The sequence below is a fragment of the Burkholderia sp. 22PA0099 genome (assembly GCF_047497165.1).
GTDB lineage: Bacteria > Pseudomonadota > Gammaproteobacteria > Burkholderiales > Burkholderiaceae > Burkholderia.
In genome coordinates this window covers 1431264-1488358 of the sequence record NZ_CP163164.1, presented here as the reverse complement: position 1 = coordinate 1488358, position 57095 = coordinate 1431264, and the positions used below count along the sequence as shown (strand labels likewise).

Here is a 57095-nt window from a genome sequence, read left to right as displayed (position 1 = left end):
TACACGATTTGATAGCAAAATCAAAGAATCCGTGAAGGAAAGGACTGTCTTAACAATCAAGTGCAACGTTTTTTTCACCGCGAGCGGCTACGTGAATCTGGCTTCAATCTGGCCACAATCTGACGGTACAAGGGAGTACCGTCGTCGGCACGAACGACGTGAATCTCGCGGCGGCGAACAACGTCACGAACAACGCAAGCACAGTCGGGGCGCTCGACGGCAACCTGACGATCAAGGCGGGCGACACCCTGCACGTGACGGGTAGCGATTTGATTGCCGGAAAGAACTTGACCGGCAGCGCCGCCAACGTCGTGATCGATTCCGCGACGGATACCTACAGCACGACGCATCGCGAAACCACCAGCAGCAGCGGCGTCACGCTCGGCCTGTCGGGCAGCATCGGCGATGCGATCAATGGCGCGTATCAGCAGACGCAGGCGGCCAAGAGCGGTGCTGGCGATAGCCGTGCTGACCTGAGACGAATTGTGTAGCCAAACGGCAAGTGAGTTCGCACCTGCAGCCGAATTTAGCAGCCACTCAAGCCACGAGTCGGTAGCCACGAGTCATCAAATTCCAACAAAAAACAGAGAAGCACGAGCAAAACCCGAGACCCGGAAAAAATCGAGCAAGCCGCCGCAACACCCAAGCGGCGGCCCCCGATCAAATCCATCTCAAACCCGCTATGTCGTCGTTCCGCTCCGCGCTTCCCTATCACTCAAGCCAACGTCCGCACCTTCGGCTCGCGATCATAAAACCGCTTCCCCGCCGCACCCACGAACCCCTTCCCGAGATCCGCCAACACACCCGCATCGGGCTGAATCCCCGCGCGATCGAGCAACGGCTGCGCGCCGGCCGTATGCCCGATCGCCTTCAAATGCGCGAACGCATCCAGCACGAACGACAGCGCCGCCGAATCCTGCGCGAGCTTGTGCGCCGCCTCCTCCGTCAACACCAGCGCCACCGCATCGAACAGCACCGACGGCGAACCCGCCAGTTGCCCCTCCGCCGCCAACGTCCCGCCCTTCACCGGCAGCCCGCCCACCTTCGGCGCGATCAGCATCGCCTTTCCGCCGTCCTGCTCGATGGCCTTCACCAGCGCCTCGATCTCGGCCTTGTCCGAACCTTCATCGAACAGCACGCCAACCTTGCGGCCCTTCAACGTATGCTTCGCATTCCCGACGATCGACAAAGCCGGCGACGCCTTCATGTCCACCGGCTCGCGCGCAGGCGGCGCGGCAGGCGGCAACGCCATCGCCAACCCATCGGCCACGCGCTGCGCGAGTGACTCATCGACATTGCGCAGCCGCGACAGCATGCGCGTGCGCACATGTTCGAGCGACACCTTCGACAGCTCGAACACGAACGCCGACGCCGTATGCGCCTGCTCGATCGGCTCCAGCGACCGGAACAGCATGCGCGCCTGGCTGTAGTGATCGGCGAACAGCTCCGAGCGCACACGCAGCTTTTCCGACGGATCATTGCGCTCGTCGTTGGCCTTGAACGTGCTGAAGCCTTCGGCCGGCGCCTCGCGCGGCCCGCCATCCTCGCCGGCATCGGCCAGCGAATTCGGCTCGTAATTGGCGCGCCCTTCCGGCACCTTGGTCTGCATCAGGCCGTCGCGCTGGAAGTTGTGGAACGGGCAGCGCGGCGCGTTAATCGGGATCTGATGAAAATTGGTGGTGCCGAGCCGCGACTTCTGCGTGTCGAGATAGCTGAACAAGCGGCCCTGCAGCAGCGGATCGTTGGTGAAATCGATGCCGGGCACCACGTTCGACGGCAAGAACGCCACCTGTTCCGTCTCCGCGAAGAAGTTCTTCGCGTTGGCGTTCAGCGTGAGCCGGCCGATGGTCTGCAGCGGGATCTCTTCCTCGGGAATCAGCTTGGTGGCGTCGAGCACGTCGTACGGCTGCTTCGCGGCCCAGGCTTCGTCGAACACCTGCACGCCGAGTTCCCATTCGGGGAAGTCGCCGGCGTCGATCGCCTCGAACAAATCGCGGCGATGGTAATCCGGGTCCGCGCCGGCAATCTTCACGGCCTCGTCCCAGCAGGTCGATTGCACGCCGAGCAAGGGCTTCCAGTGGAACTTCACGTACTTGCCCTCGCCCTTCGCGTTGACGAAGCGGAACGTGTGCACGCCGAAGCCCTGCATCATGCGCAGCGAGCGTGGAATCGCGCGGTCCGACATCGCCCACATCAGCATGTGCGTGCTTTCGGGCATCAGGCTCGCGAAATCCCAGAACGTGTCGTGCGCGGACGCGGCCTGCGGATAGCCGCGATCGGCCTCCATCTTCACGCTGTGAATCAGGTCCGGAAACTTGATCGCGTCCTGGATGAAGAACACCGGGATGTTGTTGCCAACCAGATCCCAATTGCCTTCCTGCGTGTAGAACTTCACGGCAAAACCACGCACGTCGCGCGGCGTATCCACCGAGCCCGCGCCGCCGGCCACCGTGGAAAAGCGCACGAACACCGGCACCTCGTCGCCGGCCTTCTGGAACAGGCTCGCGCGCGTCAGTTCGGGGATCGCCTTGGTGCAGGTGAACACGCCGTGCGCGCCACTGCCGCGCGCGTGCACGATGCGCTCGGGAATCCGCTCGTGATCGAAGTGGAAGATCTTCTCGCGCAGCACGAAATCTTCCAGCAGCGCCGGGCCGCGTTCGCCGGCCTTCAGGCTGTTCTGGTTGTCGGAAATGGGCACCGCGAAATTGGTGGTCAGCACCTCGGGATGCGCCTGCTTGCCCTTGGCGCTGCCGCTGCCGGTGTACTGCTGATGCGTTTCGCCGCCGTTGCCGGTTGCGTCGGCAGCCTGGGGCGTTTTCGATTTGGCCATGCGTTTTCTCCACTGCGGGTTGTAGGGCGGGGACGGTTCGGTGCGCAATCGCACACACCGCATTCGCGCGGCGTGGTGGACGAGGTCTGCAAAAACTACAAACCGCGACCGATTGGCAACGAGGTCGCGACACGGCGCAACGCCGGGCAGGCGGCCTGGCCGCGTGCGGCGCGCGCGGAACGTGTCGTCGTGGGAAGGTTGCGCAATATGCGGACCCGCCCGCAGGGAGGGAGAAATAAAGGGGAAACGGGGCGGCGCGCAGTGGGGTCCGTCACTCGCCCGGTCAAGCGTCAGCGGGCCAGATGCGCGTCGACGAGCGGCGCGAGCGCGGCCGCATGCACCTTGGCGAGATCGTGCCCGCCACCGGCCACCACGTGCAGTCGTGCGTCGGGCAGCGCGTCGCGCAGGCGCTCGCCCACCGCGACGGGGCTGATCGGGTCGGCATCGCCCCAGATCAGCAACGCCGGCTGGCGGATCTCGTGCAGACGTGCGCTGTAGTCCTCACGATTCGACAGGAACCAACCGGGCAAGTGCGGATGGCTCGCGGCGAAGCCGGTGCGCCAATCCTGCGCGCCCGCGTCGGCCATGTTCACGCCGCCCGAGGTCACGCTCAACACCAGGTGCGTGATCAGTTCGGGCCGTTCGAGCGCGGCGCGCACCGCGAGCAGGCCACCCATCGATTGCGCGATCAGGGCCGTGGGGCGATCGATGCGGGCCAGCAGGCGCGCAAGCAGATCGTCGATGCCGCCGATCGACGGGTCGGCCGGCTCGCCGCCGAAGCCCGGATACGCGACGATCTCGCGCTCGGCCGGATGCGCGAGGCGCTCGGCCAGCGGACGCCAGAAGCCGATGTCGCCCGACGCGCCGGGCAGGAACATCAAGGTGGAAGGGATGGCCATGGGTGTGCTCTCTACTCTCTATTGGAATCGTGATGGCGGACGCGATGCGCGACGCTCGGCCGACGACGCGATGGCCGCGGCTGCGCGGGTATCATCTGGCTTTACCCGCCGCCGCCATGCTCACGCTCAAGCTGACGCTCGTCCCGCTGTTCCTGCTGGTCGTCTCGATGTCGGGCGCATGGTGGGGGCCATCGATCGCGGGCTGGCTGGCGGGGCTGCCCGTGGTGGCCGGCCCGATCCTGTTCCTGCTGGTCCTCGAACACGGCCCCGCGTTCGGCGCGCACGCCGCGCTGCTCGCGCTGGCCGCCATTCTCGCATCCGAAGCCTTCAATTTCGCCTACGCGTGGACCTGCCGCGCGCGCGGCTGGCCCCTCCCGCTCGCCGCCGGGCTGGCCGCCTGGGCACTGGCCGCCACCGCGCTCGCGCACCTGCCCGCGCCGCTGGCCGCGTCGCCGTGGACCGCCGTGATCGCGGCGCTCGGCGCGGTGGCCTTCGGGCGCGCGTTCCTGCCGCGCAGCTCGGCCGGCGCGGCGAGCCTGCCGCTCGCGCGCCGCGACCTCGCCGCGCGGATGGCGGCGGGCGCGTTGCTCACGCTGGCCGTCACCGCCGTGTCGGGCCGCGCCGGCCCTGCCTGGAGCGGCGTGCTGGCCGTGTTTCCGCTGCTCGGCAGCGTGCTGGCGGTGTCGTCGCATCGCGCGCACGGCGCCGCGTTCGCGATCGCGCTGCTGCGCGGCATGGTGCTCGGGCGCTTCTCGTTCGTTGCGTTCTGCCTGGTGCTGGCGTTCGCGCTGCGCCATGCGACGGCGGAGACGGCGTGGCTCGGCTTCGTGGCGGCGTCGGCGGTGGCGATGGGCGTGCAGTGGGCGACGCGGCGGATGGCGCGGGCGCAAGGCGTGGCCGGCAAGGTTTCAGCCACTCGGGCCGCTGAAGCGGTTGAAGCCGCCGCCGCGCAAGACGCCGGCTGACCGCCGCTTTTCACCGCGCGGCACAAGCATCGCGCGGCTCCGCGCATAAGCAAACCGCAAATCGATGGTTTCAAGCGGGCAGCGAAGCCGATTAGATTGCAGCGAACCCGGCCGGCGCGACGCCGGCTTGTCAGACACCCGCGCAACCCGCCCAATCGGCTTCCGATCCATGTCCCAAGACCGCACCACCGCGCTGCCGCCCGATCTCGTCACGGGCGCGGCATGGGGCGAACCGCCCCGCGACACCTATCCCGGCCTGGTCGCGCCGTTCCGTCCGCTGTTCGCGCGCATCCGCGCCCAGGCCGTCGAGCGCGAGATCGCGCGCGCGTTGCCGTTCGACGCGATCGACTGGCTGCGCGACGCCGGCTTCACGGCCGTGCGCGTGCCGCGCGACTACGGCGGCCTCGGCCTCGATCTGCCCGCCTTCTTCGAACTCCTGATCGAATTGTCCGAGGCCGATTCGAACCTGACGCAGGCGCTGCGCGCGCATTTCGGCTTCGTCGAGCACGCGCTCGGCAGCCCCGCCGCGCGCCGCGACACCTGGCTCGCGCGACTCGCGAAAGGCGACATCGTGGGCGGCGCGTGGTCCGAAACCGGCGATGCGAAGCAGGCGCAATTCGCCACGCGCCTGACGCGCGGTGCGCAAGGCTGGCGGCTGAACGGCACCAAGTTCTACACCACCGGCTCGCTGTACGCGGACTGGATTCACGTCGGTGCGACCGACGCCGAGGATGCCTACGTCAGCGTCACGATCGACCGGCGCGCGAGCGGCGTGGAGGTGATCGACGATTGGGACGGCATGGGCCAGCGGCTCACCGCGAGCGGCACGAGCCACTTCCACGACGTGCCGGTGGACGAGCGCGAGATCGTCACCAGCGCGCCGTTCGACTATTCCGAAGCGTTCTACCAGCTCGTGCATCTGGCGACGCTGGCCGGCGTCGCGCGCGCGGCCGTCAACGACGCCGCCGCGCAGGTGGCCGCGCGCCGCCGCAGCTACAGCCACGCGCCGGCCGCGCGCCCTGCGGACGATGCTCAAGTGCTGCAAGTCCTCGGCCGCGCGCGTTCGAAGGCTTGGGCGGCGGGCGCGGCGGTGGCGCTGTCGGCGCGCGCGCTCGAACGCGCCACGCAGGCGGTTGGTCGCGACGACGCGCAGACAGCGATCGCCGAGGCCGAACTCGAAATCTGGCAGGCGCAGACGGTGGTGATCGAGCTGGCGCTCGACGCAACCGGCAGCGTGTTCGACGCGCTCGGCGCCTCGGCCACGCTGCGCAGCAACGGCCTCGACCGCTACTGGCGCAACGCGCGCACGCTGGCCTCGCATAACCCGCGCATCTATCGCGAGCGGATCGTTGGGGATTTTGCTGTCAACGGCAGGCTGCCGCAGGGGCAATGGCGGATCGGGATTGCTTGATGGTGGTGAACGGATGACAGAGTTGACGGGGCTGGCATCCCCAACAATTCCTGCTATTATGCGAAACAGCTACATTTCGTATATATAGGGCACCATGGGAATCATCAAGATATCGGAGTCGATGCACGACTCGCTGCGCCGCACGAGCGGCGCCCTCAGCCGCTCGATCAACGCGCAGGCCGAGCACTGGCTGCGCGTGGGCATGCTGGCCGAGCTCAATCCGACGCTGGCCTACGGCGAAATCTGCCAGATGTTGCTGCGCGCCGAAGCGCAGCAGGCGGAGGACGACGCCCCGCTGCCGCAGGTGGCATGATGGCGCGCGCTCCTCAAATCCCGCTCCGCTCGCAGGCGGAAATCGAGCAATCGCGCGTGGCCGGCCAACTGGCCGCCGACCTGTTGCGCATGATCGGCGAGTACGTGAAGCCCGGCGTCACCACCGACGAACTCGACACGATCTGCCGCGAATACATCGTCGACGTGCAAAAGGCCATCCCGGCCAACATCGGCTATCACGGCTTTCCGAAGACGATCTGCGCGTCGGTCAATCACGTGGTGTGCCACGGCATTCCGTCGGCGCACAAGCTCGAAGACGGCGACATCATCAACATCGACGTGGCCGTGATCAAGGACGGCTGGTTCGGCGACACGAGCCGCATGTACTTCGTCGGCGAGCCGGACCCGGTAGCCAAGCGCCTCGTGGATACCACCTACGACGCGATGCGCGCCGGCATCCTGGCCGTGAAGCCGGGCGCGACGCTCGGCGACGTGGGCTACGCGATCCAGAGCGTCGCGCATGCGGCCGGCTTCAGCGTCGTGCGCGAATACTGCGGGCATGGCATCGGCACCGTCTACCACGACGAGCCGCAGGTGCTGCACTACGGCCGGCCCGGCGTCGGCACGCGGCTGGTGCCCGGCATGATCTTCACGATCGAGCCGATGCTCAACGCGGGCAAGGCGGAAACCAAGCAACTGGCCGACGGCTGGACCGTGGTGACGCGCGACCGTTCGCTGTCGGCGCAGTGGGAGCACATGGTGGCCGTGACCGCCGATGGCTTCGATGTCCTGACGACCTGGCCCGAAGGCACGGGGCGTTATGCGCCGCTCGGTGCGCCGTCGGCTTCGGCTTCGGCGGCCTGATGCGCGTTCGCTGAAGGCATCGCTTCGGTCTGCGAAGCGGTTATCCCTGCGGGTTGTCACGCGCCGCGCGTCCTTCGGGATGCGCGGCGCGTTTCGTTTGCGCGCCTTGCCGGCTGCGGTTTCAGGCTGCCTCGGTGTCGCCGAGCCAGCGATACATCACGTGGCAATCGACCAGGCCGAGCGTGCGGTGGCGATAAGCGCGCGGCAACGTGCCGACGATCTCGAAGCCCATCTTCTGCCACAGCGCCACGGCCACCGTGTTGGTGGCCACCACCGAATTGAACTGCATCGCCAGGAAGCCCGCGTCGCGCGCCACCTGCAGCGAGTGCTCGCACATGCGCTGCGCCACGCCCTTGCCACGCGCGGCCGGCGCGACCATGTAGCCGCAGTTGCAGACGTGCCGGCCCGGGCCCACCGCGTTCGGCTTCAGGTAATACGAGCCGAGCAACTCCCCGTCCTCCTCCGCGACGAACGTGTGCAGCGGCAGGTCGATCCACAGCGCGCGCGCCGCTTCCTGCGTGATAGCCGGATCGAAGGCGTAGGTTTCCTGCGCCTCGACGATCGCCTGGAACGTCGGCCAGAAGCGGTCGAAATCGTCGGGGGTGAGGGGGCGGATCGTGATCATCGTCGGTGGGCCGGGGCTTGAGAAGAGGTCACGATTTTATCTGGATGCGCGGCGCCTATTCCTCGGCACGCTTCGCCGTATCGCGCAGCATCGACACCGCGACCAGCGACAGCACCACGCACACGGCCACATACGCCGCGGGCGCGAGCTTGTTGCCGGTCACGCGCACCAGCCACGTGGCGACCAGTTGCGCGGTGCCGCCGAAGATCGTGACGGCCAGCGCATAGGCGATCGAGATGCCGGTAGCGCGAATCCGGCGCGGGAATGATTCGCACATCAACGCGAACTCCGAAGCCGAGCCCATCGAGAAGCACAGCAACAGCAGCGCCGTGATCGGCATCACCACCGGCAAGGTCGGGAAGCGGTTCATCAGCATGAAGGCGGGGAACAACAACAGCACCAGCGCGCCGCGCCCGATGAAGATCGGCAGCTTGCGGCTGCCGATCCTGTCGGACAACCAACCAAATACCGGGCACATCACGAGGATCACGCAACTCGACGCCACGCCGACGAACATCGACAGCTTCATCGGCAGCCCAAGCGTATGGATCGCGTAGGTCGGCATGTAGAACGTCAGGATGTAGGTGGAAACCGTGCCACCCATCACCGTCAGCGTGATCAGCAGCACCGTGCGCGCGTGCTGCGTGAACAGCTCGCGCAGCACGCCGCGGTCGATCGCATGCGAGGAGCCGGCCGGTTCCTCGGCGAGGCGGCGGCGCAGCAGCATGCCGACCGGCGCGATCGCCAGGCCCACCACGAACGGCACGCGCCAACCCCAGCTTTCCAGCGCGCCCTTGCTCAATGCATTCGACAGCAGCGCCGCGAGGCCCGAGCCCATCAGCGCCGCGCCGCCCTGGGTGGCCAGTTGCCAACTGGCGCGAAAACCGCGCCGCGAGGCGTCGCCCTGCTCCAGCAGCGTGGTGGTGGCCGCGCCGAATTCGCCGCCCTGCGAGAAGCCTTGCAGCAGCCGCGCGAACACGATCAGCAACGGCGCGCCTACGCCGATCTGCGCGTAGGTGGGCGCGATCGCGATCAGGCCGGTGCCGGCCGCCATCAGCATGATCGTCAGGTTCAGCGCGGCCTTGCGCCCGCGCCGGTCGGCATAAACGCCCAGCACCACGCTGCCGAGCGGGCGCGTGAAGAAGCCCGCCGCGAAGGTCGCCACCGACAGCAGCAGCGAGGTGGTCGCGTCGCCGGCCGGAAAATACAGCTTGCCGATCAGGACAGCGAAGAATCCGTACACCGTGAAATCGAAGAATTCGAGCCAGTTGCCGATCACGGCCGCCACCACCGCACCGCGCGGCGACAGGCGGCCCGGCGCGGCGGCCGGGGGTTCTTCGAGGGGCAAAGCGAGCCGTTCGTCGTGCATGGGAATGTTCCTGATTGGGGCCGGCAAACCAGCGCTCACGCTGCCAGATAACGCTCGACCAGCCGCGTCCAGTAGGCCGCGCCGATCGGCAGGTTGTGATCGTTGAAGTCGTAGTGCGGGTTGTGGACCATGCAGCCGTCCTCGCCCACGCCGTTGCCGAGCCGCACGAACGAACCGGGGCGCTGTTGCAGCATGTAGGCGAAATCCTCGCTGCCCATCAATTGGCCGGTCTGCTCCACCACGTGGTCGTCGCCCACCAGCTCCTTCGCCACCTGCGCGGCGAAATCCGTTTCGGCATCCGAATTGACCACGACCGGATAGCCCTCGATGTAATCGACACGTGCCGTCGCGCCATAGCTGGCGGCCTGCCCTTGCGCGATCTCGGTGATGCGTTGCTTCAGTTGCGCCCGCACCGTTTCGCTGAACGAACGCACGCTCAGTTCGAGCCGCGCGTGCTGCGGAATCACGTTGCTGGCGGTGCCCGCGTGCATCGCGCCGATCGTGACCACGGCCGACTGCGACGGGTCCACGTTGCGCGCGACGATGGTCTGCAGCGCCATCACGATGCTGGCCGTGACCACCACCGTATCCACCGTCAGATGCGGGCGCGCCGCATGGCCGCCCACGCCCTCGATCTCGATCACGACGCGGTCGCCCGCCGCCATGAACGCGCCGCGCCGCATCAGGAACTGGCCCGGCTCCGCGCCCGGATGGTTGTGCATGCCGAACACGGCGTCGCACGGAAAGCGCTCGAACAGGCCGTCGGCGATCATGCGCTGCGCGCCGCTGTCCACGCCCTTTTCCTCGGCCGGCTGGAAATACAGGTGCACCGTGCCCGAGAAGTTGCGGGTGCGCGCAAGCTGGCGCGCCGCGCCGAGCAGCATGGTGGTGTGGCCGTCGTGGCCGCACGCGTGCATCTTGCCGTGCGTCTCGCTCGCATAAGGCAGGCCGGTGGCCTCGAGGATCGGCAGCGCATCCATGTCGGCGCGGATGCCGATGCGGCGCGTGCCCTCGCCCACCGTCAGCGTGCCGACCACGCCGGTTTCGCCCACGCCGCGCGTGACCTGCCAGCCCCAGCTTTCGAGCTTGTCGGCCACCAGCGCGGCCGTCGCCACTTCCTCGAAGGCCAGTTCGGGATGGCGGTGGATGTGATGGCGAATCGCGAGCAGGTCGGGGACGTCGTCGGCGAGGTCGGAGATTTCGGTGTAACGGTTCGCGGTGGGGGTGCTCATCGAGGCGGCTCCAGGGCGCCGCGCCGCCGAAGCGGCCTGCGCGGCAGGTGGGGGGATCTGGCGCGCACTATAGCCAGCCAAATCGCGCCGGATAAGATGCGGGAATTTTCACCGTGATAAACGGGGTTTATCACCGGGTTCGGATTCGCGGTGGGCCGCGACGCCGCCGGAAAAAAATTCCTCCCGCCGACATAATCGAGGCCAATTCAAAGGAAAATATTCCGAATCGGGTTATCGGAGATATAAGCCGATATTAAACGGCCGCGCGATTTGATAATGAAACGTGCGTACCGAATTTCATATCCGCAACATGAAATCGATTACTTGAATTTCACCGGCCTCGAATAAGACAAACACGGTCAAATCACCGCGACAGCCTTGCAAGGAGTTGGTAGGATTGCGCCCAAGCAACGCGTCGGGCTTGGTCTTTCTGATCGCTTAGGGGGCAAGCTGGTGAGGTCGTGGGGCCCAGGGAGGGAATGGCGAAGGCCATAGTCGTTCCCTCTCGCTTCGAATTTCATTTCATCTTCAGCGTGGCATGCCGCTTGGCGCTGCGATATTCCCCGCCCTTTCCGCCGTATGAATTTCATGCGGCCGCTTCAAGCGAAATAATCTCGAAGGCCCGCCGGCCCCAAAAAGGCAGGCCGCCGCGCATTAGGCGTAAACGTCTCTAAAATTGTCGTTTATGACCGTACCCTTCGGCATCGCCGCTCCCTACACTGGACTCCATCGCAAGTCGCGATCACCGCTCAACCAACGAACCGGAGTCCTCAATGAAAGTCCTCGCCATCGCCACCATCATCAAGCCGGTCACGCCCGAGCAACGCGCCGAGATCATGCCGCGCGAAGTGCCCGCCACGCTGAAGCTCTATCTGGACAGCAAGATCGAACAGTTCTGGGCTCGCCAGGACAAGCCGGGCGTGGTGTTCCTGCTGGACGCAGAATCGGTGGACGCCGCGCGCGCCACCATTGATTCGCTGCCGCTCGTCGCAGACGGCTACGCGCAGTACGACTTCATTCCGCTCGGCCCGCTCGCGCCGCTCGGCATGCTGATCCAGGGTCAGTAAGTTCTCCTGGTCAATCGCGCGGCCCGGCAAGCATGCCGGGCCGCTCGGCGTTTCAGGCCTTGCGCAGCACCGCTTGAATCAAGCCGGCACGGCCTTCGCGCAGGTTGCGCGCAAGGTTGCCCGTCATGTCGCGAAAGCCCGGCCCCATCACGAGATGCAGGCCCAGCGGCGGCGGGCTGGTCATCTGCGCCTGGCGCTTCGCGCGCTCCTCGAACCACGTCAGCGCCACCGCGCTCGAATCCACCCACGATTGCACGGCGAAGCCCTGCGCTTCGAGCACGCTGCGCATGCGCTCGGGCGTGACGAGGAAGCTCGACCCGGCATCGGTAGCCCACGGCACCGGGTAATGCAGCGGCGCGTCGGACGTGGCCACCACGTCGAAGATCGCCAACCGGCCGCCCGCGCGCAATACGCGATGCGCCTCGCGATAAAGCGTGTCGCGATCGGCGATGTTCATGGCGACGTGCTGGGTCCAGGCGATATCGAACGCGCCGTCCTCGAACGGCAGCGCCAGCGCATTGCCTTGCCGGTAATGCGTGCGATCGCCCAGCCCCGTTTGCGCCGCGAGATATTGCGCCGCATCGACATAGGACGGCGACAGATCGATACCTTCGACCTGGCAGCCGAACGTCGAGGCCAGATAGCGGGACGGCCCGCCCAGCCCCGAGCCGATGTCGAGCACGCGCTGGCTGCTGGCGATGTCGAGCAGGTCGGCCAGCTCGCGCGTGGCGTCGAGCCCGCGCGAATGGAATTGGTCGAGCGGCGCGAGATCGCCAGGCTGCGGTGGATGAGTAGCGTCGAAGCCGGCCGCCGCAAGCGCGGCGCGAAGGCGTTCGACGAGGCTGGGCGCAGCCTGTTCGTAATGCTGCGTGATGCGGGACGTTTCGGTCATGAGCGGCTCCAGTGCGCGGCAGGCCGCCTGACGCAGCCCGCCCGATGGCCTAGTCTAGCCGCGCCCGCGCGCCGGGCATACGGTCACCCCCGCCAACTTTGCAGCCGATCACGCCAATCTCGCCACCGCGCGTGAACGCCGAGGCGGATCGCATCCGGCCGGTTCAACATCGAATCGTCATGCTCATCTTGCCGATACGCTTGCACGCGCAACCATCTCAGGCATTGCGTTGCTTCGAGGCCGGCTCCACGCGTGCGCCGCCCGGCAGCGCGCCGAACATATGCTGGCTGCACTTCGCCTCGCGCCACGCGGCAGACAGGCGATGCCCGGACACCAGGCGCTTCACCAGCGGCAGGATCTGCTCCCCGGCCAGCATGCCGAGCAGGCCCAGCAACGCGATGATCGGCGGCGCGGGCGACTGCACGCCGATCGCGCCATACACGACGCCGGCCAACACACCGGCCAGCAAGGACAACACATAAGCCTTCATGGTTCGGCTCCCGTCGAGAGTGAGCCGGCGAGCGAATGCATCCGGCGAATTGCCCGCCAGCCTAACGGGTTTGCAAGAAGAACAAAAGCGCGCACCCGGTATTTAAGACGCTGTTTTTGGAATGGGTGCGATTCCATTTCTTGGATTTCTCGGCAACGCAATTGCGTGTCAAATAAATAGCGTTGGATCGCACGGCGGTCCGACGCAACCCGATGAAACCTTTTCGGTCGCGCCACATGGTGCGCCGCCCTGATCTACCCATCCAAGGACGACACGTCATGAGCGATTCGAAGCTCGAAGTTCTCACTCCGCACAACAGCCAGCTGATCATCATCGATCAGCAGCCGCAAATGGCGTTCGGCGTGCAATCGATCGACCGTCAGGCGCTGAAGAACAACGTGGTGGCGCTCGCGAAGGCCGCCAAGGTGTTCGACGTTCCCACCACCATCACCACGGTCGAATCGCAAAGCTTCTCCGGTTATACGTACCCCGAACTGCTCGACGTATTCCCCGATCACCCGGTGCTCGAACGCACCTCGATGAATTCGTGGGACGACCAGAAAGTGCGCGACGCGCTGGCCGCGAACGGCCGCAAGAAGGTGATCGTGTCGGGCCTGTGGACGGAAGTCTGCAACACCACGTTCGCGCTGTGCGCGATGCTCGAAGGCGGTTACGAGATCTACATGGTGGCCGACGCGTCGGGCGGCACCTCGCAGGATGCGCACGACTACGCGATGCAGCGAATGATCCAGGCCGGCGTGGTGCCGGTGACCTGGCAGCAGGTGATGCTCGAATGGCAACGCGATTGGGCCCATCGCGAAACCTACGATGCCGTGATGGCGATCGCCAAGGAACACTCGGGCGCTTACGGCCTCGGCGTCGATTACGCCTACACGATGGTCCACAAGGCCCGGCAACGCACGGCCGTGCAACACGAGATCCTCGCGCCGGTGCCGGCGAAGTAAACACGCAGGCCGCGCCGGGCAATCGGCGCGGCCTTCGTTAAACGGGTGAGGCTTCCGCCACCGCCCACGGCGCGTGCGCCAGGTGTTCCATCAGGAAATCGAGCAGCACCTTCACGCGCGCGGCGCGCAGCATGCCGGGCGGCGTGACCAGGTTGACGTTGATGTCGGCGATGCGCCAGTCGCACATGATGCGTTCGAGCGCGCCGCTCTTGAGCGCGTCCCACACCAGAAACTCGGGCTGCAACGCGATGCCTTGCCCGTCGAGCAGCGCCGGCAGGATCACGTCGGCGTTGTTGGTGCGCATGCGGCCATGCACCGGCACCGCGCACTCCTCGCCCGATTCGGCGTGACGAAAGCGCCAGAAGTCGGGCGAAGGCAGGTTCGTGTAGATCATGCTCAGGTGATGTTCGAGCTCGCGCGGATGCTCGGGGCGGCCGTGGCGTTCGAGGTAGGCCGGCGATGCGACGAGCGGCCGGCGCACCGCGCACAGGCGGCGCGCGCGCAGCGACGAATCGCTCAGGTCGGCGATGCGGATCGCGACGTCGCAGCCGCTCGACACGATATCGACGAGGTGGTCGGTCAGCACGAGATCGACGTCGACCTTCGGGTAGCGCTCCAGAAACACCGGCAGCACCGGCGCGAGATGGCGCAGCCCGAACGACATCGGTGCGTTCAGGCGCACCACGCCGTGCGGTTCGAGCGCATGCGAGGACGCTTCGTTCTCGATGCTCTCCGCGTCGGCCAGCAGTTGCAGCGCGCGGTCGCTGAGCAGTTCGCCGGTGGGCGTCAGCGAAAGCTTGCGCGAGGTGCGGTACAGCAGCATCGTGCCGAGCCGCTGTTCGAGGCGCGCGATGGCCTTCGACACGGTGGGCTGCGAAATGCCCAGCAGGTTCGCCGTCTTGGCGAACGAGCCGGTTTCGACGACGCGGGCGAAGATCGCCCAGGCTTCGAGATCGGGTAAGGCTGGCATGGTGAAGTCGGAGAAGGTGGAGATTCAGGCGCCGGATCTGACGCTAAGGAATAGTAATCAATTTTCAATCGCGGCAGCGGTAAGCCGCGATGCGGACCCGGGAGCAACGCCCGGATTCTAATTCGATCGGGAGGTCGAGCGCATGGAAACCTATCTCGTCTCGCTCGGTGCGGGCGCATTGATCGGCGTGATCTACAGCGCGATTCGCGTGCGCTCGCCGGCGCCGCCGCTGATCGCGCTGGTCGGCCTGCTCGGCATGGTGCTCGGCACGCAGGCGCTGCCCGCCGTGCGGCTCTGGCTCGGTGCATGAGCCCTCGCTCTCCTCGCTTCGCCCTCCCCGCTCCGTCGCTTCTTCGACAAGGAAACGCCCGTGAACACCATCACGAAGCAACCCGACCTGATCCTGCATAACGGCCGGATCACCACGCTGGACCGCGCGAACCCGATCGCGCGCGCCGTCGCCATCGCCGATGGCCGCTTCATCGCCGTGGGCGACGATGCCGAGATCGTGCCGCTGGCCGGCAGCGCCACGCGCGTGGTGGATCTGCAAGGCCGCCCCGTGCTGCCCGGCCTGATCGACAATCACCTGCACCTGATTCGCGGCGGCCTGAACTACAACATGGAGCTGCGCTGGGACGGCGTGCCGTCGCTCGCGCTGGCCATGGAGATGCTGCGCCGTCAGGTGGCCGTCACGCCGGCGCCGCAATGGGTGCGCGTGGTGGGCGGCTTCACCGAGCACCAGTTCGCCGAGAAGCGCCTGCCGACCCTCGACGAGCTGAACGCCGCCGCGCCCGACACGCCCGTGTTCATCCTCCACCTGTACGACCGCGCGCTGCTCAACGCCGCCGCGCTGCGCGTGGTGGGCTACACGAAGGAAACGCCCGAGCCGCCCGGCGGCACGATCCTGCGCGATGCGTCCGGCACCCCCACCGGCCTGCTGCTCGCCAACCCGAACGCCACCATCCTCTACGCGACGCTCGCCAAAGGCCCGAAACTGCCGATCGAGTATCAGTACAACTCGACGCGCCACTTCATGCGCGAGCTGAACCGGCTCGGCGTGACGGGCGCCATCGACGCGGGCGGCGGCTCGCAGAATTACCCTGATGATTACGAAGTGATGCGCAAGCTGCACGATGCGAACGAGATGACGGTGCGCATCGCCTACAACCTGTTCACGCAAAAGCCGAAGGCCGAGAAGGAGGACTTCGTGAACTGGACGCAGTCCGTCACCTATCACGACGGCAGCGATTATTTCCGCCACAACGGCGCGGGCGAAATGCTGGTGTTCTCGGCGGCCGACTTCGAGGATTTCCGCGTCGCGCGCCCCGAATTGCCGCCCGAAATGGAAGGCGAACTCGAAGGCGTGGTGCGCGTGCTCGCGCAGAACCGCTGGCCGTGGCGCCTGCACGCCACCTACGACGAAACCATCAGCCGCGCGCTCGACGTGTTCGAGAAGGTGAACGAGGAAATTCCGCTCGACGGCATCAACTGGTTCTTCGACCACGCCGAAACGATTTCCGAGCGCTCGATGGATCGCATCGCCGCGCTCGGCGGCGGCGTGGCCGTGCAGCACCGCATGGCCTACCAGGGCGAATACTTCGTCGAGCGCTACGGCGCGCAGGCAGCCGAAGCCACGCCCCCCGTCAAGCAGATGCTGGAGAAAGGCCTGAAGGTGTCGGCCGGCACCGACGCCACGCGCGTGGCCTCCTACAACCCGTGGGTATCGCTGTCGTGGCTCGTGACCGGCAAGACGATCGGCGGCCTGCGCCTCTATCCGCAACGCAGCCTGCTCGATCGCGAAACGGCGCTGCGCATGTGGACCGAATACGTGACCTGGTTCTCGAACGAGGAAGGCAAGAAAGGCCGCATCGTGGTGGGCCAGCTCGCCGACCTGATGGTGCCCGACCGCGATTTCTTCGCCTGCGCCGAGGACGACATCGCCGGCACCAGCGCGCTGCTGACCGTGGTGGGCGGGCGCATCGTATGGGGCGCGGGGCCGTTCTCGCAACACGACCTGCCGATCCCGCCGGCCATGCCCGACTGGTCGCCGGTGCGCGAATACGGCGGCTACGGCGGCTGGGGCGCCACGCAACGCACGGGCGCGCCGCTGCAGCGCGCGGCAGCCGCCGCCGCGCAATGCGGCTGCGCCACCGCCTGCACGCTGCACGGCCACGCCCACGCGAACGCATGGAGCCGCGACTTGCCGACCTCGGACGCCAAGTCGTTCTGGGGCGCGTTCGGCTGCGCCTGCTGGGCGATCTGAGATGCGCACGCCGCATCTCGCCGGCAACCCGCGCCGGGTGCGCGCGCTGCTGGCGTGGCCGTGGGCCGCGCCGCTGCTGCGCCTGGCGCTGGTATCCGCCTATCTGGTCGGCGGCATCGACAAGCTGCTGCATTTCCACGACGCCGTGGCCGAGCAGGCGCACTTCGGCCTGGAACCGGCCGCGCTGTGGGCCGCGCTCGCGATCGCGGTGGAGATCGGCGGCTCGCTGTGCATCGTCGTGCGCCGCTTCACCTGGCTCGGCGCGGGCGGCCTGGCGATGCTCACGCTGGTGGCAATGGCCGTGGCCAACGACTTCTGGAACCTGACGGGCGCCGCCCGCTTCATGGCCTTCAACAGTTTCTTCGAACATCTCGGGCTGATCGCGGCGCTGGCGCTCGCCACCCGGCTCGACGATCTCGACGGCGGGCCTGGCGCGTGACGCTTCGCCCCGCTCGTCTCGATACGGACTTCAAACCAACAGGATTACCGAACATGATCACGATTCGCTCCACCTTGCTGGCCCTGGCGATCGCCGCCGCCGCCACGGCCACCGCACCGGCCGCCTACGCCAAGGCGTCGTTGGGCGCCACGCCGGCCGCCGCCACGCTCGCCGTCGGCCCGCAATACGACACCACCCACGTCTACGTCGCGCCCGAGGATTTCGATCGCTTCACCGACAGCTTCGTGGCCACCTTCGGCGGCAGCAAGTCGAAACAGGGCGTGTTCCAGGTCACGCCCACGCCGAGCCAGACGATGTCGCAGCTCGTGTTCACGCCGGCCGGTTCGATCTCGGTGTTCGGCTTCAAGACGCCCGTGCCGCATCCGTTCGGCGCGGAGCGCACCGGCTACCTCGTGACCGACATGGACGCCGCCGTGAAATCGGCGCGCGCGCACGGCGCCGACGTGATCGTCGACACGTTCCCCGACCCGATCGGCCGCGATGCGGTGATCGCCTGGCCCGGCGGCGTGAACATGCAACTCTATTGGCACACCGAAGCACCGAACTACGCGCCGCTGCAAACCGTGCCGGAGAACCGCGTGTATGTATCGGCGCAAAGCGCAGGCAGGCTGGTACGCGATTTCGTGGCGTTCTCGCACGGCAAGGTGGTGTCCGACGTGCGCCACGCGCCCGGCGTCGAGATCGGCCGCCCCGGCGACACCTATCGCCGCATCCGCCTCGAATCGGGCTTCGGCAAGATGACCGTGCTCGTCACCGATGGCCACCTGCCCTACCCGTTCGGACATGACATGACCGGCTACGAAGTGGCCGACCTCGACGCGACGCTGCAAAAAGCCGAGGCCGCCGGCGTGAAGACGCTCGTGCCGCGCTTCTCGTCCGACGGCCGCGACGCGGCGATCGTGCAGTTCCCGGGCGGCTATATCGCCGAGATCCACGCCACTGCCGCGAAATGAAATCCGAGGACACGCTGCTGGCGGCAATCGCCGGTTTCGTCGATACGCTCAGTTTCGTGGCGCTGTACGGGCTGTTCACCGCGCACGTCACCGGCAACTTCGTGTTGATCGGCGCGGGCGCCGGCGGCTACGGGCAGGGCATCCTGCTGAAGCTGGCGGTGTTTCCCGCGTTCGTGGCCGGGGTGGCCGGCAGCAGCCTGCTGGTGCGCGTGCTGCCGCGCCATCACGCACGCCACGGCGCGCGGTTGCTGCATGCGGCGCAGGCCGTGCTGATGCTCGGCTTCTGCGTGGCGGGCGTGGCCGCGTCGCCGGTGGCCGCGCCCGACGATCTCGCCGCGGTGGTGGCCGGCATGCTCGGCGCGTTCGCGATGGGCGTGCAGAACGCGCACCCGCGTTTGATCGCGCGACCCGGCGTGCCGAATACCGTGATGACCGGCAACGTCACGCAGGCGATTCTCGATGGGGTCGACATGCTGTCGGCCGGCGCGTCCGAGGCCGTGCGTCACGCCGCGCGCGCCCGCTTCGCGAAGATGATGCCGGCCATCGTGGCGTTCGCGCTCGGCGCGGCGGCCGGCGCGCTCGGCTGGCGGCACGTCGGCTTCTGGGCGCTGCTGGCCCCGGCGCTCGCCCTGGCCACGCTCGCGTTCACCACCGGCGATGCGCCGTCCCCCGATTCGTCCCATGCCTGAGGCGGCCCGCGTGCCGCCCTCCATCGAGGAACCCACCATGATGCCGCCCCCGCCGCGTGCGCGTCGTATCGAGAAAGCCGCCGGCATCGTCGCGCTGGCCGGCGCGCTGCTGACCGGCGCGAACGCGGCCCGCGCCGACGCCACGGACACCGCCGACGAACCGCCCGCAGAAAGTTGCAGCGCGAAGCGGCCGATTCCGTCGTTCAACCGCTGGCAGGAAAACTGGGGCGCGCTGGCGAACCCGTGCCTGCCGCGCCGCCCGCTCGACGGGCTCAAAACCATCCCGCTCGGCGCCGATCCTTCGTGGTACGTATCGTTGGGCGCGAACCTGCGCGAGCGCTTCGAACTGAACAACACGCCGTTGTTCGGCCTCGGCGGCACGCATCAGGACAGTTGGCTGATCCAGCGCACGCAGGTGCATGCCGACGCGCGCTTCGGCGAGCATGTGCAGGCGTTCGTGCAACTGGAAGACGCGCGCGCGTTCGGCAAGAACACCGTGTCGCCCGTCGACAAGAACCCGCTCGACGTCGAACAGGCGTTCGTGGCCTATGTCGGGCAACTGGGGGCCGGCACCGTGAAGGCGCGCGTCGGCCGGCAGGAAATGGCGTTCGACTTGCAGCGCTTCATCGCCGCGCGCGACGGCCCGAACGTGCGCCAGGCCTTCGACGGACTGTGGGGCGATTACGAAGTCGGCCAGTGGCGCTTCATCGGCTATCTGACGCGCCCGGTGCAGTATCGCGACGTGGATACGTTCGACGACACGTCGAACCGGCATCTGAAGTTCAGCGGCCTGCGCGTGGAGCGCAGCGGGTTCGGCCCCGGCGATCTGTCGGCGTACTGGTCGCGTTACGAGCGCGACGGCGCGAGTTTCCTCGACGCCAAGGGCCACGAGCGGCGCGACGTGTTCGACGCCCGCTACGCCGGCAAGGTCGCGCCGTTCGATTGGGATATCGAAGCAATGGGGCAGACCGGGCAGGTGGGTGCGAGCACGGTCGGCGCCTGGGCGTTCGGCGCGTTGGGCGGCTATACGTTCTCGACGCTGCCGGGTACGCCGCGCCTCGGGCTGCAGATCGACGGCGCATCCGGCGATCATCATCCGGGCGACGGCCACGTCGGCACGTTCAACCCGCTGTTTCCGAACGGCTATTACTTCACGCTGGCGGGCTATACGGGCTACAGCAACGTCATCCACGTGAAGCCGTCGCTGACGTTCAAGGTCACGCCGAAGGTGACGTTGCTGACGGCGCTGGGCTTCCAGTGGCGCGACACCACGCAGGATGCCGTGTACGGCCAGGGCATGGCGATGGTGCCGGGCACGGCCGGCAAGGGCAGCTTATGGACGGGGATGTATGCCCAGGTTCGCGCCGACTGGCTGGTCAACGACAACGTGGCGCTGGCGCTGGAAGCGGTGCATTTCGAAATCGGCGATTCGCTTCGCGCGCTGGGGGCGCGCAATGCGGATTATGTGGGCGTCGAAGCCAAGTTCGGCTGGTAACGGCTGATGTCGATCGAAAGGGGATGAGCATGCCGCAGACCGAAATGGAACTGGCCCGCCTGCGCGCCGCCGCCCATGCCAATCTGGAAGACGCCCGCATCTGGCGCTGGTATGCGGATCTCATGGAAGACGAGCGCATCTGCTGCACGCACACGCGCGACGGCTGGCTCGTGACCATCGACGACCGATATACCGTGGAGGATGAATCGTTCGACCGGGCCGTGCGGCTGGCGGCCCGCCAATGGTTCGATATCCCGACCTTGTCCGTCACGCTGCGCCGTCGCCGCAAGCGTGGCGTCGTGTCGGCCCCAGGGCCGCTGCCGCAAGTCGTTTAGCGGCAACCCGCTACTTCAACACCACCGGCAAACACCGCACCCCGCGAAACGCGATACTGTTCGTGCGCTCCACGCGCGCCGTATCCACCTCGAAATCCGGATACCGCTGCGCCAGCGCCGTGAACACGATCTGCGCCTCGATCCGCGCCAGCACCGCGCCCAGGCAGGTGTGAATCCCGTGCCCGAACGACAGCACGCGCGAGCCGCTGCGCCCGATGTCGAGTTGATCCGGCTCGGCGAACTGGCGCTCGTCGCGATTGCCCGAACCGATCAGCACATGCAGATACGTGCCTTTCGGCACCCGCTGCTGCCCGATCAACATGTCCTCGCTCGCGGCGCGCCCGGTCACCTGCACGGGCGCATCGAAGCGCAGCAGTTCGTTGACGAGCGATGCGGCCAGCGCCGGCTCGTCGACGAAACGCTGCCATTGCTCGCGATCGTTCGCCAGCGCCAGCAAGCCGTTGCCGATCAAATGGCTGGTGGTGGCGTGCCCCGCCGCCAATAACAGAATCAGGTTCGAGATCAGTTCGGCCTCGGTGAGCCGGTCGCCCGCTTCCTCGGCGGCCACCAGATCACTGAGCATGTCGTCCTCGGGCACGGCGCGGCGCGCGGCGATCAGTTCAGCGAAATACCGGCGGAACTCGGCGATGCTGCGCTGCACGCTCGCCACCTCGTCGGCCATCATCGGCCGCCCGCTGATGATGCTGCCGAACGCGACCGACCACGCATGCAGTTGCTGGTGCGCCTCGCCCGGCACGCCAAGCACGAGCGCGATCGCCAGCACGGGCAGCGGCACGGCGAACTCGGCCACGAAATCGGCCGGCCGCCCCGCGCACGCGGCCAGGCCATCGTGCGTCAGCGCTTCGATGCGCGGCCGGAACGCGTCGAGCCGGCGCGGCGTGAACGCCTTCGCGAACAGCTTGCGCAGGCGCGTGTGGTCGGGCGGATCGAGGAACAGCATCTGGTTCGCCAGCGTCTTGCCGATATCGAGCGCGGCGGGATCGGTTTCATCGGCCAGGTTCAGGCGCGAGGCCGAAAAGCGCGAATCGTCGAGCACGGCCACGATGTCCTCGTAGCGCGACACGAGCAAGCTGCCCACGTGCTCGTCGCGGTGCACCGAGCCGACATCGCGCAGCCGGCGATACCACGGATACGGATCGACGCGCTGCGCCGGGTCCATCAGTTCGTACAGCGAAAAATGCCGATTCTCGGGATCGCGCATCGCGCCTCCTTGAGCTGGGAGTGGCGCCGGTCAGGGCCGGCGGCCGGGGCAGGCTGGGTGATAGGCATTCTGCTACGCACCGGCCGGCGGCGGCAAGCCGGCGCGGCGCGCCCGGCGACGCTCGGCCCGCGTGCGCAGGCGGTCCATGTACAGGTAGACGACCGGCGTGGTGTAGAGCGTCAGCATCTGCGACACGATCAGGCCGCCCACCAGCGTGATGCCGAGCGGCGCGCGCAGCTCCGCACCGTCGCCATGCCCGAAAATCAGCGGCAGCACGCCGAACAGCGCGGCCAGCGTGGTCATCAGGATCGGCCGGAACCGCAGCCGGCACGCCTCGTGAATCGCATCGAACGGCGTCTTGCCCTGCCGCACCGCCACGATCGCGTAGTCGATCATCATGATCGCGTTCTTCTTGACGATGCCGATCAGCAGGAAGATGCCGATCAGCCCGATGATGTCGAACTCGGTGCCGGACACCAGCAGCGCCAGCAGCGCGCCCACCCCGGCCGACGGCAAGGTCGAAAGAATCGTAATCGGGTGAACATAGCTTTCGTACAGGATGCCCAGCACGATGTAGATCGCGGCCAGCGCGGCAACGATCAGCAGCAGTTGGTCCGCCAGCGCCTTCTCGAACTCCTCGGCGGTGCCGGCGAACGCGCCGTTGATGCTGGCCGGCATGCCGATGTCGGCCATGGTCTGGTAGATCACGCGCCGCGCGTCGGACAGCGCCGCGCCGGGCGGCAGGTTGAACGAGATCGTCACGGCCACGAACGGGCCTTCGTGATTGATCGCGATCGGCGTGGTGCCCGGCCCGAAGCTGGCGATCGCCGACAGCGGGATCATGGTGGATTTCGAGGTGGACACCGCCTCGCCCGACGAGGTGCCGCCCGACTTGCCGGTGGCCGCGATGGCGTTGAGCGAGGCATTGCGCGCCGAATCGGTGGAAACGGCCGCCGCGCTCGACGCCGACGACGCGGTGGCCGCCGTCGCGCCCACCGACGCCGTGCCCGCGCCGCCCACGCTAGGCGCGACGAAGGTGCCGGCCGTGGCATTGGTCAGCGCCGAGCCGTTCGCCAGCCCGCCCGAGGTGCTGATGTACACCTGCTTCAGCATTTCGGGGTCCTGCCAATATTGCGGCGCGACCTCCATCACCACGTGGTACTGGTTCAGCGGGTTGTAGATGGTGGACACCTGGCGCTGGCCGAACGCGTCGTACAGCGTGTTGTCGATCTGCGCCGGCGTGATGCCGAAGCGCGCGGCGGTGGCGCGATCGATGGTGACCCTCGCCTCCAGGCCGCCTTGCTGCTGGTCCGAATTGACGTCCTTCAGTTGCGGCTTCTTCTTCAGCGCCTCGGTCAGCTTGTTGCCCCACGCGTAGAGGTCGGCCGTCGAATCGCCGTAGAGCGAGAACTGATATTGCGCGTTGGTCTGCTTGCCGCCGCTGCCGCCCAGATCCTGCGCGGCCTGCAGGAAGGTTTGCGCGCCGGCCACGCGCTCCAGTTGCGGACGCAAGCGTTCGATGATCTGGTCGGCACTGAGCTTGCGGTCGCGCTTGTCCTTCAGCGTCACGAACATGAAGCCGGAATTGGTGGTGCGCCCGCCGCGAAAGCCGGCGATGCTGAGCACGTCCGGGTCCGACTGGATCATGTGCATCATTTGGGCGAACTTCTTTTCCATCGCCTGGAACGAGGTGGACTGATCGACCTGAATGCCGCCGATCAGCACGCCCGTATCCTGCTGCGGAAAGAACCCCTTCGGCACGATCACGTACAGCGCCATGTTCAGCCCCACGGTCGCCACCAGCGACAGCAGCGTGATGCGCCGGTGCCGCAGCGCCCATTGCAGCGTGCGGTCGTAGCCGCCCTGCAGGCGCGCGAAGCCGCGTTCGAGCCAGCGCGCGAGCCGCCCCTCGCGGCGATGCTGGCCGGCCTCGGGCAGCAGGCGCGCGCACATCATCGGCGTCAATGTGAGCGACACGAACAGCGACACGACGATCGCCAGCGACAGCGTCATCGCGAACTCGCGGAACAGCCGGCCGATCAGCCCCGTCATCAGCAGGATCGGCAGGAACACCGCGATCAGCGACAAACTGATCGACAGCACCGTGAAGCCCACCTCGCGCGCGCCGTCGAGCGCGGCCTGCATGCGCGGCTTGCCGTTCTCGATATGCCGCATGATGTTTTCGAGCACCACCACGGCATCGTCCACCACGAAGCCGGTGGCCACGATCAGCGCCATCAGCGAGAGGTTGTCGAGCGAGAAGCCGAACAGGTACATCGCGCCGAACGTGCCCAGGATCGAGATCGGCACGGCCACGCTCGGAATCAGCGTGGCGCGCCAATTGCGCAGGAACAGGAACACCACCATCACCACCAGCGCCACGGCCATCAGCAGCGTGTGCTCGGTGTCGGCCAGCGACGAGCGGATCGTCACCGAGCGGTCGAGCACGGAATCGAGCGCGACGTCGGGCGGCAGCGCGGCGGCCAGCCTCGGCAGCGCAAGCTTGACGCGGTTCACCGCGTCGATGATGTTCGCGCCCGGCGAGCGATACAGGATCACCAGGATCGCGCGCTTGCCGTTGGCGCGGCCGAGGTTGCGCACGTCCTCCACCGAATCGAGCACCGCGCCCACGTCCTCCAGCCGCACGGCGGCGTGATTGCGGTACGCCACCACCAGGTCGCGGTATTGCGCCGCCTTCGAGGCCTGATCGTTGGTGTAGAGCTGGTAGTGGGTCGGGCCGAACTCGATCGCGCCCTTCGGGCTGTTGGCATTGGCCGAGGCCAGCGCCGCGCGGATATCCTCCAGGCCGATGCCGTAATGGAACAGCGCGTGCGGCTCCAGCTCGACGCGCACCGCCGGGTTCGCCGCGCCGAACACGTCCACCTCGCCGATCCCCTCGATCTGCGACAGCGCCTGCTGCAACACCGTGGACGCCGCGTCGTACACGCGCGCCGGCGAGGCGGTATCGGACGTGACCGACAGCACCATGATCGGCGAATCGGCCAGATTCACCTTCTGGAACGTGGGGTTGCTTCGGAGGCTGGTGGGCAGGTCGGCGCGCGCCGCGTTGATGGCGGCCTGCACGTCGCGCGCCGCGCCGTTCAGGTCGCGCTCCAGCACGAACTGCAGGCTGATCAGCGAATTGCCGAGCGAACTGGTGGAGTTCATCTTGGTGACGCCCGCGATCGCGCCGAGATGCCGTTCGAGCGGGCTGGTCACGCTGGTGGCCACCGTTTCCGGGCTGGCGCCGGGCAGGTTGGCGAACACCGAGATGGTGGGGAAATCGACGCGCGGCAGCGGCGACACCGGCAGCTTCATGAACGCGAACACGCCGGCCAGCGCGATGCCGATCGCGAGCAGCGTGGTGGCGACCGGACGCCGGATGAACAGGCCCGACAGATTCATGCGCGCGCGCCGCCGGCCGAAGCGCCAAGCCTGACGATGGCCAGAACGGCGACCCCGGCGCACCGGCCGGCCGACAACGGCGAAGCCCCCGCCCGGAGCCTGCGGGCGGTCGCGCTGCGCCACGGGCCGAACGCCCGGAAAGTGGATGTCTGCATGGTTGCCGCTTCGTTCTCGTTGCGTGCGCCGGCAGCGGGCACGCTCGCGCGCCGCCGTCTCTCAGGTCGATCGCGTCGCGCCTGCCGTCACCCACGGCCCGCGCGCGCCGACGAGCGCCTGCCGCCATCGCGGCGGATCGGGCATTCGACCGTCGCGGTGCATGGAAGATTCCCGGCGAGTCGGGAATCGCGCCCGGGGCTGGCGTCGTCGCCCGCTATTGTAATGATCTGGCGGGGCGGCGTACGGGTGGGTGCGGTGGCTGCAGCGGGAGCGGCGAGTTCGGCCCTGACGAGCGGCCTTACTGGGCCGTCTCGCGATAGTTCGCGAACTTCGACATCTGGCCGATGCCGGGATTGAAGCAGTTGCACGGATCGAGCTCGCGGTAGAACTCGGCCAGCGCCGGCTTCGCGCGATACAGGTGGCCGACGTTGTGCTCGGCAGGATATTCGGCGCCGCGCGCGTCGAGCAGCGTCCACATCCGGTGCTCGACCGCGAGGCAATCGTGGCCCTTGCGAACGATGTAGTCCTGATGAAACACGTGGCAGAGGAAATGGCCGTAGTAGAGCTTGATCGCGATGGTGTCCTCGATCGCCTTCGGCAAGGTTTCCACCCAGTCGCGATCGTTGCGCCGCAGCGCCACGTCGAGCGCCACGATGTCCTCCACCGCGTCGCTGTGGATCGCCCGGTAGCGCACCGCCGCGCCGGCCGCCGCGAAGCGCAGCAGGAACGCCTTGGCGCCCTCGTCGGGCGTGCATTCGAAGAAATCGCCGCCGGCCTTCGCGAAATACGCCGCGAGCCGCTCGCGCGTCGCCGCCACGCTGTCGGCCGACACCTTCAGCATCAGGTGATGCTCGAAACGCTCGCGAAACGCCTTCATGCGCGGCGGCAGATGGCTTGGGAACAGCCGGCTCACCGCCTGCAACACGCGGTCGCTCAGGTGTTTGGGCAGGAACCCGAAGCGATTGGCGATCGCGTCGAAACGGCTTTTCATGGCGAACAGCGCCGGCAGCCGCGCGGTGCCGAGGTGATGGATCGCCAGGAACGTGTCCTTGCCGTAGCGCTCGGCGATGTCGAACGCGTCGCGGTGCAGGTATTCGCCCGAGATCGGCAGTTGCGGCAGCTCGCGCAGCGCGATGCGGCGGATCTCCGTCAGTTCGTCGGGGGAATTCGTGCCGATGTAGAACACCTGGGTGCCCTGCTCGATCGGGAACGTATCGAGCCGCACCGCGAACACCATCAGCTTGCCGGCCGAGCCGGACGCCTCGTGCAGACGGCGCGGGTCGGCGTTGTAGCGGGCCGGGGTGTCGGCGTCGATCTCGCGCACTTCATCGGCGTAGTGGTGATCGGAGGCGGCGCCTGCGTCGTGGCGGATGTCGGCCTCGGAAAACGCGCGGCGCTCGATCCGGTCGAGGATCGCCTCCGGATCGTCGCCCAGCGTCACGCCCAGGTGGTTGACCAGGTGCAGGCGGCCGGCCTCGTCCACTCGGGCGAACACCGCCATCTCCGTGTAGGCGGGGCCGCGCCGCACCAGCGCGCCGCCCGAGTTGTTGCACACGCCGCCGAACACCGACGCGCCGATGCAACTCGACCCGATCACCGAATGCGGCTCGCGCCCGAGCGGCTTGAGCGCGCGTTCGAGCTGGTCGAGCGTCGCGCCGGGCAGGCAGATCACCTGCCGGCCCTCGTCGATCACGTGGATGGTGTTCATGCGCGTGGTGCTGACGATCACGATGTCGCGGTCGTAGGCGTCGCCGTCGGGCGTCGAGCCGCCCGTCAGGCCGGTGTTCGAGGCCTGCGTGATGACGATCGCGTTGGCCGCCACGCAGGCCTGCAGCACCTTCCACTGCTCGACGATCGAGCCGGGCCGCACCACCGCCAGCGCGCGGCCCGAGCCGAAGCGAAAGCCCGTGCGGTAGCGCCGCGTGGCCTCGTCGTCCACCAGCACCTCGTTCGCGCCGACGATGCCGCGCAAGTCCGCCAGCAGCGCCGCGCCGTCGGTGCGCCCCGCCTGGTTCGATCCGCTCGATCCGCTCGATCCGCCCGCTGCCTCGTGCCCTGCCGTCATCGTGTTCTCCGTGCGTGATTGGCTCGCCGCGCGACGATCCGCGCAGCCGATACCGGAAAGCATAGAATCGCGGCAATCATTAGTCCAATATCTCAATACTGCGATTTGAAGACGAAAACGATATGGAATTCCGTCAACTCCGCTATTTCCTGGCCGTCGCCGAGCATCTGCACTTCACCGAGGCGGCGGCCTCGCTCGGCATCGCCCAGCCGCCGCTCAGTCAGCAGATCCTCAAGCTCGAGCGCGAGATCGGCGCGCGGCTGTTCGTGCGCCACCCGCGCCGCGTCGAGCTGACCGAGGCCGGGCGGACGCTGGCCGAGCGCGCGCGGCGCATCGTCGACGACGCGCAGCAGGCGCTGGTGGAGGCGCGCAACGCCGGGCGCGGCGAAACCGGCCGCCTGTCGCTCGGCTTCGCCGGCTCGACCGTATTCCATCCCGCCATCGCGCTGACCATGCAGCAGTTTCGCCACGACTACCCGCGCGTGGCGATCGGCTGCGAGGAGAGCAACAGCGTGACGCTGCTGGAGAAGGTGGGCGGCGGCCAGATCGACGCCGCCATGGTGCGCATGCCGCTGCATTGCGGAGAACTGATCGTCGAGCCGCTGACCGACGAAGCCATGATCGCCGTGCTGCCGCGCGGTCACCGGCTCGGCCGCCGCAAGCGCGTCGATCTGGCCGATCTGGCGAACGAGGCGTTCATTCTGTTTCCGCGCGGGATCGGGCCGAATCTCTACGATTCGATCATCGGCGCGTGTCATGCGGCCGGGTTTTCGCCGACGATCGGGATGGAATCACCGCAGATTTCGTCGGCGGGCAACCTGGTGTCGGCGGGGTTCGGCGTGGCGATCGTGCCGGCGTCGATGCGGCAGGTGCAGGTGGACGGGGTGAGCTTTCACGAATTGCAGGGCAGCCCGCTCGGCACGGGGATCGCGCTCGTGCATCGGCCGCGCGAGGCGTCGCCTACGGTGCGGAATTTCGTGCGGGTGGTGAGGGGGAGGCGGAGCGAGGCGGAGAAAGCTTCATCGAGGTTGGACCTCGCCTGACGCGGGCCTTGTCAATCGACGTTTCGGCGTACAGTGGAGCGCGCTCGTTGAAGTCGGATCGATCTTTCGCGAGGCACGGGTTTCATACTTTCTCGGAGGAATGCATGAAAGGATATTGGGTGGTGCTGGGTGGCGATGTCACGGATCAAGAAGCGCAAAAGCAATACGCCGCGCTGTGGGCGCCGATTGCCGAGCAGTATCAAGCCAGACTCAAGGTGCTCGATTCGAGCACGGTATTGGCCGAAGCCGGCCAGACCAAGCGCGTGCTGCTCGTCGAGTTTCCGTCTCTCGATGCGGCCAGGGCGTGCTACGCCGACAGCGCCTACCAGGAAGCCAAGGTGTTCGCGCTCAAGGCCTATCAACGCGAGTTGCTGATCGTCGAGGGCGACTTCGCTTAACCGCGCGTGCGCCGGCTGGGCCGGCCGCCCCGCACGCGCGGCCCAGCCGGAGCGTCACGCCGCTGCCTCGATAGCTCAGAAGGCAGCCCAGCCGAGCGCCGTCACGTAAAGCCCCAACCCGAACACCACATGGCTCGCCAACTGCAACGCGCAGGCCTTGGCCGGCGTCGGGGTATTGGCATTGGCGACGCCCGCTCCCATGCCCGGCGCCATCACGAACCACCCGGCCAGCACCGTCACGACGCCGACGATCAGCGCCGGCAACAGCGTCGGTGCATCGGCCCACGTCATCCCCCAGATGCCGAGCAAGGCGGCGGCATAGACGATGCCGATGAAATAGTGGCCCGACCAGCCCAGCAGCCGCTCGCCCGGAAACGGCGGCGTGGCGCCGATGTTCCGATGGTGGAACTGGAATCTCGTCAGGTATCCGAACCAGCGGCCACCCAACACCCAATTCGCTCGCGGCGCGCCCATGACCTCGGACATGAACACTTTCCAGAGATCGAATATCGCGGTCGCGCCGCAACCGATGACGATGCTCGACGCGATGAAGCTTGCTGTGCCTGAGGCGCTCACAATCACTGACTCCGTTAATGGGTTTTCCGCGCCGATCTCCGGCGCGACAGGACGCTAAGGATAGGGCAAAAACCACGACCGGCGTGCGCGCGGCGAGTGGAGAACAACGCTTTGTAATACGCAATTGCCTGAGCGCCGGGCATCGAGCGCCTCACCCCGGCCGCCCCCTGCGCGCCGCCGCAGCGGCGCGACCCGCCCGCGCCGCCAGAATCCCGCCGATCGCGCCGCCCACGTGGCTCTGCCACGAGATGCCCTGCGTGAACGGCAACGCCCCGATCAGCATGCTGAACCCATACACGCCCACCACCACCAGCGCCACGACGACCGACACCGCATCGCGCACGTACAAACCGCGCGCCACCAGATACGCCGCATAGCCGAACACCAGCCCGCTTGCGCCGATATGCACCGAATACGGCGCACCGAGCAGCCACGCGCACAAGCCCGCGCCCAGCATCGCGCCGATCGTGGCGTCCCAGAAGTTCGCGATGCGCGGCCACATGCACAGCCAGCCCAATACGAGCAGGCCCGAGGTGTTCGCCACGATATGCGCGAGGTTCGCGTGCAGCCAAGGCGCGAACAGGATTCCCTGCAAGCCGCCGAACGTGCGCGGCACCACGCCGTGGTTGTCGAGGTGCAGCCACGGAAACAGCGCGGACACGAAAAACACCGCCCACATCGAGCCGACGAAGCCGGCCAGCAACGTGACGCGCGCCTTCAATTGCGCGCCGAGTTCGTGAATTTTTCGCATGTCGGGAAACGGAAAGGGCCATGACGATCGAGCGCCGTCATCTTAGCTCGAACGACCGCCATTCAGGGCCTGAACTCCGCGCATGCGCCGAGGCGCGGCGGCCGGGTATCAACGGCCCGGGGGACTTCCCGCTACCGTGGCCCCGCCAGCCGGCACCTCGCGCCGCAAGCCGTCGAGAAACACCTTCAGCCCTTCGAACAGCGGCGTGATCGCCTGCCACAGCGCCTCGTCGTGCAGCAGCTTGTATGCGCCGGTCACGCCGGGCGCGGTGTCGTGATGCGCGGCCGGCTGCCAGGCGGCCACGTGCTGGATCGCATCCGACGCGGCGAACGCGGCCTTCTCCAGGTGATCGGGCGGAATGCGCGACAAGGCGTTCAGCAGTACGACGAGATTCTGGATGCCGTTCTGCGCGGCGGGCTGGCCGAGGCCGCCGAGCACGTCGGCGATCTGGCTGTTGGCATCGACGAAATTGTGCGCGACGCGCAGGAAGCCGTTCTGATGCAGGCTGTCGAGCAAGTGGCCGAGCGCGTCGTGCGCCGCGGGGTGGGGTTGCGACCGCGCCGGGTCGGTGTCGAAAGAATCGGCCATCGTGGTTTCTCCGGTGGTTGCCGCGTCGAGCGACGGGCGAAACGGATCAACGGCGGCGCGGAAGAGAGGGAGCCCGGCCGCGCCGATGAGCGACGGATCGTGGCACAGGTCGCACGTCGCGCGCAGCACATGCTCACCGCCGATTGACAGCCGCCGCGCACACGGACCGCACGCCGATTGCGCCGGCAGGCGGCCGGCACGAACGATGCACACGCAACCATCGGCGTGCCGAGCATCACACGTGCCCGCCGCGCCGCGATCTCGCCGTCAACCGGCTTTCCAACGCCTGACAATCAATCGGCCACGCGCGGGAACGTCAGCACGAAGCGCGTGCCCTGCGCATCGCTTTCGGCATGCGCGGCGCCGCCATGCAATTCCATCACCGAGCGCACGATCGCGAGGCCGAGGCCGGCCACGCCGCCGTCGGCTCCGGCGATCTGCCGGCTGCGGGCCGGATCGCCGCGATAGAAGCGGTCGAAGATCCGGTCGAGCAGCTCGGCCGCGATCGGCTCGCCCTGGTTCGCCACGGTGACGGTCAGCGCCGCGGGCGTGTCGTGCGCGATCAGCCGGATCGCGCCGCCGCGCGGCGTGTAGCGCAGCGCGTTCGCGAGCAGGTTGCCGATCGCGCGCCGGAACAGTTCGAGATCGGCCGTCAACTGGCCGTTGCCCTCCACGCTCAACGCGGAGCCAGCCTCCTCGACCAGCCCCTCGAAATACCCTGCAATCCTCAGCAATTCCTCGCGCACCTCGAAGCTGCGCCGATGCGTGACGAAGCCCGGATGTTCGGCGCGCGCCAGGAACAGCACGTTCTCGATCATCCGCGATAACCGCTCGTATTCCTCCAGATTCGATTCGAGCAAGGTCTCGTATTCGCCGGTGCCGCGCGGGCGGCTCAACGCCACCTCGGTCGCGCCGCGCATGTTGTTGAGCGGCGTGCGCAGGTCGTGCGCGAGATCGGCGCTGAATTGAGACAGTTGACGAAAGCCGCGTTGCAGGCGCGTGAGCATGGCGTTGACGGCATCCACCAGCGGCGCGAGTTCCTGCGGCACGCCGCGCCCGTCGAGCCGCGCATCGAGGCGGTCCACCGTGATGCGGCCGGCATCGGCCACCACGCCGCGCAGCGGCCGCAGCGACAGACGAATCAACGCATAGCCGATCAGCACCGAGAGCGCCGCGCCGGCGCCGCCCGCCAGCCACAGCGTGTCGCGGTAGCGATCGAGCAGCGCGGCGCCGTCGTGCAGGTTGCGGGCGACCACCAGCGCGATCACGCTGCCGTCGCGCAGCCGCGCATCGGTGACGATGCCGTGCACCGGCATGCCATCGCGTGCAGTCCAGGCGACGATTTGCGTGTCGACGATGCGCGCCTGCGAATCGACGTGCGGCGTGCCGCGCGGCACGATGGCCGCGAGCCGATCGGCCGGCGGTGCGGAATCGGGTGCATCGCCGGGATCGGGATCGGGGTCGGCGAATGCGGCTGAGGCCGCAGCGGAGGCCGCGCGGGCCGGCCTGGCTTCGTTGGCGTCGCCGCGGCTCATGTCGCCGGCCTGCGCGGGCCGGGCGCGCGCGCCGGGCTGGCCGGGCAGCGTCACGGCCAGGTTGCGCGACGCGACGATGCGCCCGTCCGCCGTGGCGGCCGCGAACGACAGCGCGCTGTTGCCGAACACCACGCTGGTCAGGCGCTCGGCGTGCGTGCCGACCTCGGCGGGCGTGGCCAGTTCCTCGGCGAGCCGCCGCGCGTGGCGCGCGGCCAGCACCACGTCGAGATCGCTCTGCTGGCTGACCTGGCGGTCCAGCCCGAGATAGACATAGGTGCCCACCAGCGCGAACACCGCCAGCGTCATCACGCCGAACGCCACCGCCAGCGCGACCGTCAGCGAGCGCGCGCGCATCAGCCGGCTTCCTTCAGTTCGAGCACGTAGCCCACGCCGCGCACGGTGTGGATCAGCTTGGCGGGGAAATCGTCGTCCATCTTGACGCGCAGGCGCCGGATCGCCACGTCCACCACGTTGGTGTCGCTGTCGAAATTCATGTCCCAGACATAGGAGGCGATCTGCGTGCGGCTCAGGACTTCGCCCTGGCGACGCGCCAGCAGGTGCAGCAGCGAGAATTCGCGCGGCGTCAGGTCGATGCGGGCCGCGCCGCGCCGCACGCGGCGGCGCATCACGTCGATTTCGAGGTCGCCGATCCCAATCCATTCGGTTTCGCGCGGCGGGCCGCGCCGCGCCAGCGTGCGCACCCGCGCCAGCAATTCGACGAAGGCGAACGGCTTGACCAGATAATCGTCGGCGCCGAGTTCGAGGCCGCGCACGCGGTCTTCCACGTCGTCGCGCGCGGTCAGGAACAGCACCGGCGTGGATTTGCTGGCGCGCAGGCGCTTGAGCACGTCCCAGCCGTCGAGCACGGGCAGCATGATGTCGAGCACGATCACGTCGTACTGCTCTTCCTCGGCCAGCAGCAGGCCATCGGCGCCGTCGGTCGCCAGATCGACGCTCATGCCCGATTCCTCCAGCCCCTTCTTCAGATAGGCGCCGGTTTTCGGTTCGTCTTCGACTACGAGGATTCGCACCGCGCGCTCCTGTCCCATGAATACGCGTCGATGGTACCGGGATTCGAGGGTGCCGGGCGACCCGGCGGGGCGGATGACAAAAATGTAATACGGAGCCCTGACGGACGGGCCGCCCGGCGCGGAACGGGAGCGGGTGCATGACAGGGTTGTCATGCGGCGCAGCGCGCCTCGATGGCGCCAACGCTCGGGGCCAAGGACGCAAGCCGTACGGTCGCAAGCCGCGAAGCCCCTCGGGGCCGGACTCGCCACCACCGCCCGCTCAATCCCCCCGAAACGCGCCCACCGCCTCGGTCAACTGCCGCCCCTGCCCGTCCAGCGCATTCGATGCAGCCGCCGCCTGCTCGACCAGCGCCGCGTTGTGCTGGGTGACGTCGTCCATCTGCGTGATGGCGATGCCGATCTGCTCGATGCCCTGGCGCTGCTCGGCCGACGCGGTGGCGATCTCGCCCACGATGGCCTGCACGCGCGCCACGGCCTGCGTCACGTCGCCCATGATCCGCCCCGCCTCGCCGGCCAGCCGCGAGCCGTCCTCGACCTTGCGCGACGAATCGCCGATCAACCCGTGGATCTCCTTGGCCGCCGACGAAGCACGTTGCGCGAGCGAACGCACCTCGCCCGCCACCACCGCGAAGCCGCGCCCGTGATCGCCGGCCCGCGCCGCCTCCACGGCGGCGTTCAGCGCGAGGATGTTGGTCTGAAACGCGATGCCCTCGATCATGCCGGTGATGTCGGCGATGCGCCGCGCGCTGTCGCTGATCTCGCCGATGGTGCCCACCACCTGCCCGACCGACGCGCTGCCGCGCCGCGCGATCTCGGCGGCGTCGAGCGCGAGCGCGCTGGCCTCGTCGGCCGATTCGGCGTTGCGCCGCACGGCCGCCGTCATCTGCTCCATGCTGGCGGCCGTTTCCTGCAGCGACGCGGCCTGCTGCTCGGTGCGCGCCGACAGATCGGCATTGCCCGAGGCGATCTGCGCCGCGCCGGTGGCAATGCCCTCGGCCGAGGCGCGCACGGTGCCGAGCAGCGCGATCAGCCCGGCGCGCATGCGCGCCAGCGAGGCCAGCATGCTGCCGGCCGGCGCGCGCTCCGCACCGTCCAGCGCGGACAAATCGCCTTCGGCGAAGCGCGCGATCGCGCCGGACAACACGGCCGGCTCCGCGCCGAGCGTGCGCAGGATGCTGCGCGAGGCGGCCAGCGTCAGCAGCGTGACGATCGCGCCGAGCACGGCCAGCGCCGCCAGCGAGCGCCCGAGCATCCGGTAGTAGGCCTGACGAATATCGTCCTGGTAGGCGCCCGCGATGAAATCCCAGCCCCACGGCGCGAAGCGCTGCGCGTAACCGAGCTTCGGGCTGGGCTCGGTCTCGCCCGGCTTGGGCCACCAGTATTCGAGGAAGCCGCCGCCCTCGGGCGACGCACCGGCCGCCGCGATGCCCTGGTACAGCGCGTAGCCGTGCGCGTCGTGCCAGTTCGACATGTCCTTGCCGTTCAGCGCGGGCGAGGTGGGATGCATGACCATCACCGAGTTCGCGCCGATGATCGTCACGTAGCCGTTGCCCGCGTAGCGCAGGTCGGCGATGCGCGCGATCGCCTCGCGGCGCGCGGCGTCCATGTCGAGCTTGCCCGCGCGCGCCTCGCGCTCCAGCCCCTGCGCCACCGAGGCGGCCATCAGCACGATGTTGCGCAGGTCCGCGCGCCGTTCGCCCAATTGCAAGTCACGCGCCTGCCAGGCGCTCCACACGGCCAGCACCACCAGCCCCACCCAGGCCAGTGCGAGCGGCAGCCACAATTTCTTGCGCAGCGTCATCCCGTTCATCAGGAATCCGTCCGAAAAAAAGCGCGCGCCGCCTGGCCCTCCGGCCCGCAACGCGCGCGTCAACAGCGGCAACCGCCGGGCCGACCCGGCCGCCGCCGCACTCGCTCACCCAAGCGCTCACTCAACCAGCTTCGCGCCGGCTCAGAACACCGTGCGCAGGCTCAGGCTCGCCCCGAAGTTGTTGGCCTTGCCGGCGAACGTCAGCGGGCCGTTCGGATCGTTGACCGACGCGCCCGACAGATGGCTGTGGTCCACTTCGAGGTACACGTCGGTTCGCTTGCTCAGGATGTAGTCGGCAATGCCGTAGACGGTCTGGATCGAGCCGCTGCGGCCCGGCGACACGTTGTTCGCATGATCGTAGGCGTACGAAGCAATGAAGCGCCACTGCGGCGACAGCGCGTAGGTCGCGCCGACGCGCAGGAACGCATCGTTGCGCGCGCTGGTTTGCGCGCTGCCGGCGGCCGTGGTGACGTTGCTGATGATGCTGGTGTTCGACAGCGGGCCGCCGGAGTTGGCGGCGGCCACGTTGAAGCCGGCGTCGCGGCGCGCGTCGATGCCGTACAGGAACATGCCGAGCGGCCCCCACGCATAGGTGCCGCCGAACGAGCCGACCACCAGCTTGTGGCCGCCGCCGTCCTTCGATTCCGCGCCGGCGATGCCGACCTTGCCGCCGTTGAAGTTGTAGATCAGCGAAGCGGTGGTGGTGCTGCCCGATGCGCCGCTGCCCGGCTGGCCGCCGAACGCGTGCTGCACCTGCAAGCCAACCGGGCCGAACGATTTCTCGTACTGCACGGTGTTGTCGAAGCGGATGCCGACCAGGAACAGCGACCAATCGGTGGCGTTGATGTTGCCGCCGCCGATCGGATCGAAGTTGAACGCGTAGAAGTTGTAGATCCCGCCGTATTGGCGGCCGAGCTTGACGGTGCCGAAGCGGTCGCTCTGCAGGCCCACCCAGGCGAAGCGGCCGAACAACTGGCCTTGCTGGTCCGACTTGCCGTTGGCAATGTTGAAGCCCGATTCGAGCTGGAAGATCGCGCGGTTGCCGCCGCCCAAATCTTCCACGCCCTTCAGGCCCCAGCGGTTGCCGTTGACGGCGCCTTCGTTGACGCCGGTGGTGTTGCCGGCCGCCGAAGTCTGAAACCGCACGGCTTCGTCGATCAAGCCGTACAACGTGACGCTCGATTGTGCGTGCGCCACGCCGCAGGCGAGCGCGATCCCCATTCCGCCGATGATCTTTTTCATTCGAATTCCTGATTGATTCGTTCTGGCCGCGTTGTTCGAAAGTGCAGCGCGGCATCCGCCCGGCCGGCGATGTGTCGTCCATCCCACCGCAGGCCACCCCTGCTCCGCATCCCGCGCGGCCGGTCTTGGCCGGTTCGTGCGGGACGTTTCCCTGAGCACGGTTGATTCTGTTGCAGCGTCGCGGGCAGGTCGAACTTGAAAATTAAATCGCGCGCATAAGGAATTCGAATACCGGAATACGTCGGGCGCGCACGCACGAACGCCGCCGGGCGCGAATGCGCCGGGCGGCCGAATCGGAATGGAAAGGCGCAACGGAACGCCGCGAACGCGGCGCCGAAAAACAACAGGAATGCGAACGAGCGCCTACACCATGACGCGCGCCGCGCCTTCTCCGAGGCGCGCCGCGTAGGCGCGCACGGTGTCGACGGCGATCTCGACGAGCCGCTCGGTCAGGTCCGAGCCGGTGCGCCACGCGATCACGAACGGCAGCGGCGGCGGCACCTCCAGCCCTTCGAGCTGGCGCAGCGTGCCCTTTTCGAGCGGCAGCGTGACGAGCGCGGGCGGCATCGCCGCCACGCCGAAGCCGGCCTGGGTCAACTGGATCATCGCGGCCACCGAGTTCACGCAGCTCACGCGCGCCTCGCCGATGCCGAACGATTGCATCAGCCGCAGCAGGTCCTGGTGCGGGCGCGAATGGCGCGAGTAGGTGATCAGCCGCTCGTTGCCGAGCCGGCGCAGCGCGGCCGTTTCGGTTTCGTCAGCTTGCAGGCCGCTCACGCGCGAATTGGCGGCCGCGATCCACACCACCGCCAGTTCGAGCACCTCCACGCTGCGGATCGTTTCGTCGCGCAGCATGTCGGTCTGAATCACCATGTCGAGCATGCCGCGCCGCAACTGCTCGTTCAGGTTGAGCGCGGTGTCGGAGGTCACTTCGATGTCGAGGTTCGGATAATGGGCCATCACGTCGGCCACGAAATCGACGAACCACGAGTGGATCGCGCTGTCCATCGCGCCGATCCGGATCGTGCCGTAGGCGAATTTCTCGCCCTGCAGCGATTCGTAGAGCTGCGTCATCGACTGGCTGACCTGCTCGGCGTGGCGCAGCACGCGCTCGCCCTCGCGGGTAAGCGTCACGCCCTTCGGCTCGCGCTTGAACAGCTTCGCGCCCAGCTCCTGCTCCAGCACCGAAATGCGGCTGGAAATGGCCGCCTGCGTCGAATGCAGCTTTTCCGCCGCCAGGCTGAAACTGCGCAGCTTGGCGACCCAGATGAACGTTTCGAGGAACTTCAGATTCACGCCGCGCCTCCTTGCGCCTCCGGACGGCAAAAGCCGGATTGCGCTGGCAACCCGGCTTTCGCGTCCTGCCGGCGGCGCTGGGGCGCGCCGCCGGACCTGCACCAGCTATACAGCAGAATGATTTTGACGGCTACCTCGCGCCCGAAGGCGCTCCCACCGCGCCACACCGCCTACATCATCACGTACAGCAGCACGATATTGACGGCCAGCAGCGCGAACGCGGTCGGCACCTGGGCGCGGATCACGCCGTACTTGTCGCGCAATTCGAGCAGCGCGGCCGGCACGATGTTGTAGTTCGCGGCCATCGGCGTGAGCAGCGTGCCGCAATAGCCGGAGAACATGCCGATCGCGGCCAGCGGCGCGGGGTTCGCATGGAACATGCCGATCAGCACCGGCACGCCGATGCCGCCCGTCATCACCGGGAACGCGGCGAAGCCGTTGCCCATGATCACCGTGAACAGCGCCATGCCGATGCAGTACACGGCCACCGCCACCAGCTTGACGTCGAGGTTCACGTAGGCGGTGGTCACATGCGCCACGGCCTTGCCCACGCCCGCATCGGCGAACACCAGGCCGAGCATGCCGAGCATCTGCGGCAGCACCACCGCCCACGACAGCACGTCCACCAGCCGGCGCGCTTCCAGCACGCCCTGCTGCGGCCGGTCGCGCGTCATCGCGCAGGCGAATGCGAACGCCACCACGCAACCGATGCCGAACGAGGCCAGCGTGGCGTTCTTCGGATCGATCAGCGCCGTGCCGCCAAACACCAGATGCGGCGCGAGCAGCGTGCCGATCACCGTAACCAGCGGGATCGTCAGCGCGGGCAGGAACAGCCGGTTGCCGAGCCGCAGCGCGCTGTCGCGGCGCGCTTCGTCGCTCGGCACCTTCGGCTTGCCGCCGACCACGCCACCGAAGCCGGCCACCAGCGCCATCGCCACCACCAGCACGCCGACCACGTCGGCCGGCAGCTTGTCGCCGGCCAGGAACACGATGCCGTAGACGATCCAGAACGCACCGGCCAGGAAGCGCTTCGGATGCGCGCGATCGCTGACGATCACGCCGCCGATCACGATCAGCAGGATGCCGAGCAGCCAGAAAAATACGTTGAGCGAAACGATCATGCCTGTTCTCCTGGTGCGCGATCGAGATGCGGCGCGGCGGCCTTGCCGTCCGGGGCGGCCACCTGGCGCGCCACCCAGCCGTCGAGCCGGTAGAGCCGGAAGCCGTGAATGGCGAAGGCCGCCACGGCGGTCGGGATGCCGTACACCGCAACGTGCATCGGCTCGACCACCACGCCCGATTCCTTCAGGAACGTGACCATCAGCACGATCGCGCCGAACGCCACGAACACGTCCTCGCCGAAGAACAGCCCGACGTTGTCGGCCGACGCCGAGAACGCGCGCAGCCGCTCGCGCACCGCGTCGCCGAGCTTGCCGAAGCGCGCCTCGGCGGCGCCTTCGGCCATCGGCGCGACCAGCGGCCGGACCATCTGCGGATGCCCGCCGAGGCCGGTCAGGCCGACCGCCGCGGTCAGCTCGCGCACCAGCAGATAGGCCAGCAGCAGGCGGCCCGGGGTGGCGGCGCGAATCCCGCCGATCCAGATCTGCGCGCGCTCGCGCAGCCCGTGCCGTTCGAGCAGGCCGATCACCGCGAGCGGCAGCAGGATGATCAGGCTGATCACACGGGTCTTGATGAAGCCCGCGCCCATTGCGGCGAGCACGTGATCGAGCGGGAAATGCGCCGCGAGGCCGGTCACGACGGCCGCGGCCACCACGATCAGCAGCGGGTTGAAGCGCAACGCGAAGCCGGCGACGATCAGCGCGACGCCGACAAGCGGGTACAGATTCACGGTTGACTGCATCGAAGGATCTCCTGGTGCTACGGGGTGTGTGGGCTTCGCCTGGCGGGCAGGCGAAGCGGCCATCTCGGTGCGCGTGCGCCGCCTGAGCCGCGGCTGCCGCGCACCTGTTCTGTTGCTTATTCCGCGTGGCCGTAACCGCCGCCGCCCGGCGTCTCGATCACGAACACGTCGCCCGGCTGCACGGTGGTGGTGTGGGTGGCGCCGAAGTGCTCCACCGCGCCGCCCGCGCGCTCGATCCAGTTGCGCCCGACGCTGCCCGCCGCGCCGCCCGCCAGCCCGAACGGCGGCACGCGGCGTCGGTTGGCGAGGATGTTGGCGGTCATCGTCTGGGTGAAGCGGATGCGCCGCACCGCGCCGTCGCCGCCGGCCTGCCGGCCCGCGCCGCCGCTGCCCGCGCGGATCGCGTGCTGCTCGACGATCACCGGAAAGCGCCATTCGATCACCTCGGGGTCGGTCATCCGCGAGTTGGTCATGTGGGTCTGCACGGCCGAGGTGCCGGCGTGGCCGCCGCCCGCGCCCGAGCCGCCCGCGATCGTTTCGTAGTACTGGCGGGCCTCGTCGCCGAACGTGAAGTTGTTCATGGTGCCCTGCGAGCCGGCCAGCACGCCGAGCGCGCCATACAGCGCGTCGGTGATCGATTGGGACACCTCGACGTTACCCGCCACTACCGCGGCCGGATACACCGGGTTCAGCATCGAGCCCTGCGGAATCACGATCTCGATCGGCCGCAGCACGCCTTCGTTCATCGGCATGTCGTCGTTCAGCAGCGTGCGGAACACGTACAGCACGGCGGCCTTGCACACCGAGCCGGGCGCGTTGAAATTGCTGGCGCGCTGCGCGCTGGTGCCGGTGAAATCGATGCGCGCCGAACCCTGCTCGCGATCCACCGTGACGCGCACGCGGATCGCCGCGCCGTCGTCCATCTCGTAGGCGAATTCGCCGTCCGACAGCGTGGCGATCGCGCGGCGCACCGCTTCCTCGGCGTTGGCCTGCACGTGGCCCATGTAGGCGGTCACGACCTCCGCGCCGTACCGGCCCACCACGCGCAGCAGCTCGGTCGCGCCGCATTCGCAGGCGGCCACCTGGGCCGTCAGGTCGGCGATGTTCTGGTCGATGTTGCGGCTCGGATACGGGCCTTCGGCGAAGCGCGCGCGCACGTCGGTTTCGAGGAAGCGGCCGGCCGCGACGATCGGCACGTTGTCGAGCAGCACGCCTTCTTCCTCGATGGTGGTGCTGTTCGGCGGCATCGAGCCGGGCGTGATGCCGCCCACGTCGCCGTGGTGGCCGCGCGCCGCCACGTAGAACAGGCGCTCGCCGCCATCGCCGTCGCTGCCGTCGCTGCCGTACACCGGCATCACCACCGTGATGTCGGGCAGGTGCGTGCCGCCGTTGTACGGCACGTTCTGCATGAACACGTCGCCGCGCCGCATGGTTTCGCCATGCTTGCGAATCACGCTCTGCACGCTGTCGCTCATCGAGCCGAGGTGCACCGGGATATGCGGCGCGTTGGCGATCAGGCCGCCGTCGCGGTCGAAGATCGCGCACGAGAAATCGAGGCGCTCCTTCATGTTGACCGAGTACGAGGTCTTCTCCAGCGTCACGCCCATCTGCTGCGCGATCGACATGAACAGGTTGTTGAAGATCTCCAGATGCACCGGATGGCGCGCGGTGGTGATGGCGTGCGCGGCGCCGGCCGCCTGGTCGCGATCGAGGCGCAGCGTGCCGTCGTCGAGCACGGTGGCGGACCAGCCGGCGGCCAGCACGATCGTCGAGATTTCCTCGGTGATCAGCGCGGGGCCGTCGAGACGCGCGCCCACCGCGAGGTCGCGGCGCGCCTGCAGCGGCACCGTGGCGGCGCGGCCGTTTGCGTACAGCGCGGCGCTCGCGCCTTCGACGGCGGCGGCGTTGGCCTTGCGCGGCGCCGCGCCGTGCAGCATCGGCGGCTCGGTCAGGCCCACCGCCTCCACCACCACCGATTCGATCACCAGCGGCTTGTCGTTCATCGCGAAGCCGAAGCGCTTGCGGTGCAGCGTCTCGAACGCGAGCGCCATGTCGGCGGCGTCGCCGAACGGCACTTCGAGCGTCGAATCGGTATCGCGATACTTGAGGCGCGCGGCGCGTGCAGCTTCCACGCGTTCGCGCGGCACATGCTGCGCGAGGATCGCGGCCACGGCTTCGTCCTCCAGCGCGGCGAACGAGGCGTCGAGCGCACTGACGGCCGCCGCATCGAGCAGCGCCTCCACGGCGCGCTCGCGCAACACGCGCAGGTCGGCGAGGCCCATGCCGTACGCCGACAGCACGCCCGCGAACGGGTGCAGCACGATGCGGCGCATGCCGAGCGCATCGGCCACCGCACAGGCGTGCTGGCCGCCCGCGCCGCCGAACGCGCACAGCGCGTAATCGCTGACGTCGTGGCCGCGCTCCACCGAGATCGTCTTGATCGCCTGCGCCATGTTGTCGACAGCGACCGCGAGGAAGCCTTCGGCCACCGCTTCGCCGCTCATCGCGCGGCCGGTGTCGCGCGCCACCTGGGCGGCCAGTTCGGCGAACTTCGTGCGCACCACGGCGACGTCGAGCGGCAGGTCGCCGTTCGAGCCGAACACGTGCGGGAAGTGATCGGGCTGCACGCGGCCGAGCATCACGTTGCAGTCGGTCACGGTCAGCGGGCCGCCGTTGCGGTAGCTGGCCGGGCCGGGATACGCACCGGCCGATTCGGGGCCGACCTTGAAGCGGCCGTTCTCGAAGCTGCAGATCGAGCCGCCGCCGGCCGCCACGGTGTGGATGTCCATCATCGGCGCGCGCACGCGCACGCCGGCCACCTGCGTTTCGAACACGCGTTCGTAGGCGCCGTCGTAGTGCGCGACGTCGGTGGACGTGCCGCCCATGTCGAAGCCGATCACGCGACGCTCGCCGGCTTCCTCGCTGGTGCGCACCGCGCCGACGATGCCGCCGGCCGGGCCGGACAGGATCGCGTCCTTGCCCTGGAAGCGGCCCGCGTCCACCAGCCCGCCGCTCGATTGCATGAACATCAGCCGCACCGCGCCGGTGTGCTCCGTGACGCGGCTCACGTAATCGCGCAGCACCGGCGAGAGGTAGGCGTCCACCACGGTGGTGTCGCCGCGGCCGACCAGCTTCATCAGCGGGCTGACCTGATGGCTCACGGACACCTGCCGGAAGCCGCATTCGCGCGCCAGCTCGGCCACGCGCAGCTCGTGCGCCGGGAAGCGGTAGCCGTGCATCAGCACGATCGCGATCGATTCGATGCCGGCCTCTCGAGCCTCGGCCAATGCACGGCGGGCCGAGGCCTCGTCGAGGCCGCGCAGCACTTCGCCTTGCGCATCGACGCGTTCGTCGATCTCCACCACGCGCTCGTACATCTGCGCGGGCAGTTCGATGTGGCGCGCGAAGATGTCCGGGCGCTCCTGATAGCCGATCCGCAACTGGTCGGCGAAGCCGCGCGTGATGGCCAGCAGCGTGCGGGCGCCCTTGCGTTCAAGCAGCGCGTTGGTGGCGACCGTGGTGCCCATCTTGATGACTTCGATGCGCTCCTGCGGCAGCGGCGCGGGTGCGTCCACGCCGATCAGGTCGCGGATGCCCTGCACCACCGCGTCGCGGTAGCGCTCGGGGTTCTCCGACAGCAGCTTGTGGGTGACGAGGCGCCCGTCCGGGCGGCGCGCGACGATATCGGTGAACGTACCCCCGCGATCGACCCAGAACTGCCAAAGGCCGTCGTCGGCCGGGTCGTGCGATTGAGGAAACTGTGCGTCTTGCTGCGTGACATTCATGCCGTCATCTCCGGGGCTTGCCGGCCGCCGTGCCGTAATGCCGGGGCGCGGACCAAACCGTGTTGTGATGGGCGGATTGTCGGGGCGGGCCCGGAAGGCGTCGATGAAGAAAAATAAATCCGCCGCATAACGAAATGCTATTCGGCGGGCGGATGCGAGAAAGCCCCGGCTGGCGGGGCTTTCGGGGGAAAGTGGAGGGGGCGAAGGTGCCCGGATCGGGCCGCGTGCAGACCGGTCCGACCAGATCTGGGCCGGGGGCCGGGGGCCGGGGGCCGGGGGCCGGGGGCCGGGGGCCGGGGGCCGGGGGCCGGGGGCCGGGGGCCGGGGGCCGGGGGCCGGGGGCCGGGGGCCGGGGGCCGGGGGCCGGGGGCCGGGGGCCGGGCAGCCGACGGGCGGGTCGGGCGCGCCGCGCAGGACGCGCGAACGCTCAGGCGCTCGCCGCGTGCGGACGCTTGCGCAGGTCGACCACCGCCCAGTGATGCACCAGCAAGCCGGCGATCGCCAGCAGGCCGCCCACCCAGCCGGTGGACGACCAGCCCATGCCGGCCTCGATCGCCACGCCGCCGAGCCACGCGCCGAGCGCGTTCGCGATGTTGAACGCCGAGTGATTGAGCGCGGCGGCGAGCGTCTGCGCGTCGCCGGCCACGTCCATCAGGCGCGTTTGCAGGATCGCGCCGAGCGCCATCACCGTGCCCACCAGCAGCACGTTGATCGAACCGGCCACCGCGTAGTGCGCGGTAAAGCTGAACGCGACCGTGACCACCGCCGTCCAGATCAGCACGTAGCGCGCGGTGCGGTCCAGCCCGCGATCGGCGAAACGCGCGCCGAGCAGGTTGCCGGCCACGCAGCCGATGCCGAACAGCGCGAGCACCACGGGAATCGCCGCCGCGGACATATGCGCGAGTTCCGTCATGGTCGGCTTCACGTAGCTGAACACCGAGAACAGCCCGCCGAAGCCGATCGCGCCCGTCGCCAGCGTCAACAGCACCTGCTTGCGGCGCAGCGCGCCGAGTTCGCGCAGCGGGTTGGCCTTCGGATCGCCGGGCAGGTGCGGCACCCACAGGCGGATCAGCACCACGGTCAGCGCGTTGATCACGCCGACCACCGCGAACGCCGCGCGCCAGCCGAGCCATTCGCCGATCGCGGCCACCAGCGGCACGCCGAACAGCGTGGCCAGCGTCAGGCCGAGGAACACGTTCGCCACCGCCTGCGCGCGCTTCTCGCGCGGCACCAGGCTGGCCGCCACCAGCGCCGCCACGCCGAAATAGGTGCCGTGCGGCAGGCCGCTGATCAGTCGCGCCACGGCCACGCCCGCGAAGCCCGGCACGATCGCGCTGGCCAGGTTGCCGAGCGTGAAGAACAGCATCAGCGCGATCAGCAGCGCGCGGCGCGGCCACTTCGCGCCGAGCACGGCGAACACCGGCGCGCCGATCACCACGCCGAGCGCGTAGATGCTGATCAGGTGGCCGGCGGTCGGGATCGAGATGCCGAGGTCCTGCGCCGCGTTCGGCAGCAGGCCCATGATCACGAACTCGCCGGTACCGATGCCGAAGCCGCCCACGCCGAGCGCGAACAGCGCGCGGCGCGTTTGCGCGGCGGATAGCTCGACCGATACGGGAATGACGTCTTCCGCGACGTCCGAACTGACAGACATGTGAATTCCAATCCAGTGTGGTTGACAACGGGCGCGCGCGACGGCGGCCGGTTCGAGCGATCGCTTTATCGGAGTGATGGCGATCGGTTTGTGACATGCAAAAAACATGCGGGATGTCATGCGCGAGGACGGCACTCTACACGAGCGTCGTTGAGTTCGCGTGTCAGGCGGCGCGTGGCTCGCACCTCCGTGGTGCGGTGCCGGCACGGGCAAGCTCGCAGGCTTTACTGTGCCAGCGTCGGGGGCTGGAAAAAAATGCTTTTTATCGATCGGGCGATCGATGGGGGCGATGAATGGGGCATCGGCTCATGGCTGTAGGTCGCGTGTTCGCGTAGCCGATGCGGCCGGCGCCATGCTTTTCCAACATTCGACCGTGTCGAATTAAGCGACTTGGTAAACGGTTCCGGCGACGGCTTTCGGCCATTTTGAGACGTTCGACGTTATGCTCCGGATCAGCGACAATCGCTGCTCAAAGTGTCGAGAAAAGGCGCGGCATGGAACACAAACAAAATAAGTTGAAAACCGAGATGGCGACGAAGCTAAGAGACGCGCTAGAGCAAGTTTCCGATGAGCGCTCTTTCGTGGAATTTTTGGCGCATCTCGCGACTGACTGGTTCACTGAAGCAGAGATCGAAGCGACCATTCAGTCATCATCCTATTCAAGTGGCGCACTGGGCTGGGAAAATGGTTCCATCGGCGCATTCCTGGAGGCCTCGAGCGCATGGGCAAATGCGTCCGCGACCGGATTGAAATATTACACACCGTCGGAAAATCCTTGGCGTCGCGCCGCTGACATTTTGATGGCAGGCAAGATCTATGAGTAAGCTACCCGTCTGATCTGTAGTGGCGCGGCTTCGCGTGGTCAGGCGGTGTCAATTGCTTGAGTGAACGACCGCTGTCCAGAAAGACGCACGACCGTTGTGGGTCGATCTGCGACTTTCGAGCGTTGCAGAACGGCGACCGACCGTGTTCGGCGAAGAGCAGACTTTTGGTGAAACGACTAGGCTCTCAATGCCGGATCAACTTATGCTGGATGGCGTAGTGCTTGCCCTTATTTTCAAGCTTAAGGTATTGTTGACTCGAGCTGGACCAAACAATAAGCCCTTGATCCATTGCCTCGCTGATATAGATATCCAACATGATCCGCGACATTGGCGCTTGCCTGACGATGGAATCATAGGAAATGAGGCTAGATGAATCTGACTCAAACAAGGCCACGATTATTTTCATCACTTCTAAGACACCGTCACCGATCTTCTCGGCAGGAGTGTCGGCCACTGGCACGAAAGGATTGTTAGATACAGGTGGCGCCACATATAGCGGAGCGCCATGAATGGCGCGCACCAGATCATCGAAAGCGAGTTCCATCTGATCCTGACGTGAGAAATCCAAGTACAACTTCGATTGTAGAAAGGTTGGCACAGCGTGAGTGCCCGATTGCCGGATCAGCGGGATGATCTTGTTCGAGTCAATGCTCCTGAGAAGATCAGCAGTGACGATCATCTTTTCGTAACCAACACCGCCAGCGCCAGTGTTAGCTTTTTGGACGTAGTTTTCGGTGCAGATCATGAGTACGCGGTCAGCGATAGCGAGGTTTCGCTCCATGAAATGGGGTAAATCATCCCCCGGTCCCAGCGACCATTGGTCAATGATCGACTCCACGCCGTTACTACGAAGCCGGGTTGCGAGGTCAAGGACCCATTTTTTATGGTCCAGTGAATCGTGCGAATAGGAAAGAAATGCTTTCGGTATCTTGTTGGTGGTCAAATTCTCACTCCAATTGTTGTAGGGAATTTAGATCAGCGCCACATCAGAGGCTGTGCTCCAGAGCATCTAGCCAGACTCGCCGACGACTGCATAACCTGCGGATCAAGTGCGTCGTTGACTCATTACCTTTCGCTGCAGTGACTGTATGTTAATCGTACGCAACGGGTCGCCTACAGCCAATCACGTGCAACAAAACGCCACGACTTTGGCCCCCGTAGAGGAGTGTCAGAAATTCCGTGTTCGAAGCGAGTTGAACATCACACAGATAGCCGAGCAAAATGTTCTTCGTAGAGGATAGCGAACTGATTCATAGCCGCCTGCCAGTCATGGGCGGCGTGTCCCCACTCCACCGCCCTTGGCGCGGCTACCCGCAAATCGCTAATTCCCCGCGCCCACGATCGGACCGGAGACGCCCCGCCCCCTACTGCGCCCGCGCATGCTCCGCCAACCCGATCGCCTTGTAGTCATAGGTCGGATAAAACTCCGTGCGATACGCCCCCCAGGCCGTATCCTCAAGCACCCGATTCACCTCCCTTACCCGCGACGCCGGCAGCCTCAGCACGATCACCTGCCCGATCCCCATCGTCACCGTCCAGCTCACCACTTCGACACCGGGCGGCGGAAACGCCTTGTAGAAGCCTTGCTTATCCAGTTGCGCATTAAGCTCGCGCAGCGGACGCGATTGATCGTGCTTGAGAAACACCGTCAGCAGCACAGCGTTATCGGGCGTCGCCACGGCATTACCCGCCGGCGGCGCACCCGAAGGCTGAGCCTGCGCGGCCAACGGCACGGCCATCGAAGCCGTCACAGCAGCCACCACGGCAACCCAGCGCACACAGCTACGAAATCCACAGATCACAGGCATGTTTTCGCTCCCGGTTGGAAACGGGCCGCGCGGAATGCCCGGCCCGTGCAAACGCCCGGCGAGCGTACACCGGATCGCGCCGACGCATCGCCCCCGCGCGGCTCGCGAAAGCCCGTCGCAAGCCATCCACAGCCATGACGAAACGGCACAATTTCTTGTTGCATCGCCCAACGGGCACGGCATAGAATCCGCCCTGTCTCGAACCGAATCATCCTGACCACTCAGAATCATGGAATCCATGTCTAGTAGCGACAGTTGCTCGCCGGCCTTGCCCGGCGACCCCCTGACCCGTACGCGCTAGCAGCCACAGTTCCCTGTCGCCGCTGCCCGTACCAACGGCGCAGCGCGCATCTTCCGGCCCGGTCCCGCACCGCTCGGGCCACGATCAAGACCGCCTGCCTACCTCGATGTCCGATGCGAATCGTTCGCACCGGCAATGGACACCCGTGTCCGGACCCGCCCCAGCGGAGATCGCGATGTACGTGCAAAAATTCATGTTTGTTTCGCATTCCTACTTTAGCCTGCGCGACGATGCGCTGGCCGGCCTGCTGCCGCCCACGCATCCGCATGCGTATGCCGCAGGCCCCATCGATCCCGGCATCGATGCACGACCGGAACCGGCCCACGATCCACAACAGACGGATCAGCCCGGCCAGATCGCGGCGCCCATCCGCATCTGAGCCCGGCGACGCGCGCGCAAGGGCCTCGCCCATGCGACGCGCGATCGCCTCGTCGACGACAATACCCCCACAAGAAAATCCGATGAAGACACTCGCCCGCTCCCTTCTCGCCGCCCGCCAGCCTTGCGCCAGCCACGCGGCCCCCGCCCCGCTCCGCCGGCTCGCCCGCCGCGCGGCGCTGGCCTCGGCGTTCGCCACCGCCGCCACGCTCGCCGCCACGGCCCAGGCGCAGGAAGCGGCCACGCCGCCGGCCACCGCCGCCGACGACGCCTCGGCCGCCACCGGCCTCTGGCAACGCGCCACGTTGTTCGGCAACCTCGGCGGCCTGCGCCCCGCGCTCGATCAGCACGGCGTGACGCTGACATTGCAGGAAACCAGCGAATACTTCGGCAACCTGTCGGGCGGCACGCGCCGCCTCGGCGCCTACGATGGCGTGACGCAAGCGGCAGTCAGCGTGGATACCAGCAAGCTGTTCGGCCTCGCGGGCGGCACGTTCAACGTCAGCGCGCTGCAGATTCACGGCACCAACCTGACGACCCGCTCGCTCGCCGCGCAACAGGCGATCAGCGGCGTCGAGGCACGCCCGGGCACGCGGCTGTGGGAGCTGTGGTACGGCCAGCAACTGGCGGGCGGCGCGGTGGACCTTCGCGTCGGCCAGCAAAGTCTCGATCAGGAATTCATGGTCAGCCAGTACGCCAGCAGCTTCGCCAATTCGACGTTCGGCTGGCCGGTGCTGCCGTCGGTCGACATGCCGGGCGGCGGCCCCGCCTACCCGCTGTCGGCGCTCGGCGCACGGCTCAAGGTGCAGGCCACGCCCGCGCTAACGGTGCTGGCCGGCGTGTTCGACGGCTACCCGGGCGGCAACCCGCAGGACGACGCGCAACAAACCAACCCGCACGGCACGCGCTTCAACCTGCACGACGGCGCGTTGTGGATCGGCGAACTGCAATACGCCGTCAACAAGCCGAGCGACGCAGCCGCCGGCGATGCCGATGCCGCGAAACACGTGGGCCTGCCCGGCCTCTACCGGCTCGGCCTCTGGTACGTGTCGGGGCATTTCAACGATCTGCGCGACGACAGCAACGGCGTGCCGCTGACCTCGCCCGCCTCGAACGGCATCGCGCAGACGCATCGCGGCACCTACGGCGCCTACGCGATCGGCGATCAGATGGTGTGGCGCTCATCGAGCTACGCGGCGCGCTCGCTCGGCGTGTTCGCGCGCGTGATGGGCGCGCCCGGCGATCGCAATTCGGTGAGCGTGTCCGCGCAGGCGGGCGTCACGCTGAAGGCGCCGTTCGCGGGCCGCGACAACGACACGGCCGGGCTCGCCGTGGGCTATACGAACGCGATGCTGAACGTGGACGCCGCAGCGGGCGCGGCCTACGGCATCGGCGGCGCGACGCGCATTCACGAGACGGTGATCGAGGCGACCTATCTGTATCAGGTCGCGCCGTGGTGGACGCTGCAAGGCGATCTGCAATACATCATGCGGCCGAGCGGCGGCTACGCCGTGCAATCGGACGGCGCGGTGCGCGCGATCCGCAACGAAGTGGTGGCCGGCCTGCGCACCGTCGTGATGTTCTGAAGCGGCAGTGCGGCGAGCGGCCTCAAGCGCCGAACGCCCCGCCCACCGCGAACGCCCGCGCCGCGAAACGCTCGGCGATCCGGCGATGCGCCGCGCCGTCGGGATGCAGCCGATCCGGCAACGGCAGTTCCGCCTCGTCGGCCGCGCCGTACAGCGCGAGGCCGTCGAGGTAATGCAGATGCGGATCGTCCGCCGCGCGCTGCGCCACGATGCGCTGCAATTCACGGCGCACCACGCTCAACGTCAGCTTGCCGGCCGCGCGCTCGGCCGGGTCGCCGGTCGCGCGGAACGCCACCTTGCCCTGCGCGAGCGCCTCGGTATCGAACGCGCCGGGGCCGGGCGTTTCCTCGTGAATCGCGCAATGGATCGGCGAGATCACGAGCAGCGGCGTGTCGGGATGGCCGTCGCGGATCGTGTCGAGAAAGCCGTGCACCGCCGGACCGAACGCACGCAGCCGCATCAGGTCCGCGTTCACGAGGTTGATGCCGAGCTTCACGCTGATCAGGTCCGCGCGCATGTCGCGCATCGCGCGTGCCACGAACGGATCGAGCAGCGCGCTGCCGCCGAAACCCAGGTTGCGCAATGCCACGCCGCCCGCCGCTGCCGCCAGCGCGGGCCAGATGCCGGTGGGGCTGGCCGCGTTCGAGCCCTGGCTGATCGAGCTGCCGTGATGCAGCCAGATGCGCTGCCCGGCCAGCTCGGCCGCATCGAGCGGCACGAGCGGCGCATCGCTGCGCAGCGCGGCCAGCAGCACCGTTTCGTTATGCGGCAGCCAGATCTCCACGCGCTTGTCGGCGGCAGCCAAGCCGTCGAAGCGCAGCGTGGCCGGCGTGCCCGTTTCGTGTGTCACGACGCCGGTGCCGAGCGAGATCGTCACGGCATCGCCGCCGTCGGCGCTGGCCTGCGCCACGCGTTGCCCATCCACCATCAGGTCGAACACGCCGGGCGGCCGCGCGGGCGCGCCGGCATAGCGGTAGCGCGTCGGCAACACGTCGAGTTCGAGCGCGGTGGCCTGCGTACGGAATGCGAGACGCACGCCCGAGGGCTGCGCCTCGACCATCGCGAATTGCGGATCGATGTTCTGCGTGCGCGCGCGGGCAGGCAGGCGATGCATGCGCACGCCGCGCGGCGTGATTTCAAGTTCGCTCGCGCCGTGCACGAGCGCGTCGTCGATCGGCGTGGCGATCGCCAGGTGGCGGGGTTGCGTCATGGTGTCGGTCTCGGAATGCGGCCGGACGCCGCCAAAAGAAAACGGCCGATCGCGAGGATCGGCCGTCTTGTCTTGCGGTGCGGGCCTGTTCTTGGCCCGGCACATGATACGCCGGCAGGCGCTTAGTTCTTGACGTCGTAGCGGTCGGCGTTCATCACCTTGGTCCACGCGGCCACGAAGTCACGCACGAACTTCTGCTGCGAATCCTCGCTGCCATACACCTCCGACAGCGCACGCAGTTGCGCATGCGAACCGAACACCAGATCGACGCGGGTGGCCGTCCACTTCACTTCGCCCGATGCGCGGTCGCGGCCTTCGTACGTGTCGTTCGCGTCCGAGGTGGGCTTCCACTCCGTGCCCATGTCGAGCAGGTTGACGAAGAAGTCGTTGGTCAGCGCTTCCGGACGGTTGGTGAACACACCGTGCTTCGAGTCGCCCACGTTGGTGCCGAGCACGCGCAGGCCGCCCACCAGCACCGTCATTTCCGGCGCCGTCAGCGTCAGCAACTGCGCCTTGTCGACCAGCAGCTTCTCGGCCGGCACCGTGTACTTGGCCTTCTCGTAGTTGCGGAAGCCATCGGCGATCGGCTCCAGCACGTCGAACGATTCGACGTCGGTCTGCTCGGCGCTCGCGTCGCCGCGACCGGCGATGAACGGCACCGTGATCTTGAAGCCGGCCGTGGTGGCGGCCTGCTCGACACCCGCGTTACCGGCGATCACGATCAGATCGGCCAGCGACACCTGCTTGCCGTCCGCCGCCGAGGCGTTGAAATCGCCCTGGATCTTGGTCAGCACGTCGAGCACCTTGGCGAGTTGCGCCGGCTGGTTGACGTCCCAATCCTTCTGCGGTGCCAGGCGAACGCGTGCGCCGTTGGCGCCGCCGCGCTTGTCGGAGCCGCGGAACGTCGAGGCCGAGGCCCATGCCGCCGATACCAACTCCGACACCGACAGGCCCGAGGCCAGCACCTTCGCCTTCAGCGCACTCACGTCCTGCTCGTCGACCAGTGCATGCTCGACAGCCGGAATCGGGTCTTGCCACAGCAGCTCCTCGCTCGGCACTTCCGGCCCGAGGTAGCGGGCGCGCGGGCCCATGTCGCGGTGGGTCAGCTTGTACCAGGCGCGGGCGAACGCGTCGGCGAACTGATCCGGGTTCTCGTAGAAGCGGCGCGAGATTTTCTCGTAGGCCGGATCGGCGCGCAGCGCGATGTCCGAGGTCAGCATGGCCGGCGCGCGGCGCTTTTCCTTGTCGAACGGGTCCGGCACGCTGTTCGCGCCCATCCCGCCCTTCGGCTGCCATTGATGCGCGCCGGCCGGGCTCTTGGTCAGTTCCCATTCGTAGCCGAACAGGTTCCAGAAGAAGTTGTTGCTCCACTTGGTCGGCGTCGACGTCCAGATCACTTCGAGGCCGCTGGAGATCGCATCGGCGCCCGAGCCCGAACCGAACGAGCTCTTCCAGCCGAGGCCCATCTGTTCGAGCGGGGCCGCTTCCGGCTCCACGCCGACGTGCGAGGCATCGCCCGCGCCGTGCGTCTTGCCGAACGTGTGGCCGCCTGCGATCAGCGCGACGGTTTCCTCGTCGTTCATCGCCATGCGGGCAAACGTGTCGCGGATGTCGCGCGCGGAGGCCAGCGGATCGGGGTTGCCGTTCGGGCCTTCCGGGTTCACGTAGATCAGGCCCATCTGCACGGCGGCCAGCGGGTTTTCGAGGTTGCGGTCGCCGGTGTAGCGCTTGTCGCCGAGCCAGGTGGTTTCCATGCCCCAGTAAACATCCTCGTCCGGTTCCCACGTATCGGCACGGCCGCCGGCGAAACCAAACGTCTTGAAGCCCATCGATTCGAGTGCGACGTTGCCGGTCAGGACGATCAGGTCGGCCCACGAAATCTTGCGGCCGTACTTTTGCTTGACCGGCCAGATCAGCCGGCGAGCCTTGTCGAGGCTGACGTTATCGGGCCAGCTGTTCAGCGGTGCGAAACGCTGTTGGCCGCCACCCGCGCCGCCACGGCCGTCGGCCGTGCGGTAGGTGCCGGCGCTGTGCCAGGCCATGCGGATGAAGAACGGGCCGTAGTGGCCGAAGTCGGCGGGCCACCACGGTTGCGACACGGTCATCAGCGCGCGCAGGTCCTGCTTGACTGCGTTCAGGTCGAGGCTGTTGAACGCTTCGGTGTAGTCGAAGCCGTCGTCCATCGGATCGGACAGGTTCGAGTGCTGATGGAGGATCTTCAGGCTCAACTGGTTCGGCCACCAGTCGCGGTTCGTGGTACCACCGCCGGCCGTGTGATTGAACGGGCACTTCGACTCATTCGACATGTGTATTCTCCTTGATCGGAACGCTCGTCGACCCGGCTCGTGGGGAAAGAGGAACCGGGTACTGCTTAGGGTCTGTGAATACTAACGGCTCGGTTTCGCGAGCGGAAATTGGATTATTTGATCGCGGCGCATCGAAAAAACTAACGGCCGCCGATTTGCGATGCATTGTGTGACGCGCGTTCGCTCGCGGCCCGCACCGGGTGCGAGCCAGCCTAGCGAGGCTCCGTGTCGAAACGATGTCCCGCGACGACACGGTTTTTGCGCAGCGCATCAACTCCGGCACGCCATTGCGCCAACCACCCTCGCATCGATGCGACCGCAACCGAATGCGGAGCCGGCGCAATGCCCGGCGGCGGCCCGGCCAGGATTTGATACCGTTGCGATTGTGGCGCAATACACGTTTTCTTGCGCATAAGCTTTTTTGCTTCCGCTGTCGCTTCTTCCGGACCTTCGATGACCCGTATCCGCAACCCCATGAACCTTGCGCAACTGCAAGCCTTCGTCGCCGCCGCGCACCACCGCAGCCTGCGCGCCGCCGCGCGCGAACTCGGCGTCACGCAGCCGGCGATCACGCACACGATCCGCGAGATCGAGCAGGCGCTCAACGCGGAACTGCTGGTGCGCAGCGTGCGCGGCGTGGAGCTGACCGCCTGCGGCCAGGCGCTGCTGCCGCGCGCCGAGCAACTGCTCGGCGACATGCGGCGCGCGGTGGAAGCGGTCGAGCAGGTGAAGGGCGAACTGTCGGGCCGCGTGGCGGTGGGCACCATGCCGTCGATCGCGCTGACCGCGCTGCCGCGCGCCGTGCAGAAGTTCCGCGCGACGATGCCGAACGTGCATCTGCATCTGACCGAGGTGACGGTGCCGAACGCGCTGACGCAACTCGGCAACGGCACGCTCGACATCGCCGCGATCCATCACCTGCCCGCGCTCGATCGCGAGTTCGTGCAGACGCCGCTGCTGTCCACCGAGTTCGTGGTGGTGATGCGCGCCGGGCATCCGCTCGCGAAGGCGCGCAGCCTGGCCGACCTGCTCGACGCGGAATGGATCGTCACGGTCGATGCCGAGGATTTCCCGCACAGCGTGATGATGTCGATGTTCACCACCCACGGGCTGCCGTTGCCGCGCAGCCTGCTGCGCGCGCCGTCGTCGTTCTCGGTCACGCTCGGGCTGGTGTCGCGCTCGGACGTGATCGGCTGCTTCACCAAGCCGCTCGCCGACATGGTCGCGCCGCTCGGCATCCGCACCGCCGTGCTCGAGGAAACGCTGCCGGCCTACGAGTTGTCGATCCTGTCGCGCCGCGACCTGCTGCCGACGCCGGCCGTCACGCAGTTCATCGCCTGCCTGAAGCAGGCGGCGGCCGACACGCTCGGTTGAGCGCCCGGGCATCGGCGCGCGCCGATTGCCATCATTTTTCGCAGCAACCACAGAAAGCTTCCTTACGTTATTGCGGAAATCTCAATAAAGATCGGACCATGGCGGAGGCCCCCCGCTATTCGGGCTTTTACTAACAACCCGCGACGTTTTTTGTCTTGATAATGTTTACCGAACGCTCGTCCACATCGGCCGGGCGTTTTATCCAGTCAGCCCGGCGGCAGCCATGCCGGGCGGAGCGCAAACGCGGCACGACCGCGCGCAAACCCACGTATAACGAGGAGTCATAGTGAAAAAAGTTCTGGCGGCCCTGACCATCTCGCTGCTTGCCGTTTCGGCCGGCAGCGCCTACGCAAAAGACTGGTCGACGGTCCGCTTCGGCGTCGACGCCAGCTACGCGCCGTTCGAATCGAAGGGCGCCGACGGCAAGTTGGTGGGCTTCGACATCGATCTGGGCAACGAAATCTGCCGCCGCATCGCCGCCAAGTGCGTGTGGGTCGAAAACGATTTCGACGGCATGATCCCGGCCCTGAAGGCCCGCAAGTTCGACGGCGTGCTGTCGTCGATGTCGATGACGCCGCAACGCGCCGAACAGATCGCCTTCTCGGCCAAGCTGTTCAACACGCCGACGCGCCTGGTCGCCAAGCAGGGCAGCACGCTGCTGCCGACGGCCGATTCGCTGAAGGGCAAGTCGGTGGGCGTCGAGCAGGGCACGATTCAGGAAACGTACGCCAAGACGTACTGGGCGCCGAAGGGCGTGACGATCGTTCCTTACCAGAACCAGGACCAGGTCTACGCCGATCTGATCTCGGGCCGCCTCGATGCGACGCTGCAAGATGCCGTGCAAGCTGAAATCGGCTTCCTGAAGACGCCGCGCGGCAAGGGCTTCGTGTTCGCCGGCAAGGACATCGACGATCCGAAGACGCTCGGCGAAGGCGCCGGCATCGGCCTGCGCAAGGAAGATACCGACCTGAAGACGAAGATCGACGGCGCGATCGTCGCGATGCGCAAGGACGGCACGTACGACAAGCTGGCGAAGAAGTACTTCGACTTCGACGTCTACGGCAAGTAATCCCCGCCGCCATGCGGCATCCGACAGGCCCTGCGGGGCCTGTCGTGCTTTGTGGCGGGCGGTTTGGCGTGGTGCCTCGCCGGGCAATCGCGCCGCGCCGATTCTTCGTCGATCCCCCGCCGATTTCGGGGCCTCCCCGGGCTTTTTTCGCGCGCCACGTACAATCGTCGTTTCCTCGCTCCGGACCAACCCGCGCGGCGGCTCCCGGCCGCCCGCCCCCGATCATGCAAACGCTGACCCATCCGCTGATTTCCCCCACGCTCGGCACCGAGCGCCACATCACCAGCTTCCATTACGGTCCGCGCAGCGGGAAGAAGGTCTACATCCAGTCGTCGCTGCACGCCGACGAGCTGCCCGGCATGCTGGTCGCCACGGTGCTGCGGCGCCATTTCGCCGCGCTGGAGGCGGCCGGCAAGCTGCGCGACGAGATCGTCGTGGTGCCGGTGCCGAACCCGATCGGCCTGTCCCAGCACGTGTTCGGCGACCATCTCGGCCGCTTCGAACTGAACACGATGCAGAACTTCAACCGCAATTTCCACGATCTCGCGGCGCTCGTGATGCCGCGCATCGAGGGCCGGCTGACGGCCGACGCGGCGCGGAACCTGGCCGCCGTGCGCGCCGCCACAGGCGAGGCGCTGGCCGAGCAGAAACCGCGCACCGAGCTGGAATCGCAGCGGCTGGCGCTGCAGCGGCTGTCCTACGACGCCGACGTGGTGCTCGACCTGCACTGCGACAACGACGCCGTCATGCACCTGTATACCAACCCGGATCTGT

The 57095-nt window shown here is 67.5% G+C and carries 50 protein-coding genes and 1 pseudogene (2 of these 51 cut by a window edge); 24 read left to right on the top strand and 27 right to left on the bottom strand.

What is annotated here, in order from left to right:
* Both AB4851_RS06510 and AB4851_RS06505 read left to right on the top strand, forming a co-directional pair.
* On the top strand, positions 1-35 hold the end of the coding sequence (locus AB4851_RS06510; RefSeq protein WP_414448930.1) for an immunity 42 family protein. 442 nt of this gene lie to the left of the window's left edge; the window shows 35 of its 477 coding nt (coding positions 443-477); the start codon falls outside the window, past its left edge; it ends in the stop codon at positions 33-35.
* Positions 36-107: 72 nt separating this feature from the next.
* Positions 108-464, top strand: a pseudogene (locus AB4851_RS06505) (hemagglutinin repeat-containing protein); the annotation flags it as partial.
* Positions 465-715: 251 nt separating this feature from the next.
* Here the strand turns inward: AB4851_RS06505 and AB4851_RS06500 are convergent.
* Entirely contained in the window at positions 716-2830 is a 2115-nt protein-coding gene (locus AB4851_RS06500; RefSeq protein WP_414448929.1) for a catalase, read from the bottom strand.
* Positions 2831-3120: 290 nt separating this feature from the next.
* Positions 3121-3729: an alpha/beta fold hydrolase gene (locus AB4851_RS06495; RefSeq protein ID WP_414448928.1), complete on the bottom strand. Its 609-nt coding sequence runs from the start codon at positions 3727-3729 to the stop codon at positions 3121-3123.
* A 116-nt stretch (positions 3730-3845) separates the two neighbouring features.
* On the opposite strand from AB4851_RS06495, the gene AB4851_RS06490 reads away from it, so the two are divergent.
* From AB4851_RS06490 to map, 4 genes are all read left to right on the top strand, one after another.
* Positions 3846-4694 (top strand): hypothetical protein, encoded by an 849-nt coding sequence (locus AB4851_RS06490; RefSeq protein WP_414448927.1) that lies wholly within the window; start codon positions 3846-3848, stop codon positions 4692-4694.
* A 169-nt stretch (positions 4695-4863) separates the two neighbouring features.
* Positions 4864-6105, top strand: a complete 1242-nt coding sequence (locus AB4851_RS06485) for an acyl-CoA dehydrogenase family protein (protein ID WP_414448926.1) — start codon at positions 4864-4866, stop codon at positions 6103-6105.
* Between the two features lie 94 nt (positions 6106-6199).
* Positions 6200-6418, top strand: a complete 219-nt coding sequence (locus AB4851_RS06480) for a ParD-like family protein (RefSeq protein ID WP_414440350.1) — start codon at positions 6200-6202, stop codon at positions 6416-6418.
* Positions 6415-7242 (top strand): type I methionyl aminopeptidase, encoded by an 828-nt coding sequence (map, locus tag AB4851_RS06475; RefSeq protein ID WP_414448925.1) that lies wholly within the window; start codon positions 6415-6417, stop codon positions 7240-7242. Before AB4851_RS06480 ends, map begins: the two co-directional genes overlap by 4 nt.
* A 121-nt stretch (positions 7243-7363) precedes the next feature.
* Here the strand turns inward: map and AB4851_RS06470 are convergent, their stop codons facing one another.
* From AB4851_RS06470 to AB4851_RS06460, 3 genes are read right to left on the bottom strand one after another with little or no spacing between them, the layout of a single operon-like run.
* Positions 7364-7867, bottom strand: a complete 504-nt coding sequence (locus AB4851_RS06470) for an N-acetyltransferase family protein (RefSeq protein ID WP_414448924.1) — start codon at positions 7865-7867, stop codon at positions 7364-7366.
* Between the two features lie 55 nt (positions 7868-7922).
* Positions 7923-9236: an MFS transporter gene (locus AB4851_RS06465; protein WP_414448923.1), complete on the bottom strand. Its 1314-nt coding sequence runs from the start codon at positions 9234-9236 to the stop codon at positions 7923-7925.
* A 35-nt stretch (positions 9237-9271) separates the two neighbouring features.
* Complete coding sequence (locus AB4851_RS06460) at positions 9272-10468, bottom strand: M20 aminoacylase family protein (protein WP_414448922.1); 1197 nt, start codon at positions 10466-10468, stop codon at positions 9272-9274.
* A 773-nt stretch (positions 10469-11241) separates the two neighbouring features.
* Between AB4851_RS06460 and AB4851_RS06455 the strand changes: the two genes are divergently transcribed.
* Complete coding sequence (locus tag AB4851_RS06455; RefSeq protein WP_414440355.1) at positions 11242-11535, top strand: hypothetical protein; 294 nt, start codon at positions 11242-11244, stop codon at positions 11533-11535.
* 52 nt (positions 11536-11587) lie between these two features.
* Here AB4851_RS06455 and AB4851_RS06450 read toward each other — a convergent pair whose 3' ends face one another.
* Together AB4851_RS06450 and AB4851_RS06445 are read right to left on the bottom strand one after the other, a co-directional pair.
* Positions 11588-12427 (bottom strand): class I SAM-dependent methyltransferase, encoded by an 840-nt coding sequence (locus tag AB4851_RS06450; RefSeq protein ID WP_414448921.1) that lies wholly within the window; start codon positions 12425-12427, stop codon positions 11588-11590.
* Between the two features lie 217 nt (positions 12428-12644).
* Entirely contained in the window at positions 12645-12917 is a 273-nt protein-coding gene (locus tag AB4851_RS06445; protein WP_414448920.1) for a DUF1427 family protein, read from the bottom strand.
* Positions 12918-13195: 278 nt separating this feature from the next.
* Here AB4851_RS06445 and AB4851_RS06440 point away from each other — a divergent pair, with 278 nt between their 5' ends.
* Positions 13196-13882, top strand: coding sequence for a hydrolase (locus AB4851_RS06440; protein WP_414440358.1), 687 nt, complete (start codon positions 13196-13198; stop codon positions 13880-13882).
* 37 nt (positions 13883-13919) lie between these two features.
* Here the strand turns inward: AB4851_RS06440 and AB4851_RS06435 are convergent, their stop codons facing one another.
* Positions 13920-14852 (bottom strand): LysR substrate-binding domain-containing protein, encoded by a 933-nt coding sequence (locus AB4851_RS06435; protein WP_414448919.1) that lies wholly within the window; start codon positions 14850-14852, stop codon positions 13920-13922.
* A 142-nt stretch (positions 14853-14994) separates the two neighbouring features.
* On the opposite strand from AB4851_RS06435, the gene AB4851_RS06430 reads away from it, so the two are divergent.
* Genes AB4851_RS06430 through AB4851_RS06400 form a run of 7 tightly spaced genes read left to right on the top strand, consistent with a single transcriptional unit; the run spans position 14995 to position 21047 of the window.
* Positions 14995-15162: a DUF1427 family protein gene (locus tag AB4851_RS06430; protein WP_414448918.1), complete on the top strand. Its 168-nt coding sequence runs from the start codon at positions 14995-14997 to the stop codon at positions 15160-15162.
* A gap of 60 nt (positions 15163-15222) precedes the next feature.
* A complete protein-coding gene (locus AB4851_RS06425) occupies positions 15223-17115 on the top strand; it encodes an amidohydrolase (RefSeq protein WP_414448917.1) in 1893 nt (630 codons plus the stop codon).
* A 1-nt stretch (position 17116) separates the two neighbouring features.
* Positions 17117-17554, top strand: a complete 438-nt coding sequence (locus tag AB4851_RS06420; RefSeq protein ID WP_414448916.1) for a DoxX family protein — start codon at positions 17117-17119, stop codon at positions 17552-17554.
* 53 nt (positions 17555-17607) lie between these two features.
* Positions 17608-18528 carry a VOC family protein gene (locus AB4851_RS06415; RefSeq protein ID WP_414448915.1) on the top strand — a complete coding sequence of 307 codons (921 nt, stop codon included), beginning with the start codon at positions 17608-17610 and terminating at the stop codon, positions 18526-18528.
* The gene (locus tag AB4851_RS06410; RefSeq protein WP_414448914.1) at positions 18525-19217 is read left to right on the top strand and encodes a YoaK family protein; all 693 of its coding nucleotides are present in this window, start codon (positions 18525-18527) and stop codon (positions 19215-19217) included. Before AB4851_RS06415 ends, AB4851_RS06410 begins: the two co-directional genes overlap by 4 nt.
* Before the next feature lie 37 nt (positions 19218-19254).
* Entirely contained in the window at positions 19255-20712 is a 1458-nt protein-coding gene (locus AB4851_RS06405; protein WP_414448913.1) for an alginate export family protein, read from the top strand.
* 29 nt (positions 20713-20741) lie between these two features.
* Positions 20742-21047: a hypothetical protein gene (locus AB4851_RS06400; protein WP_414440364.1), complete on the top strand. Its 306-nt coding sequence runs from the start codon at positions 20742-20744 to the stop codon at positions 21045-21047.
* 10 nt (positions 21048-21057) lie between these two features.
* Here the strand turns inward: AB4851_RS06400 and AB4851_RS06395 are convergent, their stop codons facing one another.
* The 3 genes from AB4851_RS06395 to dld all read right to left on the bottom strand — a co-directional run bounded on the left by AB4851_RS06395 (position 21058) and on the right by dld (position 27895).
* Complete coding sequence (locus AB4851_RS06395) at positions 21058-22269, bottom strand: cytochrome P450 (RefSeq protein WP_414448912.1); 1212 nt, start codon at positions 22267-22269, stop codon at positions 21058-21060.
* 72 nt (positions 22270-22341) lie between these two features.
* Positions 22342-25674, bottom strand: coding sequence for an efflux RND transporter permease subunit (locus AB4851_RS06390; protein ID WP_414448911.1), 3333 nt, complete (start codon positions 25672-25674; stop codon positions 22342-22344).
* Between the two features lie 454 nt (positions 25675-26128).
* A complete protein-coding gene (gene dld, locus AB4851_RS06385; RefSeq protein ID WP_414448910.1) occupies positions 26129-27895 on the bottom strand; it encodes a D-lactate dehydrogenase in 1767 nt (588 codons plus the stop codon).
* 122 nt (positions 27896-28017) lie between these two features.
* Between dld and AB4851_RS06380 the strand changes: the two genes are divergently transcribed.
* The gene (locus AB4851_RS06380) at positions 28018-28938 is read left to right on the top strand and encodes a LysR family transcriptional regulator (protein ID WP_414448909.1); all 921 of its coding nucleotides are present in this window, start codon (positions 28018-28020) and stop codon (positions 28936-28938) included.
* Between the two features lie 104 nt (positions 28939-29042).
* Complete coding sequence (locus tag AB4851_RS06375) at positions 29043-29336, top strand: DUF1330 domain-containing protein (RefSeq protein ID WP_414440369.1); 294 nt, start codon at positions 29043-29045, stop codon at positions 29334-29336.
* Between the two features lie 75 nt (positions 29337-29411).
* On the opposite strand, the gene AB4851_RS06370 is transcribed toward AB4851_RS06375, so the two are convergent.
* Complete coding sequence (locus AB4851_RS06370; protein ID WP_414448908.1) at positions 29412-29822, bottom strand: DUF2938 family protein; 411 nt, start codon at positions 29820-29822, stop codon at positions 29412-29414.
* Between AB4851_RS06370 and AB4851_RS06365 the strand changes: the two genes are divergently transcribed.
* Positions 29821-29970: a hypothetical protein gene (locus AB4851_RS06365; RefSeq protein ID WP_414448907.1), complete on the top strand. Its 150-nt coding sequence runs from the start codon at positions 29821-29823 to the stop codon at positions 29968-29970. The genes AB4851_RS06370 and AB4851_RS06365 overlap by 2 nt on opposite strands.
* A 93-nt stretch (positions 29971-30063) precedes the next feature.
* On the opposite strand, the gene AB4851_RS06360 is transcribed toward AB4851_RS06365, so the two are convergent.
* The 11 genes from AB4851_RS06360 to AB4851_RS06310 form a co-directional block, all read right to left on the bottom strand.
* Positions 30064-30663: a rhomboid family intramembrane serine protease gene (locus tag AB4851_RS06360; protein WP_414448906.1), complete on the bottom strand. Its 600-nt coding sequence runs from the start codon at positions 30661-30663 to the stop codon at positions 30064-30066.
* A gap of 108 nt (positions 30664-30771) precedes the next feature.
* Complete coding sequence (locus tag AB4851_RS06355) at positions 30772-31251, bottom strand: hypothetical protein (protein ID WP_414448905.1); 480 nt, start codon at positions 31249-31251, stop codon at positions 30772-30774.
* A 293-nt stretch (positions 31252-31544) separates the two neighbouring features.
* Positions 31545-33092: a heavy metal sensor histidine kinase gene (locus AB4851_RS06350; protein WP_414449145.1), complete on the bottom strand. Its 1548-nt coding sequence runs from the start codon at positions 33090-33092 to the stop codon at positions 31545-31547.
* A 47-nt stretch (positions 33093-33139) separates the two neighbouring features.
* On the bottom strand, positions 33140-33817 hold the full coding sequence (locus AB4851_RS06345; RefSeq protein WP_414448904.1) for a heavy metal response regulator transcription factor: 678 nt from the start codon (positions 33815-33817) through the stop codon (positions 33140-33142).
* Positions 33818-34076: 259 nt separating this feature from the next.
* Positions 34077-35627: a methyl-accepting chemotaxis protein gene (locus AB4851_RS06340; RefSeq protein WP_414448903.1), complete on the bottom strand. Its 1551-nt coding sequence runs from the start codon at positions 35625-35627 to the stop codon at positions 34077-34079.
* A 141-nt stretch (positions 35628-35768) separates the two neighbouring features.
* On the bottom strand, positions 35769-36869 hold the full coding sequence (locus AB4851_RS06335) for a porin (RefSeq protein WP_414448902.1): 1101 nt from the start codon (positions 36867-36869) through the stop codon (positions 35769-35771).
* 363 nt (positions 36870-37232) lie between these two features.
* Positions 37233-38165, bottom strand: a complete 933-nt coding sequence (locus tag AB4851_RS06330) for a LysR family transcriptional regulator (RefSeq protein ID WP_414448901.1) — start codon at positions 38163-38165, stop codon at positions 37233-37235.
* Positions 38166-38335: 170 nt separating this feature from the next.
* The gene (locus AB4851_RS06325; protein WP_414440378.1) at positions 38336-39286 is read right to left on the bottom strand and encodes a DUF979 domain-containing protein; all 951 of its coding nucleotides are present in this window, start codon (positions 39284-39286) and stop codon (positions 38336-38338) included.
* Positions 39283-40026 (bottom strand): DUF969 domain-containing protein, encoded by a 744-nt coding sequence (locus AB4851_RS06320; protein ID WP_414448900.1) that lies wholly within the window; start codon positions 40024-40026, stop codon positions 39283-39285. The genes AB4851_RS06325 and AB4851_RS06320 overlap by 4 nt, the downstream gene beginning before the upstream one ends.
* Before the next feature lie 116 nt (positions 40027-40142).
* The gene (locus AB4851_RS06315) at positions 40143-43811 is read right to left on the bottom strand and encodes a hydantoinase B/oxoprolinase family protein (protein WP_414448899.1); all 3669 of its coding nucleotides are present in this window, start codon (positions 43809-43811) and stop codon (positions 40143-40145) included.
* A 427-nt stretch (positions 43812-44238) separates the two neighbouring features.
* A complete protein-coding gene (locus AB4851_RS06310; RefSeq protein WP_414448898.1) occupies positions 44239-45465 on the bottom strand; it encodes an MFS transporter in 1227 nt (408 codons plus the stop codon).
* 494 nt (positions 45466-45959) lie between these two features.
* Between AB4851_RS06310 and AB4851_RS06305 the strand changes: the two genes are divergently transcribed.
* Positions 45960-46289: a hypothetical protein gene (locus tag AB4851_RS06305; protein WP_414448897.1), complete on the top strand. Its 330-nt coding sequence runs from the start codon at positions 45960-45962 to the stop codon at positions 46287-46289.
* A 184-nt stretch (positions 46290-46473) separates the two neighbouring features.
* On the opposite strand, the gene AB4851_RS06300 is transcribed toward AB4851_RS06305, so the two are convergent.
* Positions 46474-47232, bottom strand: a complete 759-nt coding sequence (locus tag AB4851_RS06300; RefSeq protein ID WP_414448896.1) for a toll/interleukin-1 receptor domain-containing protein — start codon at positions 47230-47232, stop codon at positions 46474-46476.
* Between the two features lie 421 nt (positions 47233-47653).
* Entirely contained in the window at positions 47654-48028 is a 375-nt protein-coding gene (locus AB4851_RS06295; protein ID WP_414449144.1) for a hypothetical protein, read from the bottom strand.
* Positions 48029-48573: 545 nt separating this feature from the next.
* Here AB4851_RS06295 and AB4851_RS06290 point away from each other — a divergent pair.
* A complete protein-coding gene (locus tag AB4851_RS06290) occupies positions 48574-48777 on the top strand; it encodes a hypothetical protein (protein WP_414448895.1) in 204 nt (67 codons plus the stop codon).
* An 82-nt stretch (positions 48778-48859) separates the two neighbouring features.
* Positions 48860-50362 (top strand): carbohydrate porin, encoded by a 1503-nt coding sequence (locus tag AB4851_RS06285; protein WP_414448894.1) that lies wholly within the window; start codon positions 48860-48862, stop codon positions 50360-50362.
* Positions 50363-50384: 22 nt separating this feature from the next.
* Here the strand turns inward: AB4851_RS06285 and AB4851_RS06280 are convergent, their stop codons facing one another.
* Together AB4851_RS06280 and katG are read right to left on the bottom strand one after the other, a co-directional pair.
* On the bottom strand, positions 50385-51572 hold the full coding sequence (locus tag AB4851_RS06280; RefSeq protein ID WP_414448893.1) for a GDSL-type esterase/lipase family protein: 1188 nt from the start codon (positions 51570-51572) through the stop codon (positions 50385-50387).
* 122 nt (positions 51573-51694) lie between these two features.
* On the bottom strand, positions 51695-53878 hold the full coding sequence (gene katG / locus AB4851_RS06275; RefSeq protein ID WP_414448892.1) for a catalase/peroxidase HPI: 2184 nt from the start codon (positions 53876-53878) through the stop codon (positions 51695-51697).
* Between the two features lie 474 nt (positions 53879-54352).
* Here katG and AB4851_RS06270 point away from each other — a divergent pair, with 474 nt between their 5' ends.
* The 3 genes from AB4851_RS06270 to AB4851_RS06260 all read left to right on the top strand — a co-directional run.
* On the top strand, positions 54353-55252 hold the full coding sequence (locus tag AB4851_RS06270; RefSeq protein WP_414442028.1) for a LysR family transcriptional regulator: 900 nt from the start codon (positions 54353-54355) through the stop codon (positions 55250-55252).
* Positions 55253-55538: 286 nt separating this feature from the next.
* Positions 55539-56321 carry an ABC transporter substrate-binding protein gene (locus tag AB4851_RS06265; RefSeq protein WP_414440388.1) on the top strand — a complete coding sequence of 261 codons (783 nt, stop codon included), beginning with the start codon at positions 55539-55541 and terminating at the stop codon, positions 56319-56321.
* Positions 56322-56545: 224 nt separating this feature from the next.
* On the top strand, positions 56546-57095 hold the beginning of the coding sequence (locus AB4851_RS06260; RefSeq protein ID WP_414448891.1) for a succinylglutamate desuccinylase/aspartoacylase family protein. The gene runs 566 nt beyond the window's last position; the window shows 550 of its 1116 coding nt (coding positions 1-550); its start codon is at positions 56546-56548; its stop codon lies beyond the right edge, outside the window.

Bases quoted from the DNA above. Each gene is read 5' to 3' on its own strand.
- AB4851_RS06445 (WP_414448920.1), bottom strand. From the start codon at position 12,917: ATGAAGGCTTATGTGTTGTCCTTGCTGGCCGGTGTGTTGGCCGGCGTC.
- AB4851_RS06320 (WP_414448900.1), bottom strand. From the start codon at position 40,026: ATGCAGTCAACCGTGAATCTGTACCCGCTTGTCGGCGTCGCGCTGATC.
- AB4851_RS06465 (WP_414448923.1), bottom strand. From the start codon at position 9,236: ATGCACGACGAACGGCTCGCTTTGCCCCTCGAAGAACCCCCGGCCGCC.
- AB4851_RS06305 (WP_414448897.1), top strand. From the start codon at position 45,960: ATGGAACACAAACAAAATAAGTTGAAAACCGAGATGGCGACGAAGCTA.
- AB4851_RS06470 (WP_414448924.1), bottom strand. From the start codon at position 7,867: ATGATCACGATCCGCCCCCTCACCCCCGACGATTTCGACCGCTTCTGG.
- AB4851_RS06365 (WP_414448907.1), top strand. From the start codon at position 29,821: ATGAACACTTTCCAGAGATCGAATATCGCGGTCGCGCCGCAACCGATG.
- AB4851_RS06480 (WP_414440350.1), top strand. From the start codon at position 6,200: ATGGGAATCATCAAGATATCGGAGTCGATGCACGACTCGCTGCGCCGC.
- AB4851_RS06430 (WP_414448918.1), top strand. From the start codon at position 14,995: ATGGAAACCTATCTCGTCTCGCTCGGTGCGGGCGCATTGATCGGCGTG.
- AB4851_RS06290 (WP_414448895.1), top strand. From the start codon at position 48,574: ATGTACGTGCAAAAATTCATGTTTGTTTCGCATTCCTACTTTAGCCTG.
- AB4851_RS06435 (WP_414448919.1), bottom strand. From the start codon at position 14,852: ATGCCAGCCTTACCCGATCTCGAAGCCTGGGCGATCTTCGCCCGCGTC.
- AB4851_RS06340 (WP_414448903.1), bottom strand. From the start codon at position 35,627: ATGAACGGGATGACGCTGCGCAAGAAATTGTGGCTGCCGCTCGCACTG.
- AB4851_RS06420 (WP_414448916.1), top strand. From the start codon at position 17,117: ATGCGCACGCCGCATCTCGCCGGCAACCCGCGCCGGGTGCGCGCGCTG.
- AB4851_RS06335 (WP_414448902.1), bottom strand. From the start codon at position 36,869: ATGAAAAAGATCATCGGCGGAATGGGGATCGCGCTCGCCTGCGGCGTG.
- AB4851_RS06450 (WP_414448921.1), bottom strand. From the start codon at position 12,427: ATGACCGAAACGTCCCGCATCACGCAGCATTACGAACAGGCTGCGCCC.
- katG (WP_414448892.1), bottom strand. From the start codon at position 53,878: ATGTCGAATGAGTCGAAGTGCCCGTTCAATCACACGGCCGGCGGTGGT.
- AB4851_RS06380 (WP_414448909.1), top strand. From the start codon at position 28,018: ATGGAATTCCGTCAACTCCGCTATTTCCTGGCCGTCGCCGAGCATCTG.
- AB4851_RS06400 (WP_414440364.1), top strand. From the start codon at position 20,742: ATGCCGCAGACCGAAATGGAACTGGCCCGCCTGCGCGCCGCCGCCCAT.
- AB4851_RS06405 (WP_414448913.1), top strand. From the start codon at position 19,255: ATGATGCCGCCCCCGCCGCGTGCGCGTCGTATCGAGAAAGCCGCCGGC.
- AB4851_RS06440 (WP_414440358.1), top strand. From the start codon at position 13,196: ATGAGCGATTCGAAGCTCGAAGTTCTCACTCCGCACAACAGCCAGCTG.
- AB4851_RS06455 (WP_414440355.1), top strand. From the start codon at position 11,242: ATGAAAGTCCTCGCCATCGCCACCATCATCAAGCCGGTCACGCCCGAG.
- dld (WP_414448910.1), bottom strand. From the start codon at position 27,895: ATGACGGCAGGGCACGAGGCAGCGGGCGGATCGAGCGGATCGAGCGGA.
- AB4851_RS06490 (WP_414448927.1), top strand. From the start codon at position 3,846: ATGCTCACGCTCAAGCTGACGCTCGTCCCGCTGTTCCTGCTGGTCGTC.
- AB4851_RS06295 (WP_414449144.1), bottom strand. From the start codon at position 48,028: ATGGCCGTGCCGTTGGCCGCGCAGGCTCAGCCTTCGGGTGCGCCGCCG.
- AB4851_RS06315 (WP_414448899.1), bottom strand. From the start codon at position 43,811: ATGAATGTCACGCAGCAAGACGCACAGTTTCCTCAATCGCACGACCCG.
- AB4851_RS06360 (WP_414448906.1), bottom strand. From the start codon at position 30,663: ATGCGAAAAATTCACGAACTCGGCGCGCAATTGAAGGCGCGCGTCACG.
- map (WP_414448925.1), top strand. From the start codon at position 6,415: ATGATGGCGCGCGCTCCTCAAATCCCGCTCCGCTCGCAGGCGGAAATC.
- AB4851_RS06500 (WP_414448929.1), bottom strand. From the start codon at position 2,830: ATGGCCAAATCGAAAACGCCCCAGGCTGCCGACGCAACCGGCAACGGC.
- AB4851_RS06495 (WP_414448928.1), bottom strand. From the start codon at position 3,729: ATGGCCATCCCTTCCACCTTGATGTTCCTGCCCGGCGCGTCGGGCGAC.
- AB4851_RS06485 (WP_414448926.1), top strand. From the start codon at position 4,864: ATGTCCCAAGACCGCACCACCGCGCTGCCGCCCGATCTCGTCACGGGC.
- AB4851_RS06370 (WP_414448908.1), bottom strand. From the start codon at position 29,822: ATGTCCGAGGTCATGGGCGCGCCGCGAGCGAATTGGGTGTTGGGTGGC.
- AB4851_RS06415 (WP_414448915.1), top strand. From the start codon at position 17,608: ATGATCACGATTCGCTCCACCTTGCTGGCCCTGGCGATCGCCGCCGCC.
- AB4851_RS06460 (WP_414448922.1), bottom strand. From the start codon at position 10,468: ATGAGCACCCCCACCGCGAACCGTTACACCGAAATCTCCGACCTCGCC.
- AB4851_RS06310 (WP_414448898.1), bottom strand. From the start codon at position 45,465: ATGTCTGTCAGTTCGGACGTCGCGGAAGACGTCATTCCCGTATCGGTC.
- AB4851_RS06280 (WP_414448893.1), bottom strand. From the start codon at position 51,572: ATGACGCAACCCCGCCACCTGGCGATCGCCACGCCGATCGACGACGCG.
- AB4851_RS06395 (WP_414448912.1), bottom strand. From the start codon at position 22,269: ATGCGCGATCCCGAGAATCGGCATTTTTCGCTGTACGAACTGATGGAC.
- AB4851_RS06355 (WP_414448905.1), bottom strand. From the start codon at position 31,251: ATGGCCGATTCTTTCGACACCGACCCGGCGCGGTCGCAACCCCACCCC.
- AB4851_RS06410 (WP_414448914.1), top strand. From the start codon at position 18,525: ATGAAATCCGAGGACACGCTGCTGGCGGCAATCGCCGGTTTCGTCGAT.
- AB4851_RS06375 (WP_414440369.1), top strand. From the start codon at position 29,043: ATGAAAGGATATTGGGTGGTGCTGGGTGGCGATGTCACGGATCAAGAA.
- AB4851_RS06285 (WP_414448894.1), top strand. From the start codon at position 48,860: ATGAAGACACTCGCCCGCTCCCTTCTCGCCGCCCGCCAGCCTTGCGCC.
- AB4851_RS06350 (WP_414449145.1), bottom strand. From the start codon at position 33,092: ATGACGCTGGCGGTGTTCGCGCTGGTGGGCACCTATGTCTATCTCGGG.
- AB4851_RS06325 (WP_414440378.1), bottom strand. From the start codon at position 39,286: ATGATCGTTTCGCTCAACGTATTTTTCTGGCTGCTCGGCATCCTGCTG.
- AB4851_RS06270 (WP_414442028.1), top strand. From the start codon at position 54,353: ATGAACCTTGCGCAACTGCAAGCCTTCGTCGCCGCCGCGCACCACCGC.
- AB4851_RS06390 (WP_414448911.1), bottom strand. From the start codon at position 25,674: ATGAATCTGTCGGGCCTGTTCATCCGGCGTCCGGTCGCCACCACGCTG.